47 protein-coding genes (2 of these 47 cut by a window edge) are annotated in these 57,671 nt (G+C 68.7%); 25 read left to right on the forward strand and 22 right to left on the reverse strand.

What is annotated here, in order from left to right; all coding sequences use genetic code 11:
• Positions 1 to 2,189, reverse strand: partial view of an ATP-dependent helicase gene (locus IG65_RS0117290; protein ID WP_081879548.1) — the 5' portion only. It extends 1,567 nt beyond the left edge of the window; 2,189 of the gene's 3,756 nt are visible here — the first part of the coding sequence; its start codon is at positions 2,187 to 2,189; the stop codon falls past the left edge of the window.
• Positions 2,186 to 5,704: an ATP-dependent DNA helicase gene (locus IG65_RS0117295; protein WP_030515954.1), complete on the reverse strand. Its 3,519-nt coding sequence runs from the start codon at positions 5,702 to 5,704 to the stop codon at positions 2,186 to 2,188. The genes IG65_RS0117290 and IG65_RS0117295 overlap by 4 nt, the downstream gene beginning before the upstream one ends.
• Before the next feature lie 383 nt (positions 5,705 to 6,087).
• On the opposite strand from IG65_RS0117295, the gene IG65_RS0117300 reads away from it, so the two are divergent.
• From IG65_RS0117300 to IG65_RS0117315, 4 genes are all read left to right on the forward strand, one after another.
• Entirely contained in the window at positions 6,088 to 6,840 is a 753-nt protein-coding gene (locus IG65_RS0117300; protein WP_030515955.1) for an alpha/beta fold hydrolase, read from the forward strand.
• Positions 6,840 to 7,139 (forward strand): MGMT family protein, encoded by a 300-nt coding sequence (locus IG65_RS0117305; protein ID WP_030515956.1) that lies wholly within the window; start codon positions 6,840 to 6,842, stop codon positions 7,137 to 7,139. Before IG65_RS0117300 ends, IG65_RS0117305 begins: the two co-directional genes overlap by 1 nt.
• Before the next feature lie 90 nt (positions 7,140 to 7,229).
• Positions 7,230 to 7,967 (forward strand): VOC family protein, encoded by a 738-nt coding sequence (locus IG65_RS0117310; RefSeq protein WP_030515957.1) that lies wholly within the window; start codon positions 7,230 to 7,232, stop codon positions 7,965 to 7,967.
• Between the two features lie 102 nt (positions 7,968 to 8,069).
• On the forward strand, positions 8,070 to 9,803 hold the full coding sequence (locus IG65_RS0117315) for an NTP transferase domain-containing protein (protein ID WP_030515958.1): 1,734 nt from the start codon (positions 8,070 to 8,072) through the stop codon (positions 9,801 to 9,803).
• Between the two features lie 55 nt (positions 9,804 to 9,858).
• On the opposite strand, the gene IG65_RS0117320 is transcribed toward IG65_RS0117315, so the two are convergent.
• A complete protein-coding gene (locus IG65_RS0117320) occupies positions 9,859 to 11,016 on the reverse strand; it encodes a VCBS repeat-containing protein (protein WP_030515959.1) in 1,158 nt (385 codons plus the stop codon).
• A gap of 554 nt (positions 11,017 to 11,570) precedes the next feature.
• Between IG65_RS0117320 and IG65_RS0117325 the strand changes: the two genes are divergently transcribed.
• The 9 genes from IG65_RS0117325 (at position 11,571) to IG65_RS0117365 (ending at position 23,385) form a co-directional block, all read left to right on the forward strand.
• A complete protein-coding gene (locus IG65_RS0117325; protein WP_030515960.1) occupies positions 11,571 to 15,266 on the forward strand; it encodes a nitrate reductase subunit alpha in 3,696 nt (1,231 codons plus the stop codon).
• Between the two features lie 10 nt (positions 15,267 to 15,276).
• Complete coding sequence (gene narH / locus IG65_RS0117330) at positions 15,277 to 17,007, forward strand: nitrate reductase subunit beta (RefSeq protein ID WP_197039866.1); 1,731 nt, start codon at positions 15,277 to 15,279, stop codon at positions 17,005 to 17,007.
• Between the two features lie 130 nt (positions 17,008 to 17,137).
• Positions 17,138 to 17,887, forward strand: coding sequence for a nitrate reductase molybdenum cofactor assembly chaperone (gene narJ, locus IG65_RS0117335; RefSeq protein WP_051756396.1), 750 nt, complete (start codon positions 17,138 to 17,140; stop codon positions 17,885 to 17,887).
• Positions 17,884 to 18,621: a respiratory nitrate reductase subunit gamma gene (gene narI / locus IG65_RS0117340; RefSeq protein ID WP_030515963.1), complete on the forward strand. Its 738-nt coding sequence runs from the start codon at positions 17,884 to 17,886 to the stop codon at positions 18,619 to 18,621. The genes narJ and narI overlap by 4 nt, the downstream gene beginning before the upstream one ends.
• A 47-nt stretch (positions 18,622 to 18,668) precedes the next feature.
• The gene (locus IG65_RS0117345) at positions 18,669 to 19,628 is read left to right on the forward strand and encodes an LLM class flavin-dependent oxidoreductase (RefSeq protein WP_030515964.1); all 960 of its coding nucleotides are present in this window, start codon (positions 18,669 to 18,671) and stop codon (positions 19,626 to 19,628) included.
• An 87-nt stretch (positions 19,629 to 19,715) separates the two neighbouring features.
• The gene (locus tag IG65_RS0117350; protein WP_051756331.1) at positions 19,716 to 20,822 is read left to right on the forward strand and encodes an NADH:flavin oxidoreductase; all 1,107 of its coding nucleotides are present in this window, start codon (positions 19,716 to 19,718) and stop codon (positions 20,820 to 20,822) included.
• Positions 20,823 to 21,011: 189 nt separating this feature from the next.
• Positions 21,012 to 21,527 (forward strand): DUF1772 domain-containing protein, encoded by a 516-nt coding sequence (locus tag IG65_RS0117355; protein ID WP_051756332.1) that lies wholly within the window; start codon positions 21,012 to 21,014, stop codon positions 21,525 to 21,527.
• Between the two features lie 138 nt (positions 21,528 to 21,665).
• Entirely contained in the window at positions 21,666 to 22,082 is a 417-nt protein-coding gene (locus tag IG65_RS0117360; protein ID WP_030515967.1) for a YciI family protein, read from the forward strand.
• A gap of 13 nt (positions 22,083 to 22,095) precedes the next feature.
• Complete coding sequence (locus IG65_RS0117365; RefSeq protein ID WP_030515968.1) at positions 22,096 to 23,385, forward strand: RNA polymerase sigma factor; 1,290 nt, start codon at positions 22,096 to 22,098, stop codon at positions 23,383 to 23,385.
• Positions 23,386 to 23,410: 25 nt separating this feature from the next.
• Here the strand turns inward: IG65_RS0117365 and IG65_RS0117370 are convergent, their stop codons facing one another.
• Genes IG65_RS0117370 through IG65_RS0117380 form a run of 3 tightly spaced genes read right to left on the reverse strand, consistent with a single transcriptional unit; the run spans position 23,411 to position 27,898 of the window.
• Positions 23,411 to 25,150 carry an amidohydrolase family protein gene (locus IG65_RS0117370; protein WP_030515969.1) on the reverse strand — a complete coding sequence of 580 codons (1,740 nt, stop codon included), beginning with the start codon at positions 25,148 to 25,150 and terminating at the stop codon, positions 23,411 to 23,413.
• A gap of 39 nt (positions 25,151 to 25,189) precedes the next feature.
• Entirely contained in the window at positions 25,190 to 26,842 is a 1,653-nt protein-coding gene (locus IG65_RS0117375; protein ID WP_030515970.1) for a class I adenylate-forming enzyme family protein, read from the reverse strand.
• 15 nt (positions 26,843 to 26,857) lie between these two features.
• Entirely contained in the window at positions 26,858 to 27,898 is a 1,041-nt protein-coding gene (locus tag IG65_RS0117380; protein WP_030515971.1) for an NAD(P)-dependent alcohol dehydrogenase, read from the reverse strand.
• 113 nt (positions 27,899 to 28,011) lie between these two features.
• Here IG65_RS0117380 and IG65_RS0117385 point away from each other — a divergent pair, with 113 nt between their 5' ends.
• A complete protein-coding gene (locus IG65_RS0117385) occupies positions 28,012 to 28,632 on the forward strand; it encodes a TetR/AcrR family transcriptional regulator (RefSeq protein ID WP_030515972.1) in 621 nt (206 codons plus the stop codon).
• A 23-nt stretch (positions 28,633 to 28,655) separates the two neighbouring features.
• Here IG65_RS0117385 and IG65_RS0117390 read toward each other — a convergent pair whose 3' ends face one another.
• Complete coding sequence (locus IG65_RS0117390; RefSeq protein WP_030515973.1) at positions 28,656 to 28,991, reverse strand: TfoX/Sxy family protein; 336 nt, start codon at positions 28,989 to 28,991, stop codon at positions 28,656 to 28,658.
• Positions 28,992 to 29,129: 138 nt separating this feature from the next.
• Between IG65_RS0117390 and IG65_RS0117395 the strand changes: the two genes are divergently transcribed.
• The 3 genes from IG65_RS0117395 to IG65_RS0117405 all read left to right on the forward strand — a co-directional run bounded on the left by IG65_RS0117395 (position 29,130) and on the right by IG65_RS0117405 (position 32,246).
• Positions 29,130 to 30,830: a metallophosphoesterase gene (locus IG65_RS0117395; protein WP_081879550.1), complete on the forward strand. Its 1,701-nt coding sequence runs from the start codon at positions 29,130 to 29,132 to the stop codon at positions 30,828 to 30,830.
• Between the two features lie 101 nt (positions 30,831 to 30,931).
• Complete coding sequence (locus tag IG65_RS0117400) at positions 30,932 to 31,819, forward strand: TIGR03619 family F420-dependent LLM class oxidoreductase (protein ID WP_030515975.1); 888 nt, start codon at positions 30,932 to 30,934, stop codon at positions 31,817 to 31,819.
• A gap of 7 nt (positions 31,820 to 31,826) precedes the next feature.
• Positions 31,827 to 32,246, forward strand: a complete 420-nt coding sequence (locus IG65_RS0117405; RefSeq protein WP_036524949.1) for a nuclear transport factor 2 family protein — start codon at positions 31,827 to 31,829, stop codon at positions 32,244 to 32,246.
• 12 nt (positions 32,247 to 32,258) lie between these two features.
• Here the strand turns inward: IG65_RS0117405 and IG65_RS0117410 are convergent, their stop codons facing one another.
• The 3 genes from IG65_RS0117410 to IG65_RS0117420 form a co-directional block, all read right to left on the reverse strand.
• Complete coding sequence (locus IG65_RS0117410) at positions 32,259 to 33,242, reverse strand: alpha/beta hydrolase family protein (protein WP_030515977.1); 984 nt, start codon at positions 33,240 to 33,242, stop codon at positions 32,259 to 32,261.
• Positions 33,243 to 33,429: 187 nt separating this feature from the next.
• Positions 33,430 to 33,876: a VOC family protein gene (locus tag IG65_RS0117415; RefSeq protein ID WP_030515978.1), complete on the reverse strand. Its 447-nt coding sequence runs from the start codon at positions 33,874 to 33,876 to the stop codon at positions 33,430 to 33,432.
• A 106-nt stretch (positions 33,877 to 33,982) separates the two neighbouring features.
• Positions 33,983 to 34,813: a helix-turn-helix domain-containing protein gene (locus IG65_RS0117420; protein WP_030515979.1), complete on the reverse strand. Its 831-nt coding sequence runs from the start codon at positions 34,811 to 34,813 to the stop codon at positions 33,983 to 33,985.
• Between the two features lie 117 nt (positions 34,814 to 34,930).
• Here IG65_RS0117420 and IG65_RS0117425 point away from each other — a divergent pair, with 117 nt between their 5' ends.
• A complete protein-coding gene (locus IG65_RS0117425; RefSeq protein ID WP_030515980.1) occupies positions 34,931 to 35,995 on the forward strand; it encodes an aldo/keto reductase in 1,065 nt (354 codons plus the stop codon).
• A 177-nt stretch (positions 35,996 to 36,172) separates the two neighbouring features.
• On the opposite strand, the gene IG65_RS0117430 is transcribed toward IG65_RS0117425, so the two are convergent.
• The 6 genes from IG65_RS0117430 to IG65_RS0117455 all read right to left on the reverse strand — a co-directional run bounded on the left by IG65_RS0117430 (position 36,173) and on the right by IG65_RS0117455 (position 44,190).
• Complete coding sequence (locus tag IG65_RS0117430; protein WP_030515981.1) at positions 36,173 to 36,889, reverse strand: sirohydrochlorin chelatase; 717 nt, start codon at positions 36,887 to 36,889, stop codon at positions 36,173 to 36,175.
• Positions 36,886 to 38,112, reverse strand: coding sequence for a uroporphyrinogen-III synthase (locus tag IG65_RS0117435; protein ID WP_030515982.1), 1,227 nt, complete (start codon positions 38,110 to 38,112; stop codon positions 36,886 to 36,888). The genes IG65_RS0117430 and IG65_RS0117435 overlap by 4 nt, the downstream gene beginning before the upstream one ends.
• Positions 38,109 to 38,501, reverse strand: coding sequence for a nitrite reductase small subunit NirD (gene nirD / locus IG65_RS0117440; RefSeq protein WP_030515983.1), 393 nt, complete (start codon positions 38,499 to 38,501; stop codon positions 38,109 to 38,111). Before nirD ends, IG65_RS0117435 begins: the two co-directional genes overlap by 4 nt.
• A gap of 65 nt (positions 38,502 to 38,566) precedes the next feature.
• Positions 38,567 to 41,122 (reverse strand): nitrite reductase large subunit NirB, encoded by a 2,556-nt coding sequence (nirB, locus tag IG65_RS0117445; RefSeq protein WP_030515984.1) that lies wholly within the window; start codon positions 41,120 to 41,122, stop codon positions 38,567 to 38,569.
• A 26-nt stretch (positions 41,123 to 41,148) separates the two neighbouring features.
• Positions 41,149 to 42,627, reverse strand: coding sequence for a NarK/NasA family nitrate transporter (locus IG65_RS0117450; protein ID WP_030515985.1), 1,479 nt, complete (start codon positions 42,625 to 42,627; stop codon positions 41,149 to 41,151).
• Positions 42,628 to 42,942: 315 nt separating this feature from the next.
• Positions 42,943 to 44,190, reverse strand: a complete 1,248-nt coding sequence (locus tag IG65_RS0117455) for a CynX/NimT family MFS transporter (protein WP_231509260.1) — start codon at positions 44,188 to 44,190, stop codon at positions 42,943 to 42,945.
• A gap of 65 nt (positions 44,191 to 44,255) precedes the next feature.
• On the opposite strand from IG65_RS0117455, the gene IG65_RS0117460 reads away from it, so the two are divergent.
• Both IG65_RS0117460 and IG65_RS0117465 read left to right on the forward strand, forming a co-directional pair.
• The gene (locus IG65_RS0117460) at positions 44,256 to 44,924 is read left to right on the forward strand and encodes a FadR/GntR family transcriptional regulator (RefSeq protein WP_030515987.1); all 669 of its coding nucleotides are present in this window, start codon (positions 44,256 to 44,258) and stop codon (positions 44,922 to 44,924) included.
• Positions 44,925 to 45,113: 189 nt separating this feature from the next.
• A complete protein-coding gene (locus IG65_RS0117465) occupies positions 45,114 to 46,580 on the forward strand; it encodes an MFS transporter (protein ID WP_030515988.1) in 1,467 nt (488 codons plus the stop codon).
• Positions 46,581 to 46,631: 51 nt separating this feature from the next.
• Here IG65_RS0117465 and IG65_RS0117470 read toward each other — a convergent pair whose 3' ends face one another.
• From IG65_RS0117470 to IG65_RS0117480, 3 genes are all read right to left on the reverse strand, one after another.
• Positions 46,632 to 47,483 (reverse strand): TIGR02569 family protein, encoded by an 852-nt coding sequence (locus IG65_RS0117470; protein ID WP_030515989.1) that lies wholly within the window; start codon positions 47,481 to 47,483, stop codon positions 46,632 to 46,634.
• 74 nt (positions 47,484 to 47,557) lie between these two features.
• On the reverse strand, positions 47,558 to 48,757 hold the full coding sequence (moeZ, locus tag IG65_RS0117475; protein WP_030515990.1) for an adenylyltransferase/sulfurtransferase MoeZ: 1,200 nt from the start codon (positions 48,755 to 48,757) through the stop codon (positions 47,558 to 47,560).
• 131 nt (positions 48,758 to 48,888) lie between these two features.
• Positions 48,889 to 49,953 carry a DUF3152 domain-containing protein gene (locus IG65_RS0117480; protein WP_081879567.1) on the reverse strand — a complete coding sequence of 355 codons (1,065 nt, stop codon included), beginning with the start codon at positions 49,951 to 49,953 and terminating at the stop codon, positions 48,889 to 48,891.
• Positions 49,954 to 50,295: 342 nt separating this feature from the next.
• Between IG65_RS0117480 and IG65_RS0117485 the strand changes: the two genes are divergently transcribed.
• Positions 50,296 to 50,958 carry a TetR/AcrR family transcriptional regulator gene (locus IG65_RS0117485; protein WP_030515992.1) on the forward strand — a complete coding sequence of 221 codons (663 nt, stop codon included), beginning with the start codon at positions 50,296 to 50,298 and terminating at the stop codon, positions 50,956 to 50,958.
• 103 nt (positions 50,959 to 51,061) lie between these two features.
• On the opposite strand, the gene IG65_RS0117490 is transcribed toward IG65_RS0117485, so the two are convergent.
• The 3 genes from IG65_RS0117490 to IG65_RS0117500 form a co-directional block, all read right to left on the reverse strand.
• Positions 51,062 to 51,289, reverse strand: coding sequence for a DUF3107 domain-containing protein (locus IG65_RS0117490; protein ID WP_030515993.1), 228 nt, complete (start codon positions 51,287 to 51,289; stop codon positions 51,062 to 51,064).
• A gap of 124 nt (positions 51,290 to 51,413) precedes the next feature.
• On the reverse strand, positions 51,414 to 52,112 hold the full coding sequence (locus IG65_RS0117495) for a ferritin-like fold-containing protein (protein ID WP_030515994.1): 699 nt from the start codon (positions 52,110 to 52,112) through the stop codon (positions 51,414 to 51,416).
• A gap of 129 nt (positions 52,113 to 52,241) precedes the next feature.
• Positions 52,242 to 53,291, reverse strand: coding sequence for an alpha/beta fold hydrolase (locus IG65_RS0117500; protein WP_030515995.1), 1,050 nt, complete (start codon positions 53,289 to 53,291; stop codon positions 52,242 to 52,244).
• A gap of 570 nt (positions 53,292 to 53,861) precedes the next feature.
• Here IG65_RS0117500 and IG65_RS0117505 point away from each other — a divergent pair.
• The 4 genes in view from IG65_RS0117505 to IG65_RS0117520 are tightly spaced (at most 56 nt apart) and all read left to right on the forward strand, a layout consistent with a single transcriptional unit that may run on beyond the window.
• A complete protein-coding gene (locus tag IG65_RS0117505) occupies positions 53,862 to 55,472 on the forward strand; it encodes a DEAD/DEAH box helicase (protein ID WP_197039867.1) in 1,611 nt (536 codons plus the stop codon).
• A gap of 26 nt (positions 55,473 to 55,498) precedes the next feature.
• Positions 55,499 to 56,716 (forward strand): PQQ-binding-like beta-propeller repeat protein, encoded by a 1,218-nt coding sequence (locus IG65_RS0117510; RefSeq protein WP_030515997.1) that lies wholly within the window; start codon positions 55,499 to 55,501, stop codon positions 56,714 to 56,716.
• Between the two features lie 56 nt (positions 56,717 to 56,772).
• Positions 56,773 to 57,381 carry an acid phosphatase gene (locus tag IG65_RS0117515; RefSeq protein ID WP_030515998.1) on the forward strand — a complete coding sequence of 203 codons (609 nt, stop codon included), beginning with the start codon at positions 56,773 to 56,775 and terminating at the stop codon, positions 57,379 to 57,381.
• Positions 57,378 to 57,671: the 5' portion of a GNAT family N-acetyltransferase gene (locus tag IG65_RS0117520; protein WP_030515999.1), read on the forward strand. Its footprint extends 186 nt past the window's final position; only the first 294 of its 480 coding nucleotides appear in the window; its start codon is at positions 57,378 to 57,380; the stop codon falls past the right edge of the window. The genes IG65_RS0117515 and IG65_RS0117520 overlap by 4 nt, the downstream gene beginning before the upstream one ends.

A 57,671-nucleotide genomic window follows, 5' to 3' on the forward strand; every position in this document is an offset into this window, starting at 1 on the left:
CGGTCACCACGCAGGGAGGTGGGGAGTTCGGCGAGCGCGCCGAGCCAGGTCGCCGCGGCGTTCCCGGAGGGAAACAGGCTCCGCGATACGTGCGGTACGGCCACCACCTCCCATTCCAGCCCCTTGGCCGCGTGCACGGTGAGTACCTGGACGCGGTCGTGCGCCACCTCCACTTCGCCCGGTTCCAAACCGTTTTCGACCTCTTCGGCGGCGGCGAGAAAGCTCAGCAGGCCGGGCAGGGTGGCACGGTGGTCACCGGCATAGCCCGCGACCACGTCGGCGAAGGCGTCCAGATGTTCGCGCCCGGCGCCCGCGCCCGCGGCCGCGCGGCGGGTCTGGGTTTCCACCCCGACCCCGATCGTGCGTTCCACATCGGCGACCAGTTCCGGCAGCGACTGCCCGCTGCGCTCGCGCAGGGCTGCCAGCTCCCGCCCCAGGGCGACGATGCGCGCATAGCCGAGCTCCGAATATCGTTGCACCGGACCGGGATCGGCGATGGCGTCCGCGATGCCGGCTTGTTCGGCGGGTTCGGGCGCCACGGCCCGCAACGCCTCCGACAACCCGGCCGCATCCGTGATGGCTTCCGCGCGCCCCGGCGCCCCGGCGATCGACAGCTCCCGCGCCCGCGCCGACAACGCCTTCAGATCGCTCACGCCCAGCCGCCAGCGCGCGCCGGTGAGAATGCGCATCGCGGCGCTGCCGGCCGCCGGATCGGCGATCAACCGCAGCGTGGCCACGATATCGGCCACTTCCGGAGTGGCGAGCAGACCACCCAGGCCGACGATCTCCACCGGCAGCCCCCGCGCGCGCAGCGCCTCGGCCAGCGGCGCCGCGTCGGCGTTGCGGCGTACCAGGACCGCGGAGGTCGGCGGTGACCCTCCCGCGTCGGCACACCGCTCCCATTCCGCGGCGATCCGCTCTGCGACCCAGTTCCGTTCCTCGGCAACGGTTTCGGTGAGAGCCAGCGCGACGGTTCCGGCCGTGGCCTGCGGGCGGGGCCGCAGCGCGTCGACCGTGACCCCGCCCTCGGCGCCGCGCAGCGGTTCGGCGACCAGATTCGCCAGATCCAGCGCCTCCGGCGGATTGCGCCAGCTCGTCAGCAGCGGCAGTACCGGCGCGGCGACGTTCGGCGCGGCCGGGAAATCGGTGGTGAAGCGGGGCAGATTGGCCGCCGACGCACCGCGCCAGCCGTAGATGGACTGCATCGGATCGCCGACCGCGGTCACCGCCGGGCGGGTGGCGAATTCCGTCGCCGGCACCTCGGCGCCGAGACCGACCGCGCCGCGATCACCGAACAATGCCGCGAGCAGAATGCGCTGCGCGTGCCCGGTGTCCTGATATTCGTCCAGCAGCACCAGGCGGAACCGCTCGCATTCCGCCGCCCCGACCTCGGCGTGGGTGGCGGCCAGCCGCGCGGCCAGCGACATCTGCGAGCCGAAATCCAGTGCGCCGCGGCGCCGCAACTCCTCGCCGAGCCGCGCGACCAGCGGCAGCAGCGCCACCCGATCCTGCTGTGCCTTGACGATCGCGCGCAGCTCCTGATTCGGGCCGCCGCGCTGTCGCGGACCGGGCGGCAACGTCTCCACCAGCCGCTCCAGCTCCCGATGCGCTACCGCCAGCTGCTCGGGCTCCACCAGATGTTCGGCGAGCTGACCGGACAGCGCCAGCACCGCCTCGGTGACCGATACCGGCGTGCGCTCGGTATCGAGATCGCCGTCCCAGCCGGTGACCACGCGATGCGCGAGCTGCCACAACTGCGTTTCGGTGAGCAGGGTGGCCGAGGGCTCCACGGGCAGCAGCAGGCCGTGCTCGGACAGCAGCCGGCCGGCGTAGGAGTGATAGGTGCTGATCTCCGGTTCGGAGCCGACCAGTGTCGCGCGCAGACGACCGGTGCTGTCGATCTCGCGCAGCAGCGGCGATCCGGCCAGCCGCGCCAGACGGGTGCGAATACGAGTCGTCAACTGCTGCGCGGCTTTTCGGGTGAACGTCAGCCCCAGCACCGCATCCGGGGCGACCAGACGATTGGCGACCATCCAGACCACCCGGGCGGCCATCGTCTCGGTCTTGCCCGCGCCCGCACCGGCGACGACGAGTGTCGGGCCGAGCGGTGCGGCGATGACGGCGGACTGTTCGTCGGTGGGTGGCGGCAGGCCGAGTGCCTGCGCCAACTGCTCCGGCGTGATCGTCATCGATCCGTCACCTGGCGGCCGGTGTCCTGCACCGGGCAACTCCCGGCCACCTGGCAGTGCCGGCAGCCGTCGTTGCGCACGGCCAGGAAGCCGGGCCCTCGGGTGGCGGCCGCCGCATCGTGAATCGCCTTGCGCCACTGGGCGATACCGTCGGAATCCAGTGCGGTCTGCAACCGCTCGGTGGCCCCGTCGCGACTGGGTTTGGCGACGTAGACGAGGCGGGCGCCGCCCGGTTCGACACTGCCGCCGTCCACCTCGGCGGCGAATCCGCCCGCGCCCGCGGCCACCTGATAGGTCGCGAGCTGGGCGTGATCCTGAGCGGCCTGTTTGGAGATCGGGGTCTTACCGGTCTTGACGTCGACGATGACGAAGCGCCCCAGCGCATCACGCTCCACCCGGTCGACCCGGCCGCGGATCCGCACCGGCACCTCGTCCGGATCGCGGGCCGGCAGCACACAGTCCACCGGCACCTCGACACCGACCTCGGCCAGCTCGGCGCGGGTGTTGCGCAACCAGGCGAGGAAGGTGTCGACCATGGATTCGGTGCGCCGCAACTCCAGCCGCGAGTGCCAGCTGTGCGGGCCGTCCTCCCCGGAAGCCGGGTCGACGGCCTTCCACGCCTTGACCAGCGCCGCCTTCACCTGATCCTCGGTCACCCGCCCGGCCAGCGCCTGGACCAGCGTGTGCACGAGATTGCCCTTGACGGCATGCGGGTTGTCCCCGTCGCTGCCACCGTGCCGCTCCAGCGCCCAGCGCAGCGGACAGGTCTGCAACAGCTCGACCGTCGACGGCGACAGGGCGACCGGGCCGTCACCGTCGTCCCCCAGCGCCAGTTCCGAACTCGGGTCCGCGATGCCGTACCACTCGTCCGGATGCGCGCCGCGCACACCGGCCGCGGCCAGCCGGGCCAGCTGGGTGGCGGCCCGGTCCCGGCGGGCGGGATCGGCGCCGTCGTCACAGACCACACCGCGCAACTCGGCGATCAGCGCCTGCGCGACCAGCGCGCGCCCCGGATCGACCGGTGGCGGAATGCGTCCCGGCTCCCCCGGTTCGGCCTCCGGATCGAGTTCGGCCAGGAATCGGGAGGGCACCAGATCGCGGTCGCCGGTGACGGATTCGACCGCGGTCACCAGCAGGCTGTGCCGGGCCCGGCTGCACGCCAGCAGCAGCAGCCGGCGCTCCTCGGCGAGGATCGGCGCGGCCCGGCTGACCTGTTCGCCGGGATCGGCCACGCCCCCGACGAGGTCGACCAGTTCCTCGATGCCGAGCAGGGTCCCGCGCGGACGCAGGTTGGGCCAGATCCCCTCCTGCACGCCGGCGACGGCCACCACATCCCATTCCCGGCCGGCCGCGGCATGCGCGCTCACGATCGCCACCGCGTCACCGGGTTCGGTCAGCGGAGCCGAATCCTGGTTGATCTCCTGCTGTTCCAGATATTCGACGAACCCCTCGACCGAGGCGCCGGGCAGCCGGTCGACATAGGCGGCAGCGGCGTCGAACAACCCGACCGCGGCATCCAGGTCGCGATCGGCCTGGACCGCACCGGCCCCGCCGCGCTCGGACTGCGCCACCCAGCGCTTCTCCAGCCGCGACGCGGTCCACAACGCCCACAGCGCATCCTCGACCCCGGCCCCGCGGCGCAACGCCCGTCGCGCCCGGTCGACCGCCCGCAGCACCCGCACCAGCGGCGCCACCTCGACCTCGGTGAGCCGATCGAGCAGGGTGCGATCACCGACGCCGGTGATGAGGTCGCGCAGCACGACCGCCGAAGACCGGTCGAGTTCGGAGTAGGGGGCGAGGGCCTCCGGCGACTCCTCGACTGTCGACGAGCCGCGCGCCGGTGGTGCGGAATCGGCATCACCGGGCAGACTCGGCCCGGATTCGCCTGTCCGCGTAGGAGATTCGACTCCCGGCTCGTCGGCGCCCAGCTCCGCGCCGTCGTGGCCGGCCGTGCTCGGCTCGGTCCGGGGATGCCCGCGCTCGATCAGTGCGCGGCGAACGCCCCGGCGCAGGCGGCGCAGACTGATCTGATCCGCGCCGCCGAGCGGGCCCAGCAACAGATCGAGCGCGTCGTCCTCGGAGAACATCTCCGGGCGACCGCGTTCGACCACCAGCAGGGCGCGCAGCGATTGCAGCATCCACACCGCGCCGCGCCGCCGGGCCAGCGGGGTATCCGGTTTCGGTTGCAGCACCGGCACTCCCGCGGCGGTGAGCGCGCGGCGCAGCGGGCCCAGCGACAGCGGCACCGAACGCACTACGACCGCCATCCGCGACCACGGCACCTCCGCGGTGAGGTGGGCTCGCCGCAGGTGATCGGCGATCAGCGCCGCCTCCTTGGCCGGGGTCGTGAGTACCCGCACCAGCGCCTGCCCGTCCACGGCCGGATCGCCGAGCAGATGCGGTCCGCCGGTCCGCGCATCGAAGCGGTGCTCGGTCCGCCCCGGCATGCGGGCGGCGATCCGGGCGACCGCGTCGTGGACCGCCGGCGCGCAGCGATGATCGTCGTGCAGGATGATCCGGCGTTCGGGCGGGGCGTCGGGTTCGGTGACGAAGCGGGTGTCCGCGCCTCGGAAACTGAACACCGCCTGATCCGGGTCGCCGGCCACGACGGTGGTCGCCGGGCCCGACCCGATCGCGCGAATCAGTTGCGCGGCAAGCGGATCCACATGCTGAGCGTCGTCGACCAAGAGGGTGCGGAGGCGTTCGCGCTCGGCGGCGAGCAGTTCGTCGTCCTCGATCAGCACGTCCAGTGCGGCGCCGACCAGTTCGGCGGCGTCCAGGGCGGGCGCACTGGCCTCGGGGGCTTGGACGCCGACCGACCAGCGCAACAGCATCGACTGTTCGTAGCGCTGCGCGAACGATCCGGCGGCCTCCCATTCCTCACGTTCGTGCAGGCGCCCCAGCTCGATCAGATCCTCGGGTCCCAGGTCGCGCTCGGTGGCGCGCAACATCAGATCGCGCAGTTGCTCGGCGAAACCGTTGGTGCCGAGTGCGGCGTGCAGGCGCGGCGGCCACAGCACCTCACCGCCTGCCGACATGTCGGCGAGTTCGCCGCGCACCATCTCGCGCAGGACCACATCCTGTTCGGCGCCGGTCAGCAGCCGCGGCGGCGGATTGCCCCGGGCGGCCGCGTGCGTGCGCAGGATCGCGAAGGCATAGGAGTGCACCGTGCGCACCATCGGCTCGCGGCTGGCGCCCGGCACCCCGCCGAGTTCCGGCGCGAGGGCGGTCAACTGCCGGGTGAGGGCGTTGCGAACCCGCAGCGCGGCCTGTTTGGAATGGGTGAGCACCAGCACCGATTCCGGATCCGCACCCGCGACGATGCGATCGACGGCGAGATCGGTGAGCAGCGCGGTCTTCCCGGTGCCGGGACCACCCAGCACCTGCCAGGGCCGCCAGCCCGGGTCGGCACCCGACCCACCCGCGAACAGCGTTCGGACATCGGCACCCCATTCGCGTGGCCGGGGTGCGGTCTCACTGCGGCGCACCAGTCGCACCGAGCTATCCGATCGCATCACACGCGCTATTTCAACAGACACCCCCGACAGAATTGAATTCCGTGACAGCAAACGCACCCCGTACATCCGATGTGTCCGAGCTGTGATCGGCGCCACGCCCCTCCGGGCGGTTTTCACGAATTCTCGACCGTCTCCTTCTGCGACCGATAATGCCTGGTAGAAGGCTTGTGAGTGAGGCCGCACGGCTGTGCCTCAGGGCCGCTGCGAATATCGGACCGAAAATCTCACCGCCGCAGTCCTTCCCCGGAGTTCACCGGCGCGGCCAGCCCCCGGCTATCCCCCTGGCCGATTCGCGCGAACATTCGCCTGCGCACGAACACTTTCCGGGCCTCGGGTGTGCACCGGTCGCACCGCTGTGTCGTCGGCGGCACAATGATCGGGTGTCCGACGCCCATATTCATCGATTCGGCCCCGCCGACGGTCCGCTCGTCCTCGCCCTGCACGGGTTGACCGGACACGGGCGGCGGTGGGGCGCGCTGGCCGACGGGCACCTGCCCGAGGTGCGCGTCGTCGCTCCCGACCTGCGTGGGCACGGGCGGGCGAGTTCGCTCCCGCCGTGGACCTTCGAGCAGATCGTCGACGACCTGGTTCCGCTGCTCACCGAACCGGCGGTCGTGGTGGCGCATTCGTTCGGGGCGGCGGTCGCGATCCATCTGTCCCGTCACCGCCCCGACCTGGTCCGCGCGCTGGTCTTGCTGGATCCCGCGATCGGCCTCGATCCGGTACTGCTGCACGACATCGCCGAAGCGGGATTGGCCCGGCCCGACTACGCCGACATCGCCGAGGCGCGCCGCGACAAGCTCGAGACGGCCTGGGCCGATGTGGACCCCGGACTCCTCGAGGCCGAACTCGCCGAACACCTGGTCGGTACTCCCGAGGGCCGGGTGACGTGGCGGATGAGGCTGCCCGCCGTCACCTCCTACTGGGGCCAGCTGGCACGCGAGCTGGTCCTGCCGCCGCCGCGGATTCCGACCGTGCTGGTCCGGGCCGGCAAATCCCCGTTCGTCACCCCCGCGACCGTCGCGGCGTTCGCCACGCTGCCGCATTTCACGCTGCACGAATTCGACTGCGATCACATGGTCGCGCAGGCCCGGCCCGCCGAGACCACCGACGTCGTGCGGTCGGTGCTCTGATGCCGACCACCGACGCCGAGATCGAGCGGGTGCGGGAGCTGGTCGCGGCCATTCCGCCCGGACGAGTCGCCACCTACGGGGATATCGCGGCGGCCGCCGGGCTGTCGACCCCGCGGACCGTCGGCTGGATCATGCGCACCGACTCCGCCGATCTGCCCTGGCATCGGGTGCTGCGCGCCGATGGCACTCCGGCGGCTCATCTGGTGCAGCGCCAATTGCGCCGGCTGGCCGAGGAGGGCTGCCCGATCCGCGGCGATCGCGTCGACCTGGCCGCCGCCCGGCATCGATTCGGCGACTGACGACATCGCGAATCCGGCCTTCGACCTCGGTATCGACCCACGGATATCCGAATTCGCCCATTACTCCTGTTCCGCGGTTACCGTGGAGGCATGACCACCCGTCTGGCGTGCGTGGTGTTCGATGCGATCCGGCCACGGAACGTGGCGCGGTTCTGGGCGGAGTTGCTCGACTGGCAGATCACCGTGGACCGTCCGCACGCGGTCGAGGTGGCTGCTTCCGACCCGGATTCCGCTGATGTGTCGTTGATGTTCCTGCCGGCGGCCGGACCCAAGTCCGCGAAGAACCGCATCCATCTCGATGTGGTGGGTCGTTCGCTGGATCATCAACGCGTGCAGGTGGATCGGGCGCTGGCACTGGGCGCGCGGCCGATCGACATCGGACAGGGCGCGGTGCCCTGGACGGTGCTCGCGGATCCCGAGGGCAACGAATTCTGTGTGCTCGAACCGCGCGAGGAATATGTGGATACCGGCGCGGTCGCCGCGATCGTCGTCGACACTCCGCATCCCACCCGGCTGGCCCGGTTCTGGGAGACCGCGGCCGGCTGGCCGCTGACCCACGACGAATCCCGCATGTCCGGCATTCGCTCGGCCACCGGCCAGGGTCCGTGGCTGGAATTCCTGCGCACCCAGGTCGCGGCCCGCGAAAGCGATCGCGTCCACCTCGATGTCGTCACCTACTCCACCGGCGATCCCGCGGACGAGGTCGCCCGGCTCACCGCCGCCGGCGCGGTCCCCTGCCAGGGCGCCGCGGTGCGTCCGCCGGCTCAGGCGATGCTGACCGATCCGGAGACGAACCGCTTCCGGTTGCTGCGTGCGCCCTGCGATTGACGCGGCGGCGGCAGACGACGGGCGTGCGCCCGTCCGCGCCGTTCGCCGTCCGATGTGGGCGGATTACCATCGGTCCATGATCAACCTCCCGGGTGAGCCGCTGTGACGACTGTCGACGCGATCGTGCTGGCCGGTGGGCGGGCGACCCGGATGGGCGGGGTGGACAAACCCGCGATCGCGGTCGGCGGGCGGGCGATGCTCACCGTGGCGCTGGACGCGGTCGCCGACTGCGTGCGCACGGTGGTGGTCGGCCCGCATCGCCCCGAACTGGCGCCCGAGATCCGGCAGGTGCAAGAGGTACCGGCCGGAGCGGGCCCGGTCGCGGCCGTCGCCTGCGCGGTGCGCGCCCTCGAGGAATGTGATTTCCCGGCCGATCTGGTCGTGGTCCTGGCCGCCGACCTGCCGTTCCTCACCGCCGCCGCGATCGGCGAATTGATCGGGCACGCAACGACTTCCGAGGCCGACGCGGTATTCGCGACCGACGAATCCGGCCGACCGCAATATCTGGTCGGGGTGTGGCGGCGGGCGGCGCTGCTCTCGGCACTGCGGCAACTGGATTCGGTGACCAATCAGCCGATGAAGGCGTTGGTTCCGGTCGACACCCTGATGGTGCCGCTGTCCGGTATCGCCGATTGCGACACGCCCGAACAGGTGCGCACGGCCCAGGCCGCCGCACCGGCGTTGCCGTTGGCGCAGGCACGCGACATCCTGCGCACCGGTATCACGCGGCTGCCGGTGCACGAGGCCCGGCCGGCCGCGGTGCGGGGTGCGGCGCTGGCGGCCCCGCTGCGTGCCGCCTCGGCGCTGCCCCGCTTCGATGTGTCGGCGATGGACGGCTACGCGGTGGCCGGCGCGGAACCGTGGCGGCTGCGTCACGACGTCGGCTTCGCCGGCGGTGAGCGACCGGTGGGCCTGCTCGCCGGTGAGGCGGTCCGCATCGCCACCGGCGCCCATGTCCCGGAGGGCACCGACACCGTGGTGCGCGACGAATTCGTCCGGCTCGACGACGGGCTGCTGCGGCGACTGCCCGAGGCGCCGATCCGCGACGATGTGCGCCACCGCGGCGAGGACTGGCACACCGGCGATATCGTCGCCGCCGAGGGCACCCCCGTCGACGCGGCACTGATTTCCGTCGCGACCGCCGCCGAGGTGGTCACCGCCCAGGTCCGCGGTCCGGTCCGCGCGCGAATCGTCATGACCGGCGACGAGATTCGTAGCGAAGGTCCGCTGCACAGCGGCCAGACCCGCGATTCGGTCGGCCCCGTCTTCCCGGAGTTGTTGTCCTGGCACGGAATCGAATCGTCGGACCGGGTGCATCTGCGCGATACGCCCAACGGCTTCGACGATGTGCTCTCCGATACGACCGACGACCATCTTCTGGTCGTGGTCGGCGCGACCGGCGGCGGCGCGGCCGACCAGCTGCGCGGCGCACTGGATCGGGCCGGGGCGCGAATCCTGGTGCACCGCTTGCGGATGCGGCCGGGAGGATCGACCGTGGTCGCGCAGATGCCCGCGGGCCCTGTGGTTCTCGGTCTGCCCGGCAACCCGTACGCGGCGGTGGCGACGCTGTGGGCGCTCGTCCCGGCCATCGTCTCCGGTCTCACCGGGCGCACACCGGCGCGGGTGCGCACCGGAGTTCTCCTGAATGCGGGACAGGTCTCCGGCCCGGTGCCGCGGGTCCTGCCGGCGCGCGCGGCCGACGAGGGCGGCTGGGTCGCCGACGGACATGTCCGCACCGCCCATCTGGCCGGGCTGCTCGATCGTGACGCACTGGTCGTCGTCCCCGCCGACGCCACCGACGGCGAGCTGGTCGAATATCTGCCGCTGCCGGGCTGAGGGTGACGCGCGGCAACTACCGCGTCGATCCGGCCGGCACGCCGGTGGCCCCGGGTTATGCCGGGTAGTCGGTGGCCGGCCCGAAAGTGCCGTCCCCGTTGCCGTCACGCAGTGTGATGTTGCCCGTGAGGGTGTTGCCGATGACCACGTCGAGTTTCCCGTCACCGTTGAAGTCGGCGAGTGCCGGAGTGGACAGCGGGACCAGACCGCCGGACGGATAGACCGCCGCCGGCGGGTCGAACGTGCCGTCGCCGTGGCCGTGCAGGACAGCGATGTTCGAGGTGCCGCCGTTGGCCACCACCAGGTCCGGTTTCCCGTCACCGTCGACGTCGGCGACGTCGAAGCACTGCGGCAGCAGCCCACCGGTCGGATACGCGACGGCCGGTGAGAACGTGCCGTCGCCCCGGTTCGACAGGACCGAGACGGTCCCGTTGACGAGGTTGGAGAACAAGATGTCGGGTTTGCCGTCCCCGTCGACATCGCGCGCCATCCCGTACCACGCGGTCGCTGCGCCCGAGTCGAAAGTGACCGGCGCATCGAAGGTTCCGTCCCCGTGGCCTCGATAGATCTGGATCGTGCTGTTGACGTAGTTGCCGCGGAGCAGGTCGAGGTTGCCGTCACCATCGAAATCGGCGACATCGGCCGAACCGGATCCGACGCCGCCGGCGGTGGATATCGTCACCGCGGGCTGAAAGGTGCCGTCGCCGCGGCCGCGCAGCAGCGACCACGACGGCGCCTGGTTCGAGGTCGCGATATCGAGGTTTCCGTCGTGATCGAAATCGGCGGCGACCAAGGCGCCCGGCGCGACGTCGGTGGCGTAGTTGACCGCGGAGGCGAAGGTGCCGTCACCGTGGCCCAGCAGGATGGAGACGTCGCTCGAGGCGAAGTTCGTGACGGCCAGGTCCAGCGTGCCGTCATGGTCGAAGTCGGCGATGGCGACGTAGTCGGCTTGGCCGCCGGTGGCATAGTGCACGGCCGGCCGCAGGCCACCTCCGGGCTTACCCAGGAAGACCGAGACGCCGCCGCCGAGAAGATAGTCACTGAAGACGACATCGGGCACGCCGTCACCGTTGATATCGGCGATCGCCGGTACCGCCGGCCCCATGAGATCGGGCGGCACCGGATCCGCTTGCGCCACAGTGCCTGCGACCACCGCGTGAGCGGCGAGTGCCAGCGGCGCGAGAACGCCGGCAACGGTGATAGAGCGCGACATCGGTTCTCCTGCTGTTGGATTTCGGGGGCAGCCTATGGCCTTCCCGCCAGTGGCGGCATCGCTGCGGCTATCCCCATCCGGTAGCGGTAATCGCCGTCACTTTCGCGTGCGCGCCGCTATCCTTTCGACTCGATCCGACGCCTCGACAACGTGTTAACAAATGTAAAACGCCCGCGAAGCGCCGGTTTCCAAAGCATCACCGGGGGCGTGGACAGCGGCTCTCCACCGGTGGGCCGGCGCCGTGAGAATCGGTATCGCCGCAGGTCGGACCCGAATCACCCCGCGCGACCGGCAATTGCCCAGTGACCGGGACGTTTCCCCCACCTCACAGCTCACCGGTGACCCGCGCGCGGTGTGAGCGGATCGTTTTGCCGCCCCCGCGAGCGTCCTTACTCTCGGTCTGGTCAGCCCGGTTCATTTGTCTCGATGGGGGCGTTGTGGTCATTTCGCACAAGAAGGGTTCGGCCCCCTCGTCAGAGTCGAACGGCGTACCCGCAGCCTCGCGCGGCGCATCTACCGCGTCGAACGGCGTACCCGAGTCGGCGGCCGACGCGCTGCTGAAGGTCGGGCGCTACTTCCAGCGCGGGGAGGTGTCGGGTGACCTCCGCACCGTGCACAAGGTCGGCGGGCGCGAGGCCGACGAGTTCTATCGCGACCGCTGGGCCCACGACAAGGTGGTCCGTTCCACCCACGGCGTCAACTGCACCGGCTCCTGCTCGTGGAAGATCTACGTCTCCGACGGCGTGATCACCTGGGAGTCGCAGCAGACCGATTATCCGTCGGTCGGCGCCGACAAACCGGAATACGAACCCCGCGGCTGCCCGCGCGGCGCTTCGTTTTCCTGGTACACGTATTCCCCTGCGCGCGTGCGGTATCCGTATGTGCGCGGGGTGCTGCTGGAGATGTACCGCGAGGCGAAGGCCCGGTTGAAGGATCCCGTACTGGCCTGGGAATCCATCGTCGAGGACCCGGAGCGGGCGACGACGTACAAGGCCGCACGCGGCAAGGGCGGATTCGTGCGGGCGGAATGGTGGGAAGCCGCCGAAATCGCCGCCGCCGCACACGTTTACACGATCAAACAGTACGGGCCGGACCGGATCGCGGGCTTCTCGCCGATCCCCGCGATGTCGATGGTGTCGCACGCGGTCGGCGCCCGGTTCATCTCCCTGCTCGGTGGATCGATGCTGTCGTTCTACGACTGGTACGCCGATCTGCCCGTCGCCTCGCCGCAGGTGTTCGGCGACCAGACCGACGTCCCGGAGTCCGCGGACTGGTTCGACGCCGGCTATCTGATCATGTGGGGTTCGAACGTCCCGGTCACCCGCACCCCGGACGCGCACTACATGACCGAGGCCCGCTACCGCGGTCAGAAGGTGGTGGTGGTCTCCCCCGACTACGCCGACAACACCAAATTCGCCGACGAATGGGTGCCGGCTCGCCCGGGCACCGACGCCGCCTTGGCGATGGCGATGGGCCATGTGGTGTTGCGCGAATTCTTCGTCGACCGGTCCACCGCCCGGTTCGACGACTACATCAAGCGCTACACCGACCTCCCGTTCCTCATCACGCTGGACGAACGCGACGGCGGCTGGAACGGCGAGGGCGAATACCGCGGCCACACCTGGCTGCCCGGAAAATTCCTCACCGCCGCCGACCTCGCCGCAGACGGCGCCGCGGGCTTCGATGTGGACAACGCCGAGCACAAAACCGTGCTCCTGGACGCCGACGGACACCCCGTCGTGCCCAACGGAACCCTCGGCGACCGATTCTCCGAATCCGGCGCCGGGCGTTGGAATCTGGACCTCGGCGGCGTCGATCCGCTGCTGACGCTGTACGGCCGCACCGACGATGCTGCGGCCGTACAGTTCCCCCGCTTCGACGGTGAGACCGGCGTCGTCACCCGCTCGGTGCCGACCACCGTCGTGGCCGGACGCCGCGTCACGACCGTCTTCGACCTCCTGCTCGCCCAGTACGGCGTCGGGCGCCCGGATCTGCCGGGTGACTGGCCTACCGGTTACGACGACCCGAGCGCGCCCTACACTCCCGCGTGGCAGGAGTCGATCACGGGAGTGCCTGCCGCACAAGCGATTCGCATCGCCCGCGAATTCGCCGACAACGCCGACCGCTCCGGCGGCCGGTCGATGATCCTGATGGGCGCCGGGACCAACCACTGGTTCCACTCCGATCAGATCTATCGCGCCTTCTTCACGCTCACGCTGCTCACCGGATGCCAGGGCGTCAACGGTGGCGGTTGGGCGCATTACGTGGGCCAGGAGAAGTGCCGCCCGGTCACCGGCTGGTCCACCCTGGCGTTCGGCCTGGACTGGCAGCGGCCGCCGCGGCAGATGCAGGGCACTGTGTTCTGGTATCTGACCAACGACCAGTGGCGCTACGACCCCTTCACCTCCGAATCCTTCGCGTCCCCACTGGGTTCCGGCGTTTTCGCCGGGCGCACGGCGGCCGACAATATCGCCCTGGCGTCGCGGCTCGGCTGGATGCCGACATATCCCACGTTCGATCGCAATCCGCTGGACCTGGTCGATGCCGCCGAGGCCGCGGGGCAGACGCCGCAGGACTATGTGGTCGGCAACCTGAAATCCGGTGATCTCGAGTTCGCCTGCGAGGATCCCGACGCACCGCGGAACTTCCCCCGTGTTCTCACCGTGTGGCGGGCCAATCTGCTCGGCTCCTCGGGCAAGGGCAACGAGTACTTCCATCGCCATCTGCTCGGCGCGGATTCCAATCTGCAGGCCGACGATTCGGCCGGGGTCGCACCGCAGGAGGTGCGCCGGCCGGACCAGGCGCCCACGGGCAAGCTGGATCTGCTGGTCTCGCTGGATTTCCGGATGACGTCGACGACGCTGTTCTCCGATATCGTCTTCCCGGCCGCCACCTGGTACGAGAAACACGATCTGTCCTCGACGGATATGCATCCGTTCGTACACGCCTTCTCCCCGGCGATCTCCCCGCCATGGGAGGCGAAAACCGATTTCGAGGCGTTCCACCGCATCGCGCGTGGCTTCTCCTGGCTGGCCGAGAAACATCTCGGCGTCCGCAAGGATCTGGTCGCCGTTCCGTTGCAGCACGATTCGGCCGACGCCCTGGCCCAGGCGCGCGGGCGGGTGCTGGACTGGAAAGCCGGTGAATGCGAACCGATTCCGGGAAAGACCATGCCGAAGCTGGTGGTGGTGGAACGCGACTACCCGAAGCTGGCGGAGAAGATGGCGGCGCTGGGCCCGCTGATCGAAACGCTCGGAGTCACCACCAAGGGCGTCACCACCGTTCCCGACGCCGAGGTCGAGTACCTGCGCGGAGTCAACGGCACCGTGGTCTCCGGCGCTGCGCAGGGCCGCCCGTCGCTGGCCAAGGATGTGCACGCCGCGGAGGCCATTCTGGCGTTGTCCGGCACCACCAACGGCCGGTTGGCGGTGGAGGGTTTCCACGCGCTGGAGCGCCGCACCGGTACCCGGCTGGCGGATCTGGCGGCCGAGCACGAGGGCAAGCGGATCACCTTCGCCGATACGCAGGCGCGGCCGGTGCCGGTGATCACGTCACCGGAATGGTCCGGATCCGAGACCGGTGGCCGACGATACTCCCCGTTCACCATCAATACCGAACGGCTCAAGCCCTGGCACACGCTCACCGGGCGTCAGCACTTCTACCTCGACCACGACTGGATGATCGAACTGGGCGAACAACTTCCGATCTTCCGGCCGCCGCTCGACATGTCGGCTCTGTTCCGCGAACCCGATGTGGGCGCGGTCGGTGAACGGGGCGTCACCGTGCGCTACCTCACCCCGCACTCGAAGTGGTCGATCCACTCCGCGTATCAGGACAACCTGCATATGCTCACCCTCTCCCGGGGCGGGCAGGCGATCTGGATGTCCGATCGCGACGCGGCGAAAATCGGTGTGGCCGACAACGATTGGATCGAGGCGATCAACCGCAACGGGGTGGTGGTGGCCAGGGCGATCGTCAGCCACCGCATGCCCGAGGGCACCGTGTTCATGTACCACGCGCAGGATCGCGCGGTCGACGTGCCGCGCATCGAAGGCGGCCCGGAGCTTCGGGCCGGGCGGGGCAAACGCGGCGGCATCCACAACGCGCTGACCCGGATCATGATCAAGCCCACGCATCTGATCGGCGGATACGCCCAGCAGTCGTTCGCCCTGAACTACCACGGGCCCACCGGAAATCAGCGTGACGAGGTCACCACGATCCGGAGACGCTCACAGGAAGTGGAGTACTGATATGCGTGTCATGGCACAGCTGGCCATGGTGATGAACCTGGACAAATGCATCGGCTGTCACACCTGCAGCGTCACCTGCAAGCAGGCCTGGACCAACCGGGGCGGCACCGAGTACGTCTGGTTCAACAACGTGGAAACCCGCCCGGGACAGGGATATCCGCGGCAGTACCAGGATCAGGAGAAGTGGAAGGGCGGCTGGACGCTGGACCGCCGCGGCCGCCTCACCCTGAAGTCCGGTTCGCGCATGAAGCGGCTGCTCAACATCTTCGCCAATCCGGATCTGCCGACGGTGTCGGACTACTACGACCCGTGGAGCTACGACTACGACAATCTGCTGTCCGCACCGGCCATGGACACCACGCCGGTGGCGCGGCCGAAATCGCTGATCACCGGCGAGGATACGAAGGTCACCTGGGGCGCGAACTGGGACGACGACCTCGGCTCCGGACCGGATCAGGTCGGCCGGGATCCGTTGCTGGCGCGGCTGTCGGAACAGGTCAAACTCGAATTCGAGCAGACCTTCATGTTCTATCTGCCGCGCATCTGCGAGCACTGCCTCAACCCGTCCTGCGGCGCCTCCTGTCCCTCGGGTGCGATCTACAAGCGCGCCGAGGACGGCATCGTGCTGGTCGACCAGGACAAATGCCGCGGCTGGCGACAGTGCGTCACCGGCTGCCCGTACAAGAAGATCTATTTCAACCACAAGACCGGCAAGGCCGAGAAATGCACGTTCTGCTATCCGCGCGTGGAGGTCGGCATTCCGACCGTCTGCTCGGAGACGTGTGTGGGGCGACTGCGCTACATCGGCGTGATGCTGTACGACGCCGACGCGGTCCTCGAGGCGGCGTCGGTCACCGATCCGGAACAGTTGTACCCGTCGCAGCTGGGCGTCTTCCTCAACCCGCACGATCCGCGCGTGATCACCGAGGCCGAACGCGCCGGGATCTCTCCGGAATGGATTGCCGCGGCGCAGGATTCGCCGGTCTACAAACTGATCGTCGACTACAAGATCGCGCTGCCGCTGCATCCGGAATACCGGACCATGCCGATGGTCTGGTACGTGCCGCCGCTGTCGCCCGTCGTGGATGTGCTGGCGGAGACCGGGCACGACGGTGAGGATGCCGGAAATCTGTTCGGCGCCATCGATTCACTGCGAATCCCGGTGGAATACCTCGCCGAGCTGTTCACCGCCGGGGATATCGGACCGGTACGCGCGGCGCTGCAGCGGCTGGCCGGGATGCGGTCGTTCATGCGCTCGATCAACCTCGGCCAGGAACCCGATCCGGCGATCCCGGGCGCCGTGGGCCTGGAGCCCGAGGAGATCGAGGCGATGTACCGACTGCTGGCCATCGCCAAATACGAACACCGGTACGTGATTCCGTCGGGCGCGACATCCCGGGCGCACGAATTGGATTCGCTGGCGACGGGGTGCAGCCTGGAGGGCGACGGCGGGCCCGGGATGACGGCGTTCGATGTGACGTCGGAGAAGTTCGCACTCGTCGACGCCAATGCCGCTGCGCCGGAGCAGAAGTCGTCGCGCATCAATCTGCTGAACTGGGACGGCGGTTCGACCGAGGGGCTGGTGCCCGAACGCGACGGCAGTGACAACGGCAACGGCAACGGCAACGGCGATGGCAACGGCGCCGCGCACACGAGTCCGGAAGCGAACGGGAACGCGGGCGATTCCGGACCCGGAGTAGCCGACGACACGCTGCCCGAGCCGACCGGAGCGACCCGATGAGGCCGTTTCGCCGCCCCCTGCCGAGCCCGGCCGGCCGCTCGAACGGCACGGCGCCCGCCGAGATCCATCGCCGCACGCTGCGCAGCTACGCATGTCCGGGCGGGCGACCCGGCCGACGAGGGATGTGACCGTGGGACTACTGACTCTCAGACGCCGGCCCGCACCCGTGGTCGACATGTCCGAACGCGATCGCCGGCTGGTCTGGCGTATCGCCGCTCTCGTGCTGGACTACCCCGGTCCGGATACGCTGGCGATACTCGACGATCTGTCCGAGGCGGCAGCCGCCCTCCCGGAATCGGTGCGCACCGATCTCCTTCGGCCGCTCACCCATCTGTCCGGCATCGCACCGCTCACCCTGGCGCGCGACTATGTCGAAACCTTCGACCTGCGCCGGCGCGCCAGCCTGCATCTGACCTATTACGCCTACGGCGACACCCGCAAGCGCGGTATGGCGCTACTGCGGTTCAAGCACGCTTACCGGCATGCCGGTGCGGAGTTGTCGGATCGCGAACTGCCCGATCATCTCCCGGTGCTGCTGGAGTTCGCGGCCACCGTCGACCCGATCGGCGGTGAACGCCTGCTCGGCGAACACGTCCCGGTACTGGAGATGCTGCGACTGTCGCTCACCGACAGCGAATCGCCGTATGCCGGCGCCCTGGCCGCCGTTCTCGCGACCTTGCCTCCGCCCACCACGGCAGACCGTCGCCGGATCGCCGAACTGGCGGCGCAGGGACCGCCGGACGAGGACGTCGGACTGGAGCCGTATTCGATGAACGGCGAATCGATGCATCCCGCCATGAACCCCGACCTGTACTCCCCGCCCGCAGCCGGAACCTCGGCCACCTCAGGGCTTTTCGCCGGATCCGGAGACCGACGATGACATCCACCGTCTGGGCGACCCTGCCCTACATCGCCTTCACCTCGTTCGTACTGGGCCACCTGTGGCGCTATCGCAACGACCAATTCGGCTGGACCACACGGTCTTCGCAGATCTACGAATCCCGGCTGCTGCGGCTGGGCAGTCCGCTGTTCCACTTCGGCATGCTCGGTGTGATCGGCGGACACGTTCTGGGCGTGCTGATTCCGGAGTCCTGGACAGATGCCGTGGGCATCTCCGAGCACCTCTATCACCTGGTCGCCGTCTCCGCGGGTACGGTGGCCGGCGTCGCGGTGATCGCCGGCATCGCCATCCTCGCCTATCGTCGCGTGCGTGTCCCGGCCGTCCGCCAGGCCACCACCACCAACGACAAGTTCATGTACGTATTGCTCGCGGCCGCGCTGATCACCGGCCTGCTCAATACCGTCGGCAGCAATCTCCTGTGGGGCACCTACAACTATCGCGAAACCGTATCTCCCTGGTTCCGAAGCCTTTTCACGGCGAATCCGCAGCCGGATCTGATGGTCGGCACGCCCTGGACCTTTCAGGCGCACGGGCTCATCGTGCTGACGCTCATCGCCGTCTGGCCCTATACCCGGCTGGTCCACATGTTCAGCGCACCCGTCGGCTATCTGGTCCGCCCGTACGTGGTGTACCGCAGCAAACCCGCCGATGTGGCGAACAAGAAGAAGTATGCGCGCGCCTGGCAGAGCCCGGTCCTGCCGCCGTCGCGCTGACGAGGAGCCTTGACCTGGAGAGCACTCCACGGTCTAGCGTCGCCGGTATGAGCGATTCGGGCAGGCCCGCGCCGAGTTTCGGCATCAAGACGACACCCGCGCACGTCGGCTATGCGGAGATCCTGCGGGTGTGGCTCGAGGCCGACGGCATACCCGAGATCGAGCACGCCTGGTTGTACGACCATCTGCTACCGCGGGCGGCGGTCGGACTGCCGGGTCACGACGGTGGCGCTCCGGAAGGACGTCGGTCGGCGGGGCCGGTCCTCGAGGGCTGGACGCTGCTGGCGGCGCTGGCGGCGCAGACGCGCCGACTCCGGCTCGGATTGCTGGTGTCCAACAACCGGATTCGCCACCCCGCGCTCTCGGCGAAGATGGCGGCCACCGTCGACGTGATCTCGGGCGGCCGGCTGGATTTCGGAATCGGCGTCGGCGGGTTCCCGCGCAACGATCCGCGCTTCGAGACGATGGTGGCGCCCGAATACGAGGCGTACGGAATTCCGGTCGGCACCTGGCGCGAGGCGGTGCGCAAATTGGATGAGGCCTGTGTCCTGATCCGGCGGTTGTGGACCGAGGACGTCTTCGATTTCCCCGGCGACCATTTTCCTCTCACCGGCGCGCAATGCGATCCGAAACCCGTCCAGCGGCCGCATCCACCGATTCTGCTCGCCGGTGCGGGCGCATCGACGCTGCCCATCGTCGCCGCCCACGCCGATCTGTGGAATGTGATCGGCCCACCACTCACCACCGTCGACGCGCTCCGCGAGCGCAGCCGAGCGCTGGACGAACACTGCGCGGCGATCGGCCGCGACCCCGCCCACATCACCCGCTCGGCGCAACTACCCATCTCCTACGACGCCCCCGGCCGGGTACGCGAAACGCTGCTCGAACTGATCGACGCCGGTTTCACCCACCTGGTACTGAACCCGCCGGCCCCCTATCCGGACGGAGTCGCACACTGGATCGCCGACGACATCATCCGCCCCACGCTGAACGCCCTCGCCCGCTGAGCCTGGCACGCAGGAATGCCGGTGGCGCGGACAGCGTTGTCTTCCACTTCGAGGGCCGAGTTGTCGAATCGGAAGGAAACGTGCCGCATGTCACAGGATTTGGTCGATGGGCCGGGGATCCACCTGGACGAATTGTTTTCCGAATTTCGCGCGGGGTCGCTGACCCTGCGGAACCGATTCGCGATGGCTCCGATGACGCGGGCGAAATCGCCCGACGGTATTCCGAATGCGGAGAATATCGAGTATTACCGCGAGCATGCGGCCGGAGGTGTCGGTCTGATCGTCGCCGAGGGGACCTATGTGCGGGGTCCGGCGGCTGGGCCGATCGCGAAGGTGCCGCGGTTCTACGGTGACGAGAGTGCCGCCGGCTGGCGTGCGGTGGTCGAGGCGGTGCACGCCGAAGGGGCGTCGATTGTCCCGCAGCTGTGGCATACCGGTGTGGATCGGGGGAACGAGCCCCGCTTCGAGCCGGACACGCCCACCGTGAGTCCTTCCGGTGTCGACTTCACCGGAGCGCCGGTGGGCCGGGCGCTGACGACCGCGGACCTGGACACCCTCGTCGACTCGTACGTGGAATCGGCGCTGCTGGCCCGGGAGCTGGGATTCGACGGCATCGAACTGCACGGCGCACACGGTTATCTGCTGGATCAATTCTTCTGGGCCGCAACCAATCACCGCGAGGACGAATACGGCGGCACCATCCGCCGGCGCGCCGCGTTCCCCGCCCGGGTGGTCGCCGCCGTCCGCGCGGCCGTCGGCCCGGATTTCCCGATCATCTACCGCTTCTCGCAGTGGAAGGGCGTCGACTACAGCGCGCGCATCGCCGAGAGCCCGGCGGACCTCGAAGAATTGCTGACTCCGCTCGTGGAAGCCGGGGTCGACATCTTCCACACCTCGCTGCGGCGGCATTGGCTGCCCGAATTCACCGACCACGCCGACGATCTCAGCCTGGCGGGCTGGACCAAGAAGATCACCGGGCTGCCGGTGATCACCGTCGGTTCGGTCGGCGTGGACAGCGTCTTCCGCGGCGACAGCATCGACGAGACCCAGGCGCAGCGCTTCACTCTGCTGCGCGAACAGTTCGAGCGCGGCGAATTCGATGTCGTCGCACTGGGCCGAGCGCTGCTCGCCGACCCGGAATGGGTGAACAAGATGCGCGCCGGGCGACTCGCGGAGATCACACCGTTCCGCTGACCCCGGCCGCGCCTCGATCTCCGGCCGCTTCGATGGCCCGTTTCATCTCCGCCGCACCGTATTCGATGCGGATCCGGACTTCGAGGGCGTGGTCGTCCGGAAGCAGATCGGTGGTCCCGTGGACGCTCGCGTATGGGAGCGAGCGTCACGACCATGGGAACGCTCACCGCTTCCCGGTGTACTGAGTGCATGACAGCGACCACCGCCACCGCCACCTCGACGACCTCCGGCTTCGCGACCGGTTCCCTGATCGGCGCGACCGTCACCACCGGCCTGCTGGCCGGCGTCTTCTACGCCTACGCCAGCTCGGTGATGCTCGCGCTGCGTCAGCTCGACGACCGCGCCTTCGTGGACGTGATGAACCGGATCAACACCGTCATCGTCAATCCGGTCTTCATGCTGAGCTTCCTCGGTTCGGTCGCCTTCACCGGCCTCGCCGCCGTGCTGTACTGGCGCACCGACCAGCGCACCGTGCTGTGGTGGGTTCTCCTCGCCCTGGCGCTCAACGTGATCAGTTTCCTCATCACCTCGGGCGGCAACGTGCCCCTGAACAACCAGCTCGCCGACACCTCCTCCGGCGATTTCGCCGCCCTGCGCCACCAGTTCGAAGGCCCCTGGATCACCCTCAACATCCTGCGCGCCCTCGCCAACACCGGAGCCCTCGGCGTCCTCGCCTGGGCCCTGCGCACCACGAACAAGGGGTGAGGGCCTTGGTGACCTGCCATAATGCGGCCGGAAAAATCTTTCGGAAAATTTCGGCTGCCGTGTCGATCCATAGTGGGTGCCGTTCGACCTAGGGGTGAGAGGGTCCGGAGGGGATCCGCCAGACGAAGGAGACACACCATGAAGTACATGCTGATCATGCGCGCCACGGACGAGGCCTACGCGAGCATGGGCGAGGTCGATTTCGACACCGTGCTGGAGACGATGGGCAAGTTCAACGACGAGTTGATCCGCGCGGGCGTGCTGCTCGCGGCGGAGGGGCTCGACCCCGCCGACAGTGTGGTGGTCGATTACGACGCGGAGACCCCGGTCGTCACAGACGGCCCCTACGGCGAGACCAAGGAACTGTTCGGCGGGTTCTATCTTCTCAACGTCGCCTCGAAGGAGGAGGCGATCGAGTGGGCGAAGCGGATGCCGGTCATCGTCAAGGGGTGCAAGACCGAGATCCGGCGGGTGCCCACGATCGACGAATTCCCGCAGGACAACGTGTGGATCCAGAAGGAGCGGGCGTGGCGCGAGGCCACCGGGCAGCTCTGAGCGGAACCTCCGGATGACGGCCGATCCCACCGGACGCGAGGCGGTCGCCGCGGTGTGGCGGATCGAATCCGCGCGCATCGTCGGCGCCCTCGCCCGCTACACCGGCGACTTCGCCCTCGCCGAGGATCTGGCGCAGGAGGCACTGGCCGAGGCGCTGGTCACGTGGCCGCGGGAGGGGATACCGCGCAATCCGGCCGGCTGGCTGCTCACCGTGGGGCGGCGGCGCGCGATCGACACCTTCCGCCGCCGCTCCGCCCTCGACGATCGCTACGCCGCCCTCGCCCACGATCTGGGCGAGGGCGGTGCGCTGACCGGCGGGCCCGGTTCGGATCCGATGCGTGCGGCAGCCGAACCGCTGTGGGATCCCGATCGCATCGACGACGACGTGCTGGCCCTGATCTTCACGGCGTGCCATCCGGTGCTCTCCCGCGAGGCGCGGGTGGCCCTGACGCTGCGCGTGGTCGGCGGTCTCACCAGCGACGAGATCGCCAAAGCGTTCCTCGTCCCGGCCGCGACGGTTCAGGCGCGGATCACCCGGGCGAAGAAAACGCTTGCCGCCGAAAACATTCCGTTCGCCGTGCCGGAGGCGAGTGAGCGCGCTGCCCGCCTGAGCTCGGTGCTCAGCGTGATCTACCTGATCTTCACCGAAGGTTCGTCGGCGAGCTCGGGCACCGAACTGATCCGCTTCGATCTGGCCGGGGAAGCGCAGCGGCTGGCGCGGGTGCTGTCCCACCTGATGCCGGACGAGCCGGAGGTGTACGGACTGCTGGCTCTGCTCGAGCTGACAGCGGCCCGCTTCCCCGCGCGGACGGGCCCGGACGGTGAGCCGGTGCTGCTGGAGGATCAGGACCGGCGGCGCTGGGACCGTGCGACGATCCGGCGTGGCCGCGCCGCCCTCACCCGCGCCGGACAGGCCGGCCGCGGACTGGGCTATTACGGCGTGCAGGCCGCGATCGCCGAATGCCACGCCGTCGCCGGCTCGGTCGCCGACACCGACTGGGACCGGGTGGTGAGCCTCTACGAAGCGCTGGGCCGCCTCGCCCCGTCACCGGTGGTCGAGCTGAACCGGGCGGTCGCGGTCGCGATGGCGAAGGGCCCCGACGCCGGACTCGCGATCGTGGACGGTCTGCGCGCCGGGGGCGCGCTGCCGAATTCCCAACTGCTGCCCACGGTTCGGGGTGAGCTGCTCGCCCGCCTCGGCCGCACGGGTGAGGCCCGCGAGGAATGGGAGCTGGCGGTGCGCCTGTGCGGCAACGACCGCGAGCGTGCGGTATTGCACCGCAAGCTCGACGACCTCGGCTGAGGCCCACACGAGCCCGACAGCCCCGTCACGCGGCGGTGAGAAAGCGTCCCGTGCGCTGCGAACCCAGCCCCGGCGCGGCCGTACCGTTGCCGAAAACGTAACGGCCGCCGACGAATACGGCATTCACCGTGTCGTCGTTGCGGTTGACCATGCGCGACAGATTGCCGAAGTACGGCATCGTCTGTTCGGTGTAGCGTTCGAGTCCCCCGTCCAGCCGGGTCGGGTCGATCACCACCGCATCGGCGCGGTCCCCGACGCGCAGATGCCCCGCGTCGAGCCCGTACCAATCGGCCAGTTCCCCGGTGAGCCGGTGCACCGCATGTTCCACCGACATGAACGGGCGGCCCGCCAGCTCGGCGTCGCGCACCCGGCGCAGCAGCCGCAGCCCGAAGTTGTAGAAGGCCATATTGCGCAGATGCGCACCGGCGTCGGAGAAGCCGAGCTGCATCCCGGGGTCGGCGGCGAAGCGATCCAGCACGCCCGGCCGATGGTTGGAGATCGTGGTGCGCCAGCGCACCTTCGGCCCGTACTCCACCACCAGATCGAGAAACGCGTCGACGGGATGCACTCCCCCACGTTCCACGCCGACCTGACCGAAGGTCTTGCCGACGACCGAGCTGTCCGGGCATTCCACGATCTCGGCGTCGAAGAAGTCGCGATGCCAGACCCGCGGGCCGAACTTGCGGTCGTAATCCTTGCGGAACTGGCGGCGGTAACTCTCGCTCTGCAGCATCCGGTGGCGCTCGTCCAGCTGATTCGACAGGTGCAATGCCGCTGCGCCGGAGCCGAATTCCTCGAACACCACCAGATCGATACCGTCGGCGTACACCTCGAACGGCACCGGCAGATGCTGGAAGCGGAAGTCACCGCCGCATGCGTTGATCGCCCGCGCCAATGCCGGAAATACGTGCGCCACCAGGGGAATCGCCTTGATGTCGGCCGCCGAGAGCAGACTCACCTTGAGATGCGGCTGCCCGATTCCCAGACTCGACAGCGCCATCGCCAGCAGGCTGTGCGGCCGCGCCACATCGGGACCGCCCTGCAGTGCCCGCCGGCGAGCCCGCAGGATCGAATTGAGCTGGTGCCGTTCGCGCATCGTCGCGTAGGTGGAGGGCAGGGTGCGGGAACGGCAGGTCTCGCCGTCGAGTTTGTCGAACATCAGCTGCTGCGAGGACATGCCGACGAAGCCGGCGTCGAGGGCCTCGTCCAGATGCCGGCGCATGGCGCTCAGCTCGCCCGCGGTCGGCTTCACCTCGGTGCGGGTGGCGCGGTCCAGGCCCATCTCCGCCGCGCGGATATCCGAATGTCCCAGGAACGCGGCCACATTCGGACCCAGCGGCGAGGCATCCAGGGCGGCGGCGTATTCGTGTGCGTTGCGCCAGGTCTTGACATCACCGACCGCGTCGATCACATGCCCGCGCGGGATGGCCTCCACTCGTCCGAAGAGGTCGCCGGCGGTTTCGGCGCCGACGTGCACGGTGGACAGCGAACAGGAGCCGAGCAGTACGGTCGTGACACCGTGGCGCACCGATTCCGACAGCGACGGATCCAGCAGGACCTCCACGTCGTAATGGGTGTGGATGTCGAGCATCCCGGGAATCACCCATTTGCCGGTGGCGTCGACGACGGTGTCGCAACCGGATTCGTCCAGGGGCTCGGCCGAGACGGCGGCCACCCGGCCGTCGCGAATGCCGACGTCGCGCACCGCCGACGGCGCGCCCGTGCCGTCGAACCAGGTACCGCCCTTGATGATGCTGTCGTACATGACAGTTCCTCTTTCACCCACCCGCCCCGGCGGGGCGCGTCAGATCTCTATCTCGCGCCGGACAACCTTGCCGGTCGCATTGCGTGGCAACGGTTGTGCCGTGATCACCCAGCGGGCCGGCACCTTGAAGTAGGCGAGCCGCTCGGCGGTGAAGGCCCGCAGCTCGTCCTCGGTCACGGCGGCCGGATCGGCGATGACCACGACCGCGGCCACCTCCTGGCCCAGATCGGCATGCGGCACACCGAGTATCGCCGATTCCAGCACCGCGGGATGCTCGTCGAGCACATTCTCGATTTCGGTCGGGTACACGTTCTCCCCGCCACGCAGGATGAGATCCGATCGCCGGCCCGACAGACGCAGCCGTCCCTCCTCCAGGACGCCGAAATCGCCGGTGTGCAACCATCTTTCGGGATCGATGGCGTTCGCGGTGGCGACCGGATCGTTCCAGTAGCCGAGCATCACGTACGGGCTGCGCACACAGATCTCGCCCTCCTCACCGTCGGGCAGCGTCCGGCCGTCCGGATCACGAATCTCGATACTCACACCGATGATCGGCATCCCCACGGTGTCGGGGTGGGCGGCCAGCACCGGCGGTGTGGCCACCGTTGCCGCGGTGCCGCTTTCGGTCAGTCCATAGCTCGTGGTGAGCGCGACCTCGGCCATCGGCAGTTCCCGGCGCAGCCGTTGATGGAAGGCGGGCGAGGACGGGGCGGCATTGAGCGAGAACGCCACCAGACTCGACAGGTCGTAGCGGGACAGGTCGTGTTCGAGCATGCGGCTGACCATCGTCGGCACCGCACCCCAGTTGGTCACCCGTTCCCGCTCCATCAGCGACAACACCCGCTGCGGGTCGAAGCTGCCGGTGTTCATCACCACGGTAGCGCCCGTGGCCAGCCGCGGAATGATCAGATTGTGCAGGCTGGCGATATGAAACAGCGGTGAGGTCAACAGGAATCGGCGGTCGCTGGGCCCCGGGCCGAGCTGTTGCCCGCGGAAGGCGGCGGCCATGGCATCGGTGAAGCGGTGGTAGTCGCAGACCGCCAGCAGGTTTCGCTGGGTGTGCACGACGCCCTTGGGCCGGCCGCTCGTGCCGCTGGTGTACAGGATGACCGCCGGGTCGTCCTCCGCGATCGACACCTCCGGCGCCGGGCCGGGATGACCGGAGATCAGCTGCGGCAGATCGGATTCCATGGTGAGTACCGGAATATCGGTCGCCACCTCGGCCAGCAGTGCGGCGCGTTTGGCGTCGGCGACCACCACCGTCGGCTGGGTGTGCTCCAGACCGTAGGCGATTTCCCGCGGCGCCCACCACGCGTTGTAGCCGACCGGAATCGCGCCGAGCACCTGCGCCGCCCAGAAGGTCGTCACCCATTCGGGCGTGTTGGCGGCGAGAATCCCCACCCGATCACCCTTGCCGACACCGTATCGATCGGCGAGTGCGCGCGCGAGAGCCGTTGCCGCGGCGCCGTGTTCGGCGAACGTGATCCGTCGGTCCGGGGTCACCAGATAGTCGTGGTCACCCCAGGCCGTACCCGCGTGGAACAGCTCGGCCATACTGCGCCGCCGATCGCGCATCACCGGAATCGGCGCGCCCAGAACCTCTTCGACCACCATCTCGAACGGCCCACCGGGACCGGTGAGGTCGGCGGTGATCCGGGCGGCGATGGCCTGCGGGTCGGCAGCTCGCGTCATAACCTTCCTTTCTGCTTACGGGATGAGCACGGCGCGACCGCGGATCAGGCCCCGGTCGAGTCGTTCGAATGCGGCGGGGCCCTCGGCGAGGTCGAAACGTTCCACCGACACGTCGATGGCGCCGCGCTGCGCGAGCGCGACCGACGCGTACAGATCACTTCTGGTGCCGCCGTAGGACTTTCGGACGGTGGCTCCCCACGGCAGGCCGGGCCCACCGGCGGGTCCGGCGTCGATACCCGGAATTCCGCCGTCGAGTCCCACCATCCGGTAGGCGCCGTTCGGCGCGACCGATTCGACGGCGAGTTTCGCGGTGGCGTCGTTGCCGACGAAGTCGAATACGGCCTCGGCGCCCCGGCCGTCGGTGCAGTCCAGAATGCGGGCGGCGGTTTTCTCGTCGGCCGTCAGGGTGAGATCGGCACCGCATGCCGTGGCGAGTTCCAGTTTCTCCGGCGAGATGTCGACCGCGATGATGCGGCAGGCGGTGGTGGCCTTCAAGATCTGCACCGCCACATGTCCGAGCCCGCCGATGCCGATCGCGACGGCGGTGGCGCCGGGCCGCAATTGGTCGGCGGCTCCGCGGATGGCGTGATACGGCGTGAGTGCCGCATCGGCCAACGGCGCCGCCCTCGCGAAGTCCAGCTCGCCGATCGGCACGAACGAATTCGCCGGAATGCGAACGTATTCCGCCATGCCCCCGTCGGGTCCGAGGCCGGGGCACGGCGGCATCGCGGTGCGACCGGCCGCCAGGCAGACGTTCTCGTTACCGCTCACGCATTCCCGGCACACGCCACAGGACCAGCACAGGTAGACCAGGCCACGCTCCCCCGCGCGACGCCCCTCGACCTCGGTGCCGACAGCCTCGATGGTTCCGGCGATCTCGTGCCCCATCGTCAGCGGATCCTCGCGCAGCGGGAACGGCAACCCGAGAACGAAGGAGTCCGAATGGCAGATTCCGGCCGCCCCGACCTTCAACAGCAGATCGGCGGGCCCGATCTCGGGGATCGGGACTTCGCGAAGCTCCAGCGTGCCGGGCCCGGTCAATTGCAATGCGCGCATCTTCTGTTCCTCACCGCGGCGTTCGGCGGCAGCGCCGGACGTGACGTGGCACACACGGTAGCACTCACTGGACACAGCGTCCAGTGAGTGTGCGGGCGTCTATCATCGACGTCATGCCTTCGGATTCGACCGCCCGGCGCGGGTCGCTGCGCGATGAGCAGAAGCGGGCGACGCGGATGCGCATCGTCGAGGAGGCACGGCAGTTGTTCGTGCGCGAGGGCTATCTGGGAGTGCGCGTCGACGACATCGCGGCCGCGGTCGGCTGCAGCCGCGCCACGTTCTATCTGCACTTCACCGGGAAGACCGAGGTGTTGCGGGCGATCGCCGAACAGGGCACGCTCGCCAGCGTCCAATTCTTCTACCGGGATCTGGATCGGGTCCTGGCCACCGGTTCCCGCGCGGAGTTCACCACGTGGATGCGCCGGGCCATCGAATGGTTCTTCGACAACAAGGATCTGCTCCCCGCGTGGGACGAGGCGACCGCACTCGAACCGGAGTTCCGCGACCTCGCGCGCGAAGGCATCATGCAGCTCGCCGACGGGATGCCGGCCTATCTGGCGCGCTGGCCCGAGGCCCGCCGCGACGAAGCGCGCCTGCGCATCGAGCTACTGGTGGCGCAGCTGGAACGCTTCTTCACCCGGTGGGCGATGCAGGGCACGATCGAGGTCACCGCGGCCGCGGCCGCCGAAGTCCTCACCGATATCTGGTACCCCGCCCTGCAGGCGCCCGAATAGCGCTGGTGGACAACGTCTTCCGGCTATTTCGGCGGTAACGTCCGGGCATATCCGAGCCCACGGTCCAGCCAGGTGTGCAGCACCTCGTCGTCGTCGAGATACTCCGGCGCCACCCGCAGCCAATTCCGCATCTCCCGTCCGCCCATCACCATCGGCGCGACCGCGGAGCCGTCGATGAGTTCCTCGGCCTGCGCGGGATCGACCCGGACCAGCAGTCCGCCCTGGCCGCTCGCCGCCACCGCCATATTGCCGCCGACCAGGAAGGCCAGCCCGCCGAACATGCGCTTTTCGACCGTCTCGGTCACGGCGGGCCCGAGCAGGTCCCGGATCCGCTCCGCCAACTCCTCGTCATAGGCCATACGGCATTCTCACACCGGGCACCGACAGGTTCGGCCGCGATGCCGCGGCGGCCCGTCCGAAGAATTCACCGAGAATTCGCGCCCGTGGGAACCCGCAGCGGTTGCTCCGCTCCGATGGTTGGACCAGCATCCAACCTCATGCGGAATCGCTTGAATCCTGCCGGTGACATCCCCGATACCGGAATCCCCGAGCAGTTGGCCGCCACCATGACGATGGCCGAACAGCACGAATGGCATCGGGGATATCTGCGGCGGCATGCGGTGTCGCGGCGGAACTTCCTGCGCGGTTCGGCCGCGGCCGCCGCGGTGGCCGCAGTCGGCACCTCACCGTTCGCGGGGCGGGCCTATGCCGATCAGGCGCAGCTCGCGGTGGGCGGCCGCCATGTCGGCTACGGCCCCGACGCCGCCGGCCAGTTGCGCTTCGCCGCGCAGCTGTCGCGTAATCCCAGCGGCACCAAGGTCTTTCTCGATCACGGCCCGACCCCAGCGCTCGGCGCGAGCGTCGAGGCGGAGGTGCGCGATCTGGTGACCCAGATCCCCACGAGCGACAGCGGCGTCCTCGCCGCCGAACAGTTCTACGTGCACGCGCCGGTCGACGGCCTGCCCGGACGGCTGCCGCATTTCTACCGGTGGCGCACCTCCGACGGATTCGTCGGTGACACCCGCGCCGCGTCGACCGCCATGCCGAGCGTGCGCAACGCGGTACTGCCCTTCCGGTTCACCATGATGGGCGATCAGGGCACCGACGACACGCCCGCCCAGCCTGCGGGCGTCGCTCCGGGCGACTACGACGACAAGTACTACAAGCCCGACAACGACCCCGCGGTCCCGCACGCGGACAACGTGATGCGTCAGATCGTGGCCTGCCGACCGGATTTCCATGTGCTGGCGGGTGATATCGCCTACGCCGACCCGTCGGGCGCGGGGAAGAAGCCGCGGTACGTCGCCGCCGGCGACAAACTGCCCGACGGATTCGACAAGTTCAATCCGTACGTATGGGACGTGTATTTCGGCGCCATCGAATCCAGCGCCTCGACCACGCCGTGGATGTTCGCCACCGGCAACCACGACATGGAGGCCGCCTACGGCACCCACGGATACGGCGGACACCTCGCCCGCCTGGACCTGCCGGCCAACGGGCCCGCGGGCTGCCCGTCGGCGTACTCGTTCACCTACGGCAATGTGGCGGTGCTGTCGCTGGACGCCAACGACGTCTCCTACGAGATCAAGGCCAACACCGGCTACTCGGGTGGCGCCCAGACCAGTTGGGTGGAACGAACTCTCGCGGAGTACCGCGCGAATCCGAATATCGACTTCATCGTCTGCTTCTTCCACCACTGCGCCTACTCGACCACCGACTCCCATGCCAGCGACGGTGGCCTGCGTGACGCCTGGTGCGCGCTGTTCGACCGCTACCAGGTCGACTTGGTGCTCCAGGGGCACAACCACATCTTCGAGCGCACCGACCCGATCCGCGGCGGCCGCCCGACCAAGGCGGCGGGCGACAATTCGATCGTCTACCCGGACGCGGACGGCACCGTCTACTACACGGTGGGCGGCGGCGGACGTCCCCGCTACGGCTTCCAGCCCGGCTCACCGGAGACCTACCGGGGCCACGAGGTGCCCGACACCACGGTGCCCAACAGCTACGTGTGGACGCCGGCGGGCAGCAAACAGGACGAGGCCGCGCCCTGGTCGCGGGTGCGGTTCCGCAACTACTCGTTCATCCGGGTCGACGTGCGCCCGGGATTCTTCGCCAGCGAGATGGACGTGGTGGCCGTCGACGAGTACGGCCGCGAATTCGACAAGGTGACCTATCGCCGGCAGGTGGGTCGCTGAACGGGGGCCGGGTCAACCCGCCGGCCCGCTGAGTCGTCGCGGACGGCCGCTGACCGGGCCGCCGGCCCCCCATCCGGCGGCCGGCGGCCACCATGGCGGTCATGCGTTTCCATTTCGCCGAGGCCGGCGGGGACCCCGCGCACTGGGTCGACCTCGCGCGGGCCGCTGAACAGGCCGGCTTCACCGGCGTCTGCCTGGCGGACAGCCTGGCCTATCCGCGCGACGGTGACCCGCGCTACCCCTATACCGCCGACGGGCGGCGAGAGTTTCTGCGCGGCAAGCCCTTTGCCGAACCGATGATCGCCGCCACCGCGATCGCCACGGCCACGACCACGCTGCGCGTCACACCGTTCGTGCTGAAACTGCCGGTGCGCCCGCCCGTGCTGGTGGCCAAACAGGCCGCGACGCTGGCGGTGCTGAGCGGCAACCGCCTGTCACTGGGAGTCGGAATCAGCCCGTGGCCACAGGATTTCGCCATGATGGGCGTGCCGTTCGAGCGGCGCGGCGCACGACTGGACGAAGGTATCGATATCGTGCGCGGCTTGTGCGGCGGCGGCGAGTTCGCCTATCACGGCCAGGTGTACGACCTACCCGCCGTGGAGATCAATCCGGTTCCCACCGCGTCGATTCCGATCCTCGTCGGCGGGCACAGCGAGGCCGCGCTGCGGCGTGCGGTGCGTCGCGGCGACGGGTGGATGCACGCGGGCGGAACACCCGAGGAACTGGCCACGCTCCTGCGCCGCCTCGCCGAATTGCGTTCGGAATACGAAGCATCCGCATCGGCGCGGACCTCCGAATTCCAGATCCACGTGGTAGCGCGCGACGCCTTCGACACCGCGGGTATCGCAGATCTGGCCGCCTCGGGCGTCACCGACGTGATCGTCGGATTCCGCAGCGTCCACGACGCCGCGCCGGATACCCGGGGTCTCGCCGAGAAGGTCGACGCGATCACCCGCTACGGCGAGACCGTCGTCGCCGCCTGCCGATAGGAGAGATATGGCCGACCATCCGGCTCGCGCGGCGGGACTGGCGTCCCAGTACGCCGTCCGCACCAAGGATCGCGCCACCTGGCTGAATCTGTTCGCCTCGGACGCGGTGGTGGAGGATCCGATCGGCCGATCGCCGTACGATCCGGCCGGGAACGGCCACCGCGGCCGCGATGCGATCGCCGCGTTCTGGGATACCGCCATCGCCGAGAGCGATATCGCGTTCCGGATGCGCGACTCCTACGCCTGCGGCGCCGAGGTAGCTTTCGTCGGCACCGTCACCAGCGTGCGCCGGGAGGTCACGGTCGAGGTCGACGGGGTGTTCACCTATCGGGTGGACGCCGACGGCCGCATCGCCGCTCTGCGCGCGTATTGGGAACTCGACCGGGCTCGCCGCACCACATCCGATCCCGCGGAGACGGCCGGTTGACCGGAATCCGGCCTACACTCCCAGCGCAGGGGCGAAGACCGACCACGAGTCGTGCAGATCGTCCTGCCAGTACACCCACGCGTGGGTGCCGTTGCGGTGCACGACGGTCGCCGGAATGCCCAGGGCCGCAAGGCGACCGGTGAGCTGCCCGGTGCAGGAGTCGACGACGCTCTCCATCACGCCGCCGACCGCGACCCGGTTGGCCAGCGCGCCCGGGTTGCCGCCGATCGAAGGATCGGCGAGGGTGTCGTGCACGCCGGGCACCCCGTTGCCCGAGGAGATGTAGAGGGCCGTTCCGCGCAACCGATCGGCGTTCACCACCGGATCGTGAGCGGCCCAGTCCGGATCACCGGGTATCCCCCACATATTGCCGGCATTCGCCCCGAAGACTCCGAGCTGCGAATACACGTACGCCTGCGGAATCGGGCCGTTGGTCAGCGGACATCCGCTGTAGGCGCCGACCGCTTGGTACAGGCCGGGCGCCCCGATCGCCAGATCGAGTGCCGAGGTCGCCGACATCGAGGTGCCCGCGACGGCATTTCGGCCCGTCATCTGGAACCGTGAGTTCAGCAGCGGCGGCAGCTCCCGGGTCAGGAACGTCGTCCATTCGTTGCGGCCCAGCACCGGATCGTCGGACTTCCAGTCGGTGTAGTAGCTGGCGCGCCCACCCATGGGGACGATCACGTTCACCGGTTTGTCGGCGAAGAACTGCGCGACGTCGGTGCGGTTGGTCCACGGCCCGCCGTCCTCACCGCCGTCGACGGCGTTGAGCAGATACAGCGCCGGCGCCGCGAAATCCGGATGCGACATCCACACGGTGATCTGCTTGTTCATCGCCGGGGAATAGACCACCACCGAATATTGGCGACCGCCCAGCGGATGGACGTCGACGATGGCGGGCGCGCCGGGATCCGCCGAGGCGACTGCGGGCACAATCGCGGCAATCGAGGCGAACGCGGCGAACAGGACAGCAAAACAGCGCGGGAGCCGGTGCATACGCGGAGTATTCCACCCTGTCGCGGTCTCCGCAGCGCACTCGGCAGGCGTGTTCACCGGAAGCCTCTGCCCGCAGGCGGCGACCTCCGCGGTTCCGGCACCCGCGGTCCGCATCCGCCGGGCTATCTTCGCGCGCGGCCGCACGTCACCGCCGGGAAGGGGCCGGCGGTGACGTGTGCGGAGCCGGTCAGCCGGCGGCAACGGCGGCCCGGATCGCGGCGATATCGATCTTCGACATGGTCTGCAGCGCGGCGCCGGCCGCCGCCGCGTGCTCGCCGCCCATCAACGCCGGCAGTTCGGCCGGCACGACCTGCCACGACAGGCCGTAGCGATCGGTCAGCCAGCCGCACGGCCCCGGCTTGCCACCCACGGTCAGAGCCGCCCACAGCCGGTCCACCTCGTCCTGCCCGTCGACCACCAACTGAATGGACGCCGCATCGGTGAAGGGGTGGCCGGGTCCGCCGTTCATCAGCGTGAGCGCGTGTCCGGCCAGATCGACCTGCACGATGAAGGCCGATCCGTCGGGGCTGCGAGTGATGCCGGTGATGCGGGCGCCGAGGATGTGCTCGGTGTAGAACCGGACGGCTTCCTCGGCGGCGGTGGCGAACCAGAGGAAGGTGCTGATGTCGGTCATGATCGCTCCTGGGGGTGTGTCCATCTCGCTGTCACCCCCTGGTCGAGGCCGATCCCGCACATTCGACACAGTTCGCGAATTTTCTCGAGATCTTTTTTCGCCGGTCCTACTCGGCGGCGAGCCGATCCAGCGCCGCCTGGCTCGATTCGTCGGCGGCGCGGTAGATGATCAGCCGCTGATCGGGATCCTGCAGCGGCATCAGCGCTTCGTAGGCGACGGTGACCGCACCCACCCGAGGATGGTGCATCGTCTTGCGGCCCCGGCCCTGCACCCGCACATCTCTGCGCTCCCACAGTTCGGCGAATTCGGCACTGTCCGTGCGGAATTCGTCGATGAGGTCGGCCAGGACGCGATCGTCCGGATGGGCGGCCCAGGCGGCGCGCAGTCCCGCGATGCCCTCGCGCACGGTTCGTTCGCGGTCGGCGTAGAAATTGCCCATCCCCGGATAGAGCAGGCACAGCCACATGGAGTTGCGATGCCGCGGCGGCAGCGTGTCGAAATCCAGTAGCAGCCGCGACATCTCGCGGTTCCAGGCCAGGATGTCGTAGCGGTGGTTGAGCACCATCGCCGGGAGCGGCGCCAGATCCGCGACCAGCCGGGCCAGCTCCGGTGAGGCCGTGGTCGCCGGCTTGCCGTCGTCCGGTGGCCGCTGCCGGGCCAGATCGAACAGGTACATGCGTTCGTCGGGAGCCAGGCGCAGAGCCTGCGCGAGCGCGTCGAGCACCTCCGGCGAGGGCCGCAGTCCGCGCCCCTGCTCCAGCCGCACGATGTAGTCGGTGCTCACACCGGCCAGATCGGCGACCTCCTCCCGGCGCAGGCCCGGGGTGCGGCGGGAACGGCGGCGCAGCGGCAGGCCGAAATCACTCGGATCCAGTCGTTCGCGCCGGGTGCGCAGAAAGGCCCCCAGTTCCTGTGTCGCTTCCACGGTGCCGGTCATCGCTGTCGATCCTACGACGAGGCTGGTACCGGCGATCCCAGGAAAAACCTTCCCTTACCGCGCCCGTCCCGGCCGCGCAGACTTGCCGTCGAGATCGAATCCACAGAGGAGGAAGATATGGCGCTCACTCTCGACACCTATCGGCTGCTCGGCCGGTCCGGGCTGCGGGTCTCCCCGCTCGCGCTGGGCACCATGACCTTCGGGGCCGACTGGGGCTGGGGCGCCGAGCGGGACGAGGCACGCAAACTGTTCGACGACTACGTCTCGCGCGGCGGCAATTTCATCGATACCGCCAGCGTCTACACCAACGGCAGTTCCGAGCGGCTGCTCGGCGAATTCACGCGCGACAATCGCGAAAGCCTGGTCCTGGCAACGAAATACACCATGCTGCGGCGGCCCGGCGACCCGAATTCCGGTGGCAACAACCGCAAGTCGATGTTCGCCTCGGTGGAGGCCAGCCTGCGCAATCTGAACACCGACTACATCGATCTGCTGTACCTGCACGCCTGGGACTTCACCACGCCGGTCGAGGAGGTGCTGCGCGGGATGGACGACTTGGTCCGGCAGGGCAAGGTGCTCTACGTCGCCATCTCCGACACCCCGGCCTGGCAGGTGGCCCGCATGCAGACCATCGCCGACCTGCGCGGCTGGTCCCCGCTGGTGGCGCTGCAGGTGGAATACAGCCTGATCGAACGCACCGTGGAACACGACCTGTTCCCCATGGCGCGGGAACTGGGGCTCGGGGTGATTCCGTGGTCGCCGCTCGGCAGCGGTGTGCTGACCGGTAAGTACAGCGCGGCCGATCTGGACGCCTCGGCGGCGGGATCGCCGGAGGGCAGCCGCAAGAACGTCGCGCTGGCCAACGGTTCGCTGACCGCGCGGGGCCTGGCGATCGCCGAAGTGGTGAAGGAGGTCGCGGCGGAACTGGACCGGACACCGGCGCAGACCGCACTGGCGTGGACGCTGCGGAATCCGGCGGTGACCGCTCCCATCATCGGCGCCCGAACCCCCGCGCAGCTCAGCGACAACCTGGGCGCGCTGGATGTGGAATTCGATGCGGCACACCTGGATCGACTGGACGCGGCCAGTGCCGTCGAACCCGGATTCCCGCACAATATGCTCGCCCGCGCGATGACCAATACGGTGATCAACGGCGACCTGACGGTCGTCCCGCGCGCCTGACTCGTACGCCGTAACCACTGCGACCGGTCACCACACCGGCCACAGTGGTTACTCTGGCGGTCCGTCGAGTACGAGGCGGACCCACCAGCGGCAACGCTTTCTCCGAGGACTCGGACACCGGCATGCCCTCGAGCATGCGCCGACGTCCGATCGGACAGGAATCGGGGAGTCGACGAATCAGGCTGCGGTGGTGAGGAATTCGGCCGCCGCAGCGCGGTATCGGTCGACCAGCAGGCGCACCACCGCCGGATGCGCGCCCAGCGGTTCGGCGACTCCGTCGGCACCCGCCTCGTGCAAGCGTTGCTGGAACAGTCCGTGTGCCAAGAGGTACGAGCCGACGAACACCCGCTGCGCGCCGGATTCTCGCAGCGCGGCAACGACTTCCGGCACCCGTGGCTCACCGGTGGCGATACAGGCCGTGCGAACCGCGACGCCCAGCTCCTCCGCCAGCATGGCCGTCGCCCGCCGCACATCGTGGCGCGCACGCGCGTCGGAGGATCCGGCCGCCGCGAAGACCACCGCATCGCCGGAACGCATCCCGGCCTCGTGCAACCGCATGCGCATCACCCGGGCCAGCATCGGGTCCGGGCCCATCGCGGGGGTCACCACCACATCCGGATGCCCGCTGTCGCGCACCTCGCGCGGAACATCCTGGTAGACGTGATATCCGGAGGCGAGGAAGGCCGGAACCACCACGGCCGGAACACCCTTCAGCTCGCTCAGCACCTCGGCGGGTGTGGGGCCGAGCACGTCGACGAAGGCGGTGCGCACCGGCACGTCGGCACCGGTACGTTCCAGCTCCGCACGCATCGCGTCGGCCACCGCGGCGATCATCTGCACCCCTGTCGCACTGCGGGTGCCGTGCGCCACCAGCACCAGCGCAGGGGCGCTCACCAGACCCCCGCCATGGGCGCGGGTCGCTGCGGACGCAGCGAGGGGGCGTAGCCCACCGGCGGGCGGGTGTTGTTGTCGACGCATTCGGCGGGGTCGAGGGCGAGCCGATAACCGCGCTTGACCACCGTCTGAATCGCCTTCGGCGTACCGAGACCCGCACGGAGACGGGCGATTCCGGTCTCCACCGCGTGGGTGTCGTCACCGCCACCGGGCAGCGCCGCCAGCAGATCCTCCCGCGACACCACCCGGCCGGGCTGGCGGGCCAGTGCCCGCATCAACGCCATCGGCGCGGGAGCGAGCTGGCGCACCGAACCGTCGACCACGACACAGCCGCCGCGCACGCTCAATTCGTGCCCGGCGGCGTGAATTCGATTGGCGCGCCGGGGAAGTTCCTCGGCGACATGGCGGGCCAGCGCCCCGAGCCGCGCCCGGCCCGGCATGGACGTCGGCACTCCGAGTTCCTCGAGCGGCGCGGCGGTGATCGGGCCGACACACGCCGGCAGCACCCGGGAACGCATCGCTTGCAGGACGCCCTCGAGCAACCCGGTTTCCTTGGCCCGCATCAACATCGAGGCCACCGCGGGCGCGCTGGTGAACGTGACGCAATCCAGTGCCGAGGTGACCACGCCCTCGATCAGGCGGTCCATCGGCACGCGGTCGTCCGGTGGCACCCAGCGGTACACCGGCACCGGCACGACATCGGCTCCGGCGCAACGCAGTACTTCACAGAAGTCGGGTACCGGTTCCCATTCGGTGGTCGCACCGTGCAACTGCACCGCGATGCGCACGCCCTCGACACCCGCCGCCAGCAGGTGATCGAGCACCTCGGCCGACGATTCGGAGGCCGGCGACCATTCCTCGCGCAATTCGGCGGCGCGGATCGCTCCCTTGGCCTTGGGACCACGGGCCAGCAATCGCGTGGAAGCCAGTGTCTCCCGGAGGTTTTCGGCCAGACCCCAACCTTCGGCCGCCTCCATCCAGCCGCGGAATCCGATGCCGGTGGTGGCGACGGCGATCTGCGGCGGATCAGCGACCAACTGCCGGGTGACCCGCTCCAGCTCGGTGTCGTCGGACAGCGGGATGATGCGAATCGCCGGGGCGGAAACGATATTCGCGCCTCGGCGACTCAACAGCGTGGCCAGTTCGTCGGCCCGTCGGGCGGCCGTCACGCCGATGGTGAAGCCGTCCAGGGGTTTCAATTCGGTGGGTCGCGCTTCGCTCACGGCGTACCGCCGTACTGCACCGGTTCGTTGGACACCGCGACGACCCCGTCGACGACCCGCACGCCGTAGACGGGCAGTGCGACCGAGTCGTCCTCGAGGCAATGGCCGTCCAGCAGGGAGAACGCCTGCTTCAGCAGCGGCGACGCGACGACCGGCACACCGGCGCGGTCACCGACGATGCCGCGCGACATGACCGCCGCCCGCCCGAACGGATCGATATTGCCGACGGCATACAGCGTGCCGTCGGGCAGCAGGAAGAGCGCGGCCTGCCGTCCGCCTCTCAGTAGCACCGCCACGCCGCGGCCGGGGATCAGATAATCGAGCCGGCAGGCCGAGGTCCAGCCGGTGGTGGTTGCCGGTGCGAAGCCCGGTGTGTCGATAACGGTCATCGGTAATCTCCTCCGAACGCCTTACCTAATAGGTACCGGTGTCCTGTTTCCGCACGATTACGTGGCTATTTCCCGGGCGTGGCAGTTGCGGCCGGCATGGCGGGAAGTTCGGGCATACCGAGCAGAACCGGCGTCTTGCGCTCCCCGCTCTCGTCGAAGGCGATCGTCGGATCGGCCTCCTCGGGCGCGTTGACGAAGGTGACGAAGCGCGAGAGCTTCGCGGGATCCTCCAGTACCGCGGCCCATTCGTCCTTGTAGCCGGCGACGTGGCGGGCCATGCTCTCCTCCAGTTCGGCGGCGATGCCGAGGGAGTCCTCGCACACGACCTGCTTCAGGTGTTCGATGCCGCCCTCGAGTGATTCCTGCCACGGCGCGGTGCGCTGCAGCCGGTCGGCGGTGCGGATGTAGAACATCAGATAGCGGTCGATGTAGCGGATCAGCGTCTCGTCGTCGAGGTCGCCGGCCAGCAGCACCGCGTGCTTGGGAGTCAGGCCGCCGTTGCCGCCGACATAGAGGTTCCAGCCGTTCTCGGTGGCGATGACGCCGACATCCTTACCGCGCGCCTCGGCGCATTCGCGGGCACAGCCCGAGACCGCCAGCTTCAGCTTGTGCGGCGAGCGCAGCCCGCGGTAACGCTTCTCCAGCAGCACCGCCATGCCGACCGAATCCTGCTGGCCGTAGCGGCACCAGGTGGAACCCACGCAGCTCTTCACTGTGCGCAGCGATTTGCCGTAGGCGTGGCCGGATTCCATCCCCTTGTCGACCAGCCGCTGCCAGATCTGCGGCAGCTGCTCGACCCGCGCGCCGAACAGGTCGATGCGCTGACCACCGGTGACCTTGACGTAGAGTCCGAAATCCTTGGCGATCTGCCCGATTTCGATCAGCTGCTCGGGCGTCACCTCACCGCCGGGCATCCGCGGCACCACCGAATAGGTGCCGTTTTTCTGCAGGTTGGCCAGGAAGTGGTCGTTGGTGTCCTGCAGCGCGGACTGCTCACCGTCGAGGATGTGGTCGCTCGAGGTCGAGGCCAGGATGGAGGCGACGGTCGGCTTGCAGATATCGCAGCCGATTCCGGTGCCGTGCTTGGCGATCAGTTCCGAGAAGGTGCGGATGCCGGTCACCTGCACGATCTGGAACAGTTCGGACCGCGACTGGGTGAAGTGCTCGCACAGCGCCTTCGACATCTCCACGCCGGACTGCTCGAGCAACTTCTTGATCATGGGAACGCAACCGCCGCAGGAGGTTCCGGCGGAGGTGCAGCTCTTGACCCCGGCGATGTCGCAGGCGCCTTCGTGGATAGCTCCGACGATGGCCCCTTTGGACACGTTGTTGCAGGAGCAGATCTGGGCCTCGTCGGGCAGAGCGTCGGCACCCAGTTCGGCGCCCGCGGGCGAGATGAGCGCGGCCGGTTCGGCGGGCAGTTCGCTGCCGACCAGCGGGCGCAGCGCCGCGTACTGCGAGGCGTCGCCGACCAGGATGCCGCCCAGCAGCGTCTTGGCGTCGTCGGAGATCACCAGCTTGGCGTAGGTGCCCTTGGCGGCGTCGTGCAGCACCACCGACAGCGCGCCCTCGGTGGTGGCGTGGGCGTCACCGAAGCTGGCCACGTCCACACCGAGCAGTTTCAGCTTGGTCGACAGGTCGGCGCCCGGGAATTCGCCGGCGCCGCCGAGCAGCCGGTCCGCGACGATCTCGGCCGTGGTGTAACCGGGAGCGACCAGGCCGTAGCAGGTGCCCTCCACGGCCGCGACCTCGCCGACGGCGTAGATGTTGGGGTCGGAGGTGACCATGCCGAGATCGGTGAGCGCACCACCGCGCGGCCCGATCTCGAGTCCGGCATCACGGGCGATCTGATCGCGCGGGCGCACACCGGCGGAGAACACCACCAGCGAGGCGTCGATCACCGACTCGTCGGACAGCGAAACCCGCAGGCCCGCACCGTCTTCGGCGGGTTCGATGGCCGAGGTGCCGACCCCGGTGTGCACGTGCAGGCCCAGATCGGTGACCAGCTTCTCGAGGATCGCGCCGCCACCCTCGTCGACCTGCACCGGCATCAGCCGCGGCGCGAACTCGACGACATGCGGCGTCATTCCCATGAGCCGCAGGGCATTCGCCGCCTCCAGACCGAGGAGACCACCGCCGACGACGACACCGACCGCACCGGGGCCCGCGTTCTGCGCCGCGGCGCGGATGCCGTCGAGGTCGTCGAGGGTGCGGTAGACGAAACATTCGGGACGGTCGTGGCCCGGTACCGGCGGCACGAAGGCATACGATCCGGTCGCGAGAACCAGTGCGTCGTAACCGATCACGTCACCGGAGGAGGTGGTCACCTTGCGGGCGGCGCGGTCGATCTCATCGGCGCGCACGCCGAGGCGCAGATCCACCAGCGCGTCGCCGGCGTATTCGTTGCCGGGCAGGGCGAGCGCGCTCTTCTCCCAGGCGCCGACGTAGGACGACAGGCCGACGCGATCGTAGGCGGCCTGCGACTCCTCGCTCAGCACCACGATCTGCCAGCGCCCGGCCTCGTCGCGGGAGCGCAGCGCCTCCACGAACCGGTGCCCGACCATGCCGTGGCCGACGACCACCACGGTCTTGCGCTGCGTGGGTTCGACTGTCGTGTTCATGACTGTCCTCCGATGCTTTCCGATGGTCAGGCGCGAGCCGAGGTGTTGGACTGGGTGGTATCGGTTTCCGGCGACCGTTCGGCCTCGAGCACCAGGGCCTCCGCCTCGGCGACGACACCGGAACCGCTTCGCGGCGAACGCATTCCGGGCCGACGCAGGAAGACCGACCAGACGACGGTCGCGCAGACGACGTAGAAGCCCAGGAACACCCAGAACGCGGTGGTGGCGGAATTGGTGGAGGCGTAGGAGGAGCGCAGCACCAGGTTGATGGCCACCCCACCCAGGGCGCCGATCGCGCCGACGAAGCCGATCAGCGCGCCCGAGGTGTTGCGCGACCAGGCGGCCTGCTCCGCGGGGCTCACCGGGAGGCTCTTGGACTTCGCGTCGAACACCGACGGGATGATCTTGGTGACCGACCCGTTGCCGATTCCCGAGAGCACGAACAGGGCGATGAATCCGCAGACCAGGGCGACCATGGTCGCCCCCGAGGCCACGCCGCCGTTGTGGTCGGCGGCCACACTGGACACCGCGACCACGACCGCCGCGACCATCATTCCGGCGAACCCGGCCAGCGTGACGCGGCTGCCGCCGAAGCGGTCGGCCATCTTGCCGCCGTAGGGGCGGGCCAGCGAACCCAGCAGCGGGCCGATGAAGGCGATCTGCGCGGCGTGCAGACTCGCCTGGGCGGCCGAATCACCCCCGGCCTTGAAGCCGATCTGCAGAATCTGGCCGAAGGCGAAGCTGAAGCCGATGAACGAGCCGAACGTGCCGATGTACAGGAAGGCGATCGCCCAGGACTGCGGAACCTTCAGCGACTCCAGCATGTAGCCCAGGTCGGCCTTCTGATTGCGCAGATTGTCCATGTAGAGCGCGGCGCCGAGTCCGGCGATCGCGATGAACGCCAGGTACACCAGGCAGACGACCGAGGCGTACGAATTGCCGAGCGTGGCGATCACCAGCAGGCCGATCAGCTGGATCACCGGAACGCCGATATTGCCGCCACCGGCGTTCATGCCCAGCGCCCAGCCCTTGAGCCGCTGCGGGTAGAAGGCGTTGATATTGGTCATCGAGGAGGCGAAGTTGCCGCCGCCCAGGCCGGCGAACGCCGCCACCACCATGAACGTGGTGTAGGACGTGCCCGGCTGATTGATGAAGTACAGCGTCAGCAGCGTCGGGACCAGCAGCATCAGCGCGCTGAAGATCGTCCAGTTGCGGCCGCCGAAGCGCGCGGTGGCGACGGTGTAGGGAATGCGCAGAATGCCGCCGACCAGCGTCGGCATGGCGACGAGGAAGAACTTTCCGGCGGCGTCGATGCCGAACTTGTCCGTCGGCATGAACAGCACCATCACCGACCAGATCGACCACACCGAGAATCCGACATGTTCGGCGACGACCGACCAGATCAGATTGCGACGGGCGATGTTCTTGCCGCCGGCCTCCCAGGCCGCGACATCCTCGGCATCCCACTGCTCGATGTCGTGGTTACGCGTCAGCGTGCTCAACAGGGCCTCCTGAAATCCGGTTGGCCCCAAGGTAGGAAACGGGTATTGCCGCGATGCTGCGCCACATGACGCGCAAATCAACGGTTGCTCACGAATTCGGCGATTTACCGGTGAGAACCGGGGCATTGTTTCGCCCATATGACACAACGGTTTCCGTGCGTCACAAAGTACCGACGCTCACACACGAACTCGGTGAGGTCGATACCGGCGAGTGGCCCGGGCCACAATAGTCGGGCGTCGGCTCACATCATGGACAGAAGCTCACCGCGGCGCAACCCGAGCGGTGAAATTGCCGAAAGGTCGCGGCCCCGACGCCGATCAGTGCCAGGTGTCCTCGAGCATGCGCGGCTTGCACGCCTGCCAGGCGCCGGCCACGAGCACCAGGACGGCAACCGCCAGCAGCGCGAAGGGCGCGCCCCATCCGCCGACCGCACTGTGCAGCACACCGAACAGCAGCGGGCCCACACACGCGACGGTGTAGCCGATGCCCTGGGTGAATCCGGACAGCGCGGCCGAGCCGGCCTGGGTGCGGGTCCGCAGATTGATCAGCGTGAGCGCCATCGGGAAGGTGCTCGGTCCCATGCCCAGCAGCAGCACCCACAGCCAGGGCGCGCCCATCGGGGCGATGAGCAGTCCGGCGAAGGCGGCGAAAAACGCGATGGCGCAGACGATCACGACCGGAAACGGATTGCGGATACGGGCGGTGAAGGAGGGCGCGGTCAGCGCGGCCGCCAAACCGATGAAGGAGAAGAAGGCGACCATCGTGCCGCCGTAGGCCGCGTCGGCGCCCGCATCGGCGAGAATCTTGGGCAGCCAGGTGAACATGGAATAGGTGATCAACGAGGTCATACCGAACATGGCGGCCATCCCCCACGCCAGCGGCGAACGCCGGATGTTCCCGGCGCGCGCGGGCTGTTCGCCCGGCACCTCGGCGAGCGCGGTGGTGTCCACGCGATCGCGGCCGCGCCGCTCACGCAGCACACCCAGCCACGGCACCGCGGCCGCGAAACCGAGCAGCGCCCACAACCCGAGCGAGACCCGCCAGCCGGCCGCGTCCGCGACCGGGACCGCGATCAGCGCCGGCACCACGGTGCCGATCTGCACCATCGTGATGTACACCGAGCTCAGCACCGCCAGCCGATCGGCGAAATAGCGCTTGACCAGCGGCGGAATCACGACATTGCCGATGCCCATACCGGCCAGCGCCAGCGCGGACAGACTCAGCAACTCCCAGGTGTCGGGCACCAGCGCCCGGGTGAGCTGCCCGGCCCCGGCCATGCACATGGCGACCAGCGCGGTGCGTTCCAGGCCCAGTCGGCGCACGAAGATCGGGGTGATCAATCCGGCCAGCGCGAACATGGCGGTCGGGATCATGCCGAAGACACCGACAATGGCCGTGGAATAGCCGATATCGGCGCCGATGCGCTCGGCGAGCGGGGTGAAGGCGGTGACCGCCACACGCAGCGTGAGCGCCGAGACGACGATCGCGACCAGGACGAGAATCCGGCCCTCGGCCAGGCCGCGGCGCCGGATGTCGGTAGTCGACTGCAGATTGGTAACCGTCACCGAGAAATCATAGGATGATTGGATGAAAGCGAGCAACAAATGTGAGGAGGGGTACTCTGTTGGCCGTGCAACCAGTCCGGCGCACCAGCCTCATCGCTCAGGTCACCGAACAGCTGCGCGCTGAAATCCGTTCGGGGCGTTGGCCGATCGGCTCTCGCATCCCGACCGAGCCGGAACTCACCGAATTGACCGGCACCGGCCGCAATACCGTGCGCGAAGCGGTGCAGGCGCTCGTGCACGCCGGCATGCTCGAACGCCGGCAGGGTTCGGGCACCTACGTCATCGCCGCGTCCGATCTGGGCGGCACCCTCACCAAATACTTCGCCGACGCCGTGGAACGCGACGTCCTGGAACTGCGCCAGGCCCTCGACGTACAGGCCGCCCGGCTGGCCGCGCAGCGCCGCGACGACAACGACGTGCAGACCCTGCTGCGACTGCTCGACCGGCGCAGCCAGGTCTGGGATACCGACAGCACCGCGGCGGTCGACGCGGACGTGGCCCTGCACCGCGCCATCGTCGCGGCCAGCCACAACACCGTCTACCTCGAGTTCTACGATTCGCTGCTGCCGGTGATCGAGGACGTGATTCGTTCCCGCACAACCAAATACGGCAATCAGTATCACGACGAACACGCCGAGCTGGTCCACGCCGTGATCGACGGCGACTCCGATCGGGCCGCTCGCGCCGCCAACTGCTTCCTCGGCTCGCTCATCGCCGAATACCCCGAACGGTGACGGATTCCGCCGGCAGGTAAACGATTCGTCACCATGGTGCCGGTCGCGGGGTGAGCGAGTGTTGCTGCGAACGTCACGGAGCGTGAATCGGACGTAATTTCGCCTTCCTACCGTGGATGCGACCGCCGGACCCGCACCTCAGGGTCCCCGAGATGAGGGCGGTCGCACCCCTTCGAGAGGAACGCGCCGATGACTACCACCGACGCCGCGATATCGGCCACCGCCGCTCCCGACTTCCACTATCGAGCCCGCGGCCGCTGGCTCGATCACTGGGAGCCCGACAACGAAACCTTCTGGGAGAACGGCGGAAAACGCACCGCCCGTAAGAATCTCGCCTTCTCGGTCTTCTCCGAGAATCTCGGATTCAGCATCTGGGTGCTGTGGGCCAGCGTGGTCACCGCCATGGGTTCGGCGGGCTTTCATTATCTGAGCGGCCCCGACGCCGTCGGCAATTCGCTACTGCTCACCTCCACCCCCACACTCGTCGGCGCCGCGTTGCGCGTGCCCTACACCTTCGCCATCCCGAAATTCGGTGGCCGCGCGTTCACCGTATTCAGCGCGGGGATGTTGCTGCTGCCGACGCTGGGCCTGGTCTATTTCGTCAATCAGCCCGGCACGCCGTTCTGGGTGTTCATGGTGCTGGCCGCGCTCGCGGGCGTGGGTGGCGGCAATTTCTCCTCGTCGATGGCGAATATCAATTTCTTCTATCCCGAGGGGAAGAAGGGCGCCGCGCTCGGAATCAACGCCGCGGGCGGCAATATGGGCGTCGCGCAGACCCAGCTGCTGGTGCCGCTGATCATCACCCTCGGCACCCATCTCATGGCCAAGGATCCGGCCGGTTACCGATTCGGCATCACCCTCGCGGTGCTGGTGTGGATTCCGTTCATCCTCGTCGCCATGTTCGGCGCGCTGCGGTACATGGATTCGATCACCGGCGCTAAATCCGACGGCAGTTCCTATCGGCTGGCCCTGACCAATCGGCACACCTGGATCATGGCGGTGCTCTACATCGGCACCTTCGGATCGTTCATCGGCTTCTCGTTCGCCTTCCCCACCCTGCTCAAATCCACCTTCCCCGACCTGGCGAAGATCGGCTGGATGTCCACGATCGGCAATCTCGCCTTCCTCGGCGCGTTCGTCGGATCGCTGAGCCGGCCGTTCGGCGGCTGGATCGCGGACCGGTTCACCGGCGCCCGGATCACGGTCTACGTCTTCGCCGGCATGGCCGGCGCCACCGCGCTGATCGTGGCCGCGCTCTCGGTGAAGAACTTCCCGCTGTATCTGATCTCGTTCCTGCTGCTGTTCGTGCTGTCGGGCATCGGCAACGGTTCCACCTACCGCATGATCCCCTCGATCTTCGGCGCCGAGGCCAAGCGCCGCGCCGCCGAACACGGCCAGGACCCGGCGACCGCGCTGGCCGCGGCCAAGCGGCAGGCGGGTGCGGCGATCGGTGTGGTCGGCGCGGTGGGCGCGGCCGGCGGGTGGGTGCTGCAGCAAGCGCTGCGAGAATCCAACATCCACTTCGGCGGGATGGCACCGGCCTTCTGGGCCTACGCCGTCGCCTTCCTGATGATGGGCGGGCTCACCTGGTGGTTCTATCTGCGCTCGTCGTTCGCCGTCGGGCGGGTGCCGTCACTGGCCCACGCGGGCATCTGAGACCCTCGCACAAACTGCGGGCTCGCCGGTCGCATCCGATCGGCGGGCCCGCTAGAGCATCAAGCGGATCATGTCGGCGGTATGCGCCAGACCGGGAAACGCCTCCGCCGTCGACCGCGGATGCAGCGCGTGCACCGCGAGCCGGAACATGACCGCGCGCAACAACATCTGCGGCCACTCCGGCAGATCCGACCATCGCTCGAGCAGACCCGGATCCGCACCTCCCCAGGAGAGCGCGTCGACCACGATCACCCCGGCCGCCCAGGACGCGGGCCGCCAGTAGGGGGTGATGTCGGTGAGCCCCGGCGCCTGGCCGTTCGCGAACAACACCGTGCCGAACAGATCGCCGTGCACCAGCTGCGACGGGATCTGCACCGGTTTACGCAGCGTCGCCAGCTGCGCCAGCATATCGATGCTGTGGCGGCCGTCCGGTGTGGTCACCGGCAGCATGCCGCCGGCTTTCAGGCTGCGCAGCGGCACCGACTCCCACGCGGCCCGGTCCGCGGCGACGAACACGTCGACATCGACCCACGGCGCGATCGGCTGCTGGACCAGGAAGCGCGGGCGCTCCAGCCGCGCGGTGGCGTGGTGCAGTCGTAGCGACACCGACACCACCTCGTCGTGGCGCGGTTCCGGGGTGCCGTCCATATAGGTATCGGCACGCCAGCCGGACACCACGTAGCGACCGTCGGTGGCGCGCACCGGCCGCGCCAGCCGCACCCCGTCCACCTGCAGTGTTTCCCGGACCTTCGCCGACCACGCCGCCCGGGCGTGGTCGGCCACCGGGCTGAGCACGACCTCTCCGCACCGCCACCCACCGTCCCAGTCGCCCAGCGCGACCGGGGACACTTCGCGCAGCCCGAAGGTGGCCCGCACATGCTCCGGAGGTTCGACAGATGTCACGGCCGTACCGTAACCCCGCCGACTTGTCCACTCGAGACAACGCGCCGGAGGTCAGGGCACGGAAACGACCACCGTCAGTAGACGGGCAGGCTGGGGTCGACCTGGTTGGCCCAGGCGACGATTCCGCCCTGGAGGTGGGTCGCGTCGGAGAATCCGGCGCGCTTCAAGGCAGCCAGTGCCTCCGCTGAGCGGATGCCGGTCTTGCAGTGCAGGACGATCGGTGTGTTCTGCGGAAGTTCGGCGAGCGCATCGCCCGACAGGATGCGGTCCTTGGGGATCAGGGTCGCGCCGTCGATGCGGACGATGTCCCACTCCACCGGTTCACGGACGTCGATGATGGCGACGTCCTTGCCCGCGTCGAGCATGTCCTTGAGCTCGCGCGCGGTCACCGTGGAACCCACCGCGGCGGCCTGGCCCTCCTCGGAGACCACACCGCAGAACGCCTCGTAGTCGATGAGTTCGGTGATGGGCTGACGCTCGGGATCGCGCCGCAGCTTGATGGTGCGGTAGTTCATATCCAGTGCGTCGTAGACCATCAGCCGGCCGAGCAGAGTCTCCCCGATGCCGGTGATCAGTTTGATGGCCTCGGTGACCATGATCGAACCGATCGACGCGCACAGCACACCCAGCACACCGCCCTCGGCGCAGGACGGGACCATGCCCGGCGGCGGCGCCTCGGGGTACAGGTCGCGGTAGTTGATGCCGCGCTTCTCACCGTTCGGGCCGTCGGGGGCATCCTCCCAGAACACCGACACCTGGCCCTCGAACCGATAGATCGACCCCCACACGTACGGCTTACCGGCCAGCACGGCGGCGTCGTTGACCAGATAGCGGGTGGCGAAGTTGTCGGTGCCGTCGACGATCAGGTCGTACTGCGCGAACAGGTCGACCGCGTTCTCCGGCTCCAGGCGGATCTTGTGCAGCACCACCTCGACGCCGGAATTGATCTCCAGAATCGAATCACGCGCACTGTCGGCCTTGCTGCGGCCGATATCGGATTCGCCGTGGATGATCTGCCGCTGCAGATTCGACGCGTCCACCTCGTCGAACTCCACGATGCCGAGCGTGCCGACACCGGCGGCGGCCAGATACAGCAGCGCCGGCGAGCCCAGACCACCCGCACCGATCACCAGCACCTTGGCATTCTTCAGGCGTTTCTGCCCGTCCATCCCGACATCGGGAATAATCAGATGCCGGCTGTAGCGGGCGACCTCATCCCTGGTCAGCTCCGCGGCCGGTTCGACCAGTGGCGGCAGGGACTGTGGTGATGACACGTCGCAGACTCCTCGAATCGAATTCGCCGTCAGGGCTGATCGGTGCAACGCGGCGAATCGGGCCGTTCTTCCCCACCATCGTGCCGCATCCGTCACCATCGGGTCCGGGTGGGTGAGCGGTACCGGCGAATTCAGCCCCGCGGATACGGCCAGGGATTGAACCGGCATTTCTTCCCGTCCATCGGCACCACACCCTGCGGGTCCAGGGTCGCGATGTCGTTGTTACGGGTGCCGAAGGTCTGCTGCATCATCACCGGCGCCAATCCGCCGTCGATCTCGCACGGCTGATGCTCGTGGTAACCAATGGCGTGACCGACCTCGTGGTTGATCTGATACTGCCGGTAGGAGCCGATATCGCCCTCGAAGGCGGTGGCGCCGCGCACCCAGCGCACCTCGGAGAGAACCACGCGGCCGAGGTCGGAGTTGTAGCAGGAGGAGTCGATCGGGATTTCGAAACCGCAGGCCGATTTGGTGGTCTGCCGGGAGGTCAGCGAGACCCGGAAATCCGGTTCGCCGTTGTCGATCCGGCGGAAGCCGAAGCGCGGATCGTGGCTCCAGCTCTTGGGGTTGGCCAGGGTCGCGTCCACCATCTTGGCCACCGAATCGTCCCCGCCGAGCGAGGTGGTATCGACTCCGTTCTCGACCTCGACGGTGTAGGTGAACAGATGCGCCTGACCGGCCCCGACCTGCGCCGATGCGCCGGGAACGATATGCCAGGTGCCCGCCGCGGTCTCCGTGAACGCCCCACCCGCGGGCAGCGCGCCGGAGGGCGGATCGCCGGCGAACTTACCGTCGCCCTTGGGTGGTGCGCCGATGATGCCGGCCTTGCTGGTGTGCTGGCTGAGCCGGCCCAGGGCGGGGGTGGAGCCGCCGGAGGTGTCGGTACCCCCCTTGACGGCGTCTACGATCACCAGCACGGTGATGATCACCAGCACCGGAAGCGCGTAGGCCCGCCAGCCGTAGGTGGAGACGAACCGCCCCAGCGCGCTCTGCTTCTTCGTATCGCGTTCCGGCCGTGGCCGATTCGCCGCGTCGTGGGCGCCGGTCGGATCCCATTTCGCACGCAGCGGTTGATGGGAACGATCGCCGTGGGCGTTGCCGGAATACAGGCCGAGCGGATCGTAGAATTCGGAGCTTTCCGTAGGTTGCTGCCGGTCACGCCGACCGGTAGCGGCCGATTCCGCGCGCGCGGCCAGAACACCTGCGGGGCGAGGCGAATCGGGCCCGCCGGTCGTTCTGCCCCGTTGTTCGCTCACCCGAACAGATTCTCACAGGCCGTTCGGCGACATCTACGTACCTGCCGTTGACCGGCCGGGGTTGCGAGAAATCTCACCACTGTGCGAGATTTCTCACGGCGGCCAGTTACTGACAGGTTGCCAATAGGTGTGGAAGGTTATTCGAATACCACAACGGCAGGAACGGGATCGGCTTCCCAGCCAGTGCAGCCGACCCGCAGCGGGCTGCATCACGAACGAGTATCGTTCGTTGAATACCGTGCACATCCACGTTCCCGCCGGGAATCGACTGGGAGAACCGAAATGACTGACCTCGTGGACCGGATGACGTCCTCGCGACTGTCGTCCGAGGCCATGGCACCGAGCAAGCGCGGAACTCGCCTACCCCGGGAGGCGCGCCGTGCCCAGCTGCTCGCCGCGGCCAGCGAGGTCTTCGTGCTGCGCGGCTACCACGCCGCCGGCATGGACGAGATCTCGCAATGCGCCGGCGTCTCCAAACCCGTTCTGTACCAGCACTTTTCGAGTAAACTCGAACTGTATCTGGCGGTCCTGCAGAACTACATCGACGCTTTGGTGTCGAGTGTCCGCCAGGCGCTGCGGTCGACCACCGACAACCGGCAGCGCGTCCGGGCCGCCGTCGCGGCGTACTTCGACTTCGTCGACCACGAAACCCAGGGTTTCCGACTGGTTTTCGAATCCGACCTGACCAGCGAGCCGCAGGTGCAGCGGCGCGTCGAACAGGCCACCGAGGCCTGTGTGGACGCGGTCTTCGACCTCGTCGCCCACGATTCCGGACTGGACCCCTACCGCGCCCGCATTCTGGCCGTGGGACTCGTGGGCGCCAGCCAGATCACCGCGCGCTACTGGCTCGAGGCGGACCGGCCGATCCCGAAGGAAGAGGCCGTCGACACCACCGTCCAGCTCTGCTGGGGCGGTCTGTCCCGCGTGCCGCTCTCCCAGCGCTGAGAGCGCCCGCGCCCGAAACGACGACGAGGCCCGGATCCGCCACCGCGGATCCGGGCCTTTCGAGTTCGATACAGCGGCGACGAGTTCGCTCGCCGCAGGAGAATCACACCGCGGCGAAACCCACGCGGCCGCTGGTGGAGGTGCCGATTTCGACGTAGGCCACCTTCGCGGCCTGGATCAGGTACTTGCGGCCCTTCTCGTCCTCGAGGGTCAGCACACCGCCCGAACCGCTCAGCGCGCCGGATACCAGCGCCTCGACCTCCTCCGGGGTCTGCGAGCTGGCGATGACCAGTTCCCGCGGGCTATCCGAAATGCCGATCTTGACCTCCACGGCCAACCTCCTAGAGTCCAGATGGTGTCGCTGCCCAGGCTAGTGCAGCGAACGGGTCGGAGACGACGCGCCTGCCTGTGCTGTCAGCGAACAGCCGCCGGTCCCGACGGCCGTCGCGAGCGGCTCATCCCAGGCTCAGCACCCGCATCCGCTCGGCATGCGAGTTCTGCATCCGTTCGAACAGCGCCGCCACCCCGTTGAGGTCGCCGGTGGCGGTGAGCACCAGTTCGGTCAGCTCGTCGCGTTGGGCCATCACGTACTGCGCCTGGGTGATGGCCTCGCCGAGCAGCCGACGGCCCCACAGCGTGAGCCGGTCGCGCTCGGAGCGGCTGACGGTGACCGCCCGGCGCACCTCCTCGATGACGAATTCCGAGTGGTGGGTCTCGGCCAGCACATCGCGCACGACCGCGGCCACCTCGGGCGCCAGCGCATCGGCGAGCACCGCGTAGAAGTCGGCGGCGATACCGTCGCCGACATAGAACTTGACCATCGACTCGAGCCAGTTCGAGGGATCGGTCGAGGCGTGGTAGGCGTCCAGGGCCCGCACGAACGGCGCCATCGCGTCGAAGACGTCGACGCCACGCCCCTGCAGCGCCCGCTCGAGCGTCTCGAAATGCTCCATCTCGGCGGCGGCCATCTTCGCCACCGCCACCTTGCCCCGCAGCGTGGGCGATAGTTTCGCCTCTTCCGCCAGGCGGTAGAACGCGGAGATCTCACCGTAGGCGAGAACCGCGAACAGATCGGTGACACCGAGATGGTCGGCGGGGATTCGATGATCGGATTCGGTCGAAACACCCAGCGCGCCAAATGTGTTTGCACCCATGGCCACCACCCTAGTAGGTCGGCGCCCGGAGGGGGCGGCGGCGCGGCGCCGAAAAGAGTTCCCCCGCCGGCCGCGCCTCACACCGGCACGTCCGAACCGGCGGACAGCTGTCGCCGCCGCGCCGCCGGATCATGCCTGGTCGCCCAGAAATTTCTCCAGGTAGCCCCACGTGGTGTCGCGGGCGATCAGGATGCCCAGATGACTGCCGGGCGAGGTCTGGTATCGCACCTCGCGGGCGCCGGTCAGCGTTCGCTGCCCGTGCGCCACCGCCGCCGCGGGAGTGATCACGTCGTCGGTCCCGCCCACCAGCAGTACCGGCGCGGTGATCTCGGCCAGCTCGATCGGCCGGGCGCCGACGTGCACCACGCCGTTGCCGATGTCGTTGGCGAGCATGAACCGGCTCCACAGCTGGTTGTAGAAGCGGCCGGGGTAGCCGGGCAGCCGGGACTGGAACCGGTCGATGGTCTCCATCCGGGCCAGCGTCGCCGAATCGGTCAGATTGCCGGCCAGGAACATCGGCCGGCGCAATTCCCGCTCCCAGGCCGCGGCGCGGTAGGCGAGGCGGGTCAGCGGCGCCGGAACACCGCCGGCCGCCCGGACCAGGTTCGACACCGTGCGCCCGCCGTCGATGCGCGCCAGCGCGCGCACCTGCGGGACCCCGTTCACCCGGTTGTAGTCCAGCGGTGCGCCGACGGCGGTCACGGAGCGAATCGGCAAGGTCGCGTCGGCCGCGGCGGTGAGCAGCGACAGCACGCCGCCGAGGGACCAGCCGACCAGATCGACGGGAGCTCCGTCGCGATCGGCCGAGACGCGGCGCACCGCCTCGGGCAGAATGTCGTCGACCCAGTCCTCGAATCCCATGCGGCGGTCGGCGAAGCCGATCTCGCCGTAGTCGACCAGATACGGGCGGCGGCCGATCTCCAGCAGGAAGCGAGCCATACTCTGGTCCGGGCGCAGGTCGAAGCACACCGCGGGGGCCGCCAGCGGCGGAACCATCAGCACCGCCGTGCCGTCGGCGGGCGGGGGCCCGGCGGGATCGACGTCGTAGCGTCGCAGCAGCCGGTGCGGTTCGCCCCAGAGCACCGTCGAGGGAGTGGGAACAGGCGCTTCGATGCCGTCGCCGAAGGTCAGCGCCCATGCGTTGCGGGCCGCGACGCCCACGGTCTCTGCCAAGCTCACGGCGACCAATTTATCGTGTGACACACCGTCTCACATATGTGGGCTGGGCCACGCCCGGCCGGGACCGCCCGCGGAATCCGCTCGCACCGGGGGAAAAGCGGACATATCGAACCCGCGGCACGCCTGCACATACTTCCGGGCAATCGCCGTTCTCATCGGCCGCGCAATTTCGCCGGTCAGACGAATTACCGTGTGCCGCAGCCGGACCGGACACCGAGCAGCCGCCCACGACAGCGCGAGCGAGGCGAAGAAAGCTATCACGCTACAATCTCTATGGGCAACGGAAATTTTCGCTCGCACCGCCATATCCCGGCCGGTTTATCGGGACCGGTGGTCGAGGCAGTGCGACAAGGGGTAACCGAAGCCCGCCGAAAATGTGCGCGCACCAGATCCGCGACCCCTTTGCGCCGCACCCGGACAGCGATCCGGGTGGCGAGAGTGCAGGTGGAACCCGCCGGAAATGTGGTGGCCCGGAAATCCGGTCCCAATCCACCCTCGTGCGCGCTGGATGCGATCAACACGAGGAAGGCACGAATCCTGAGCAAGATCACCGTCGAACAAGAACCCGGGTTGGCGGACACGCTGCTGACAGCGGAACTCGACTCCACCCACACCACTCCGACATTCGCCGAATTGGGCGTTCGCCCCGAAATCGTGCGCGCTCTCGGCGAGATCGGAATCGAACACACATTCGCCATCCAGGAGTTGACCCTCCCCCTCGCGCTGGCCGGTGACGATCTGATCGGCCAGGCCCGCACCGGTATGGGTAAGACCTTCGGATTCGGCGTACCGCTGCTGCACCGAATTTCCACCGCCGATTCCGGCACCACGGCATTGGACGGCACGCCCCGCGCACTGGTCATCGTGCCGACGCGGGAACTGTGCGTCCAGGTCACCCAGGATCTGGAGAATGTCGGTAAATACCTGAACAATCAGCGGGGCCGGCTGCGCGTCACGTCGATCTACGGCGGACGGCCCTACGACGCGCAGATCGCGGCGCTGCGCGAAGGGGTCGACGTCGTCGTCGGCACTCCGGGCCGTCTGCTGGATCTGGCCGAACAGCAGCATCTGATTCTCGGCAAGGTCGGCGTCCTCGTGCTCGACGAGGCCGACGAAATGCTCGACCTGGGCTTCCTGCCCGATATCGAGCGCATTCTGTCGATGGTTCCCGACCAGCGTCAGACCATGCTGTTCTCGGCGACCATGCCGGGCCCCATCATCACACTGGCCCGGACATTCCTGCACAAGCCCACGCATATCCGGGCCGAGGAACCCTCCGATTCCGCGGTGCACGATCGCACCGCGCAATTCGTCTACCGCGCCCACGCGCTGGACAAGAGCGAATTGGTCGCGCGCATCCTGCAGGCCGAAGGCCGCGGCGCGACCATGATCTTCACCCGCACCAAGCGCACCGCGCAGAAGGTCGCCGACGATCTGGCCGAACGCGGTTTCGCCGTCGGCGCGGTACACGGCGATCTGGGTCAGATCGCGCGTGAGAAGGCGCTGGACAAATTCCGCAAGGGCAAGATCGACGTGCTGGTCGCGACCGATGTCGCCGCCCGCGGTATCGATATCGACGACGTCACCCACGTCGTCAACTACCAGTGCCCGGAGGACGAGAAGACATACGTGCACCGCATCGGCCGCACCGGCCGGGCCGGGCGCACCGGTGTCGCGGTCACCCTGGTCGACTGGGACGAGCTGCATCGCTGGAAGAGCATCGATTCCGCGCTGGGCCTGGGGATGCCCGAGCCGGTGGAAACCTACTCACGCTCCGAGCACCTGCGCAGCGATCTCGGCATTTCGGAGAACGCGACCGGAACCGTGCGGCGCGCACCCGCGCGCGAAACGGATGCGGTCGTGGTGGAGCGGGAGTCACGCCAGCCGCGCAAGCGCAATCGCCGCCGCACCCGCGGTGGTAAGGCGGTCGACGCACCCGAGGGCGCCACGGCCGAGTCGGCCGAGTCCGCGACGGACACCGCGGAAAGCACTGCGGCGCAATCGGTTCCGGCCGAACAGCCCGCGGGCGAAGCCGCCGAGGGCGACAAGCCGGCGCGGCGTCGCCGCCGCCGGCGCCGCAAGCCCGCCGCGGAGGGCGGCGACACCACGGGCGGTGACGCCTCGGCAGACGAGTCCGGTAGTGCGGCGACGGGTGGCGATCAGACTGCCGCATCGGCCTAGTCGCCGGATCGGTTAGTCTCGCTGACGTGCTCGCACCCGAGCGGCGGACGCGCGCCGACCTCTATGCCGCAGTCGCGATCGCCGTTGTCGTGGCGATCGCGGCCGCTGTCGCGTGGTCGACGAGCGACGCGCGCGGCACCGAATCCGATCCCGCGGCCCATCCGGCCTCGGTGGCGCCGGCGGCCGATCGGCTGCCGGACGCCCTCACCGAACGGTGGCAGGCACCCGACGGCGTCTCCGCGCGGGCGCTGACCTCCAGCGGCGTCGCCATCACCGGCGACGGCGGCACCGTCCGCGGTCTCGATGCGACCACCGGGCGAGAGCTCTGGAAATACCAGCGCGATCTGCCCCTGTGCGCGCTGGAGAGCCAGTTCGCCACCGTGATCGCCACCTACCGCGATCCGCGCGGGTGCAGCCAGACCACGATGCTCGGCGCGGAGGACGGGCGCCGGCGCACCGCGCGCAGCAGCTATATGGACTCGCAGGTCCGGCTGTCCACCGACGGCACCTATGCGCTGGCGCAGGGACCACGACGGCTGGAGATGTGGCGTTCGGATCTGGTCCGCACCCTCGAATACGGCTACGTCGACGCGCGGGTGAACCCGCACACGCAACCCCGGCACGACTGCACGCTGCTGTCGGCGGCCTCGGGTGGCAGCCGCCTGGCCGTGCTGGAACGCTGCCCCGACGACGCCGCGGACCGGCTGACGGTGCTGAATCCGGCGCCGAAGGACGCCTCCGCCCCGGAGGAGTACGGCTCGCACGTCCTGACCGAACCCGGTGCGGCGGCCGGCAACGCCCGGGTGATCGCGGTCGCGGACAACCGGATCGCCCTGTATCTACCCGGAACCGACGCCGCCCCACCGGAATTCGCGATCTACGACGCCAACGCGAATTCACTTGCGGTGCACCGTCTCTCCGCGCCGATCGCCGACAACAGTACGGTGACCCGGCTCGGCTCGGCGTATTTCGTGTTCACCGGCAACAGCGTGATCGCCTTGAGCGCGAGCACCTTCGAGCCGCTGTGGACCGCACCGGACGCCCTGGGCGCGCCGGCGATGATGGCGGGCAACGTCCTGGTGCCGGTGGCCGACGGCATCGCGGCCCTCGATCCCGGCAGCGGCGCCCAGCAGAAGCGGATCCCGTTGCGGCGCAGCGACTACCACGGGGAGCCGATCTCACTGGCCGTGAGCGGGCCGGTGGTGCTGGAGTTGCGGGGCGGCCGGCTCCACGGAACCAGCTGAACCCTCGCGTCGATCCGTCCGGCCGGTCGCTCCCGCGGTGCGGCATGATCGGAATCATGAGTGCATCGGACAGGGACTATCGGCTGGTGCTGCTGCGGCACGGCGAGACCGCGTGGTCGGCGGCACGCAAACACACCGGGCGCACCGATATCGCGCTCACCGAACGCGGCGAAGCACAGGCGCGAGCAGCCGGAAAGGTCCTCGCGGATCTGGACCTGAGCGATCCGCTGGTGCTGACCAGCCCCAAGAAGCGTGCCGTGCACAGCGCCGAACTGGCCGGGCTGCCCGATCCGCGGATCGACGACGAACTGGTCGAATGGGATTACGGCGACTACGAGGGCCTGACCACCCCGCAGATCCGCGAAACCGCCCCCGGCTGGACCGTCTTCACCGGCGACGTACCGGGCGGCGAATCCGTCGACGCGGTCGGCGCGCGGGCCGACCGGGTGCTGGAAACCGTCGCGCCCGCGCTGCGCACCCGCGATGTGGTGCTGGTCGGGCACGGACATTTCTCCCGGGTGCTGATCGCGCGCTGGGCCGGTTTCCCGGCCCGGGAGGGACGACGCTTCTTCCTGTCCACCGCCGCGATCAGCGTGCTCGGCCACGATCATCAGGCCGCCACAATTCTGGCGCACAATATCGTGCCGCCCGAGGCCGGCCGATGATCCGCCGCGCCACGCCCGAGGATGTGCCCGCCCTCGTCGAACTGGTCTACGACCTCGCCGAATACGAGAAGGCACGTGAACAGTGCGCGCTGACGGCCGAGAACCTGCACGCCGCGCTGTTCGGTCCCGCGCCGGCGGTGTTCGCCCACGTCGCGACCGTCGATGCGCGGGTCGCCGGATGCGCGATCTGGTTCCTGAACTATTCGACCTGGACCGGTAAGCACGGCATCTACCTGGAAGATCTCTACGTCCGGCCCGAGGCGCGCGGTCGTGGCCTGGGCAAGGCGCTG

It is taken from the genome of Nocardia sp. NRRL WC-3656, assembly GCF_000720265.1.
GTDB classification, from domain to species: domain Bacteria; phylum Actinomycetota; class Actinomycetes; order Mycobacteriales; family Mycobacteriaceae; genus Nocardia; species Nocardia nova.

Coding starts and splice junctions, on each gene's coding strand:
- IG65_RS0117295 (WP_030515954.1), bottom strand. CDS start 5,704: ATGCGATCGGATAGCTCGGTGCGACTGGTGCGCCGCAGTGAGACCGCA.
- IG65_RS0117305 (WP_030515956.1), top strand. CDS start 6,840: ATGCCGACCACCGACGCCGAGATCGAGCGGGTGCGGGAGCTGGTCGCG.
- IG65_RS0117310 (WP_030515957.1), top strand. CDS start 7,230: ATGACCACCCGTCTGGCGTGCGTGGTGTTCGATGCGATCCGGCCACGG.
- IG65_RS0117320 (WP_030515959.1), bottom strand. CDS start 11,016: ATGTCGCGCTCTATCACCGTTGCCGGCGTTCTCGCGCCGCTGGCACTC.
- narH (WP_197039866.1), top strand. CDS start 15,277: ATGGCACAGCTGGCCATGGTGATGAACCTGGACAAATGCATCGGCTGT.
- narI (WP_030515963.1), top strand. CDS start 17,884: ATGACATCCACCGTCTGGGCGACCCTGCCCTACATCGCCTTCACCTCG.
- IG65_RS0117345 (WP_030515964.1), top strand. CDS start 18,669: ATGAGCGATTCGGGCAGGCCCGCGCCGAGTTTCGGCATCAAGACGACA.
- IG65_RS0117350 (WP_051756331.1), top strand. CDS start 19,716: ATGTCACAGGATTTGGTCGATGGGCCGGGGATCCACCTGGACGAATTG.
- IG65_RS0117355 (WP_051756332.1), top strand. CDS start 21,012: ATGACAGCGACCACCGCCACCGCCACCTCGACGACCTCCGGCTTCGCG.
- IG65_RS0117360 (WP_030515967.1), top strand. CDS start 21,666: ATGAAGTACATGCTGATCATGCGCGCCACGGACGAGGCCTACGCGAGC.
- IG65_RS0117365 (WP_030515968.1), top strand. CDS start 22,096: ATGACGGCCGATCCCACCGGACGCGAGGCGGTCGCCGCGGTGTGGCGG.
- IG65_RS0117370 (WP_030515969.1), bottom strand. CDS start 25,150: ATGTACGACAGCATCATCAAGGGCGGTACCTGGTTCGACGGCACGGGC.
- IG65_RS0117375 (WP_030515970.1), bottom strand. CDS start 26,842: ATGACGCGAGCTGCCGACCCGCAGGCCATCGCCGCCCGGATCACCGCC.
- IG65_RS0117380 (WP_030515971.1), bottom strand. CDS start 27,898: ATGCGCGCATTGCAATTGACCGGGCCCGGCACGCTGGAGCTTCGCGAA.
- IG65_RS0117385 (WP_030515972.1), top strand. CDS start 28,012: ATGCCTTCGGATTCGACCGCCCGGCGCGGGTCGCTGCGCGATGAGCAG.
- IG65_RS0117390 (WP_030515973.1), bottom strand. CDS start 28,991: ATGGCCTATGACGAGGAGTTGGCGGAGCGGATCCGGGACCTGCTCGGG.
- IG65_RS0117395 (WP_081879550.1), top strand. CDS start 29,130: ATGCGGAATCGCTTGAATCCTGCCGGTGACATCCCCGATACCGGAATC.
- IG65_RS0117400 (WP_030515975.1), top strand. CDS start 30,932: ATGCGTTTCCATTTCGCCGAGGCCGGCGGGGACCCCGCGCACTGGGTC.
- IG65_RS0117405 (WP_036524949.1), top strand. CDS start 31,827: ATGGCCGACCATCCGGCTCGCGCGGCGGGACTGGCGTCCCAGTACGCC.
- IG65_RS0117410 (WP_030515977.1), bottom strand. CDS start 33,242: ATGCACCGGCTCCCGCGCTGTTTTGCTGTCCTGTTCGCCGCGTTCGCC.
- IG65_RS0117415 (WP_030515978.1), bottom strand. CDS start 33,876: ATGACCGACATCAGCACCTTCCTCTGGTTCGCCACCGCCGCCGAGGAA.
- IG65_RS0117420 (WP_030515979.1), bottom strand. CDS start 34,813: ATGACCGGCACCGTGGAAGCGACACAGGAACTGGGGGCCTTTCTGCGC.
- IG65_RS0117425 (WP_030515980.1), top strand. CDS start 34,931: ATGGCGCTCACTCTCGACACCTATCGGCTGCTCGGCCGGTCCGGGCTG.
- nirD (WP_030515983.1), bottom strand. CDS start 38,501: ATGACCGTTATCGACACACCGGGCTTCGCACCGGCAACCACCACCGGC.
- nirB (WP_030515984.1), bottom strand. CDS start 41,122: ATGAACACGACAGTCGAACCCACGCAGCGCAAGACCGTGGTGGTCGTC.
- IG65_RS0117465 (WP_030515988.1), top strand. CDS start 45,114: ATGACTACCACCGACGCCGCGATATCGGCCACCGCCGCTCCCGACTTC.
- IG65_RS0117485 (WP_030515992.1), top strand. CDS start 50,296: ATGACTGACCTCGTGGACCGGATGACGTCCTCGCGACTGTCGTCCGAG.
- IG65_RS0117495 (WP_030515994.1), bottom strand. CDS start 52,112: ATGGGTGCAAACACATTTGGCGCGCTGGGTGTTTCGACCGAATCCGAT.
- IG65_RS0117515 (WP_030515998.1), top strand. CDS start 56,773: ATGAGTGCATCGGACAGGGACTATCGGCTGGTGCTGCTGCGGCACGGC.